The following is a 55761-nucleotide window of genomic DNA, read 5'->3' as shown; positions in this document are numbered from 1 at the left end:
CAGCGGACTGAGCGACGGTATGCCAGCGTGCAGCACTGAACGACGGGCCGTCCCGCTCGCCTCGATTGAGACAAAACGATATGACAAACCCGGCCTGACATGCCAACTTAGGCAGACCTAATGAGGTTGCTGTGACTGTGTTGCACAGCACTCTAAAGCTACCGGTCGGTAGGGCCAATTTTATTGGAGCCCTTGCGTTTTCGCCAATCAATTCCGGTCACACCCCGACGGGGCCCACCTGCACCACTGGTCACGACACCGCAATATGGTTTGCTAGAAGTCACATTTACGCAGGCTGTTACCAAAAGTTTATTTGCTGCAAAGATTGCTCAGATTCTTAGATTCCGGGCCGGTCAGCGGGCACCCGCCGGTCACCTTTGAGCTGCTATTCAGCAACAGCCGGGCTCCCGGCCGCCCACCGGTGGGATCCTCGAAATGCTGTTTGCTGACCCGGCTTTTTCGACAGGAATTGGAGGGTTCGACCAAATGAGTGCTCCCACGATGACACACAAGCTGGCGGCGGAGGCCGTCGGCACCTTCTGGCTCGTGCTCGGCGGTTGCGGCGCCGCGGTCTTCGCCGCCAATCCCACCGAACACACCTCTATCGGCATCGGATTCCTCGGTGTCGCAATAGCTTTCGGCCTCACGGTACTGACGGGCGTCTACGCCTTCGGCACCGTCTCGGGCGGCCATTTCAATCCCGCGGTCACGCTCGGCGCGGCCCTGGCCCGGCGGATCGACTGGAAGGCACTGCCTAGGTACTGGATCGCCCAGGTCATCGGCGGCCTCATCGCCGGCGCGGTCATCTACTGGATCGGCAGCGGCCAGAAGGGCTGGTCGGCGACCGGCAACATGGCCGCGAACGGTTTCGGGGACCACTCCCCGGAACATTTCGGCCTGGCGTCGGTGCTCATCACCGAAATCGTCCTGACCGCGATGTTCCTGTTCGTGATCCTGGGCTCCACCGACGCCCGGGCGCCGAAGGGCTTCGCCGGACTGTCCATCGGCCTGTCCCTGACCCTGGTCCACCTGATCTCGATCCCGATCTCCAACACCTCGGTGAACCCGGCCCGCTCGACCGGCGTCGCGTTCTTCAACGGCAACGGGGCGCCGACGCAGCTGTGGGTGTTCTGGCTGGCGCCGTTGGTCGGCGCCGCCATCGCGGGCATCGCCTATCCGCTGTTGTTCGGCACGGCCGAGACGGATCACGAAGCCGACGTCGTGGCCGCCGCCTAGATTTCCTTCAGGCTGGGAATCGCCTGGCGCGCACCGAATCTCGGATTGCGCGCCAGGCCGCTGGCCTCGAGCAGCCGTACCGCCCGATGCCGGTGCGGCCGGAGCGGTTCCAGCAGTTCGACCATCGCGGCGTCGTCGATCGGGTGGCCCAGCAGGGTCCAGCCCACCATCTTGGCCAGGTGATAGTCGCCGACCGAGAGCGCGTCGGCGTCGCCGAACGCCTTCTGCACCGTCTCGGCGGCCGTCCAGAGCCCGACTCCCGGCAACGACATCAGGGCCGTGATCGCGGTCTCGGCGGTCAGCCGCTCCAGCGCGTCGGCCCGCTGTGCGCAGCCGACCAGGGTGCGGGCCCGGCCCGGATCCACGTTCGCGCGGTGGAATTCCCAGGACGGGATGCGGCGCCACGCCTCGGCAGTCGGCGGCAGCCGCATGCCGGCCGGCGCCGGGCCGGGCGCAGGTGCGCCATACCGCACGGTGAGCTTGCGGAACGAATTCCACGCATCCCGGCCTTGCACCCGTTGCTCGAGGATCGCCGGGACCAGTGCCTCCAGCACCCGTCCGGTCCGGCACACGCGCAGGTGCGGCACGCGGCGCCAGGCCTCGGCAATGGTCGGTTCGGTGGGTGCGAATCCCGTGGCGTCGTCTTCGGCGCCGACCAGCGCGGGTAGGCGGTCCAGGAACTCGGCGGCGCCGTCGCCCCACACCTCGCAGTCGACGGTCCTGAGATCGGGTGAGCTGAGGCGCGCGGTGACCCCGCCGGTGCGCATCAGGCTGGTCCGCCAGATGACGCCGTCGACGGTCCGGAAGGTCGGATCGGTCCCTCCGCGGCGCAGCGGCGACAACGTCAGGCCGAGGCCGGCCGGGCCGTCCAGGGCCAGGCTGGCGGTGGGCACGGCTCCAGGTTAGGCGGGGTGCACCACGATGTCGGCCTTGTCGGGGTAGAACGCCACCCGGCCGGCGATCTCAGCCACCGCGGGGTACGGCTGTTCGTACGTCCAGATGACGTCTTCGACGCCGCCGACGTGGTAGTAGCCGGCGTCACCCTTGTACGGGCAGTAGCTGGTGGTCGTACTTCGGGACAGCTCCGTCTGGTCGACGTCGGCGAGCGGAACATATTGCACCGCTGGGTAATTCGACTCTTGCAGAGTGAGTGCGTCAGTGGTGTCCGCAACCACGCGGCCGTTGACCGTCACGGTGACACGTCCGGCGGTCGGCGTGATGGTGATGGGGTGAGCCGCACTGGGCTCGAGCACGGGACGCTCGGTCATGTTCAGTGCAACACCTTTCCCGGCGGCGCCGATTCCCGACATGACGCTGGGCCTGTCACCAGTGACAGGCCCAGCCATCAGACGGCAACTACTGACGGATTACAGCGCAATCCAGATGCCGAAGAACCAGAAACCCCACGCCATGAAGCCTGGATCCCACACCGGGTAGACGGTGTAGCCCCAGTAGTCGAACGGGGGCGGCGGCGGTGCCCACGGCGGGGGCGCCACCCAGATGATGTTCGGCCTGGGCGGTGGTCCCCAGCCCCACGGCCCAGGACCATGGCCCCACGGCGGCGGGCCGCCACGCCAGTGCCAGTCGCCCGGTCCCGGGTCGCCCGGCCTGGGGTGCCAGTTCCCCTGGTCGCCGGGATGCCAGTCCCCACGGCCATTGTCGTTGTCGCCCGGGTGCCAGTCGTCGTGATTGCCCGGGTTACCTGGCGGTGGCCCACCCGGCCCGCCGCCGGGATCACCGGGGTTTCCAGGTGGACCGCCGGGGTTTCCAGGTGGACCGCCGGGGTTTCCGGGCGGACCGCCGCCACCCGGTCCGTGTCCGTTACCCGGACCGTTGCATACCTGCATCGGCGGGCAGGGTGCAGGCTTCGCCTGCGCGATATTGACTCCTAATCCCATAATCGCCGCGCTCACACCGGTGGTGAGCGCGGTAGCTGCCACAAACGTCTTTTTGCTCATATCAACCCAACTCCTTCGTTGGAAGGTGCCGTCACGCGGTATATCGCCGGGATACCCCGAAACGGTTACCGCAAAGATCGAGCATTCTTGTTGCGCCACCGACAATTACCGCTTGCCCAACCCCAGGACGGTCTGTCTACGATCAGCGCCATGACCGCACAGGGACCCGCCTCCGTCACCGCCGCCATCGAGATCGCCGCCAGCCCGTCGGCTGTCTACGCGCTGCTGACCGATCTGCCCACCTTGGCCTCGCTCGCCGAGGAGGCACACACCATGGAGTGGCAGAAGGGGTCCTCGGCGGTACCCGGTTCGGTGTTCAAGGGACACAACCGCAACGGCTCGAAGACCTGGACGACCAGCTGCACCGTCACCGAAGCCGAGCCGGGCAAGACGTTCGGCTTCGCCGTGAAGTCCTCGATCGTGCCCATCGCGCACTGGCGCTACGACATCACCGAGACGCCGAACGGCTGCCGGGTCACCGAGTCCACGTGGGACAACCGGCCGGGTCTGTTGAAGCTGTTCGCCGCCTCGCTCACCGGGGTCGCCGACCGGGACGCGGCCAACGCCGAGAACATCCGGCTGACGCTCGAGCGGCTGAAGGCCCGCGCCGAGGCCGCCTGACCGGGCCGGGCGGTCAGCCCCACGAATACCGGTGGTACTGCGACATGTGGCGCATGCCGGGCACGGCGCGCATGACGGCGGCCATCACGCGCAGTCCCGTCGGCAGCAGGTTGTAGCCGTCGGGGCCGAGGGCGGACTCCCATGACAGCAGCCGCAGTCCCGGCACTGCCGACAGGACGTCGTCGGGGCCGTCCATGGCCCACTTCAACGTCGCGCCCGAACGGCGCACCACGGAGTTCGTCCACTGCAGCTTCACACCGAGCCGGCTGAAGGCATCGAATTGCAGTTCCCCACTTGGGAAATGCGCCACGATGCGACGGAACAGTGCCTGGCCGTCGGCCTCGCTGAGGTACATCGTGAGGCCCTCGGCCAGCATCAGTACCGGGCGGTCGGCCGGGATGCCGGCGAGCCACGCCGGGTCCGTCACCGATGCCGGGACGATGTGGCAGTGCTCGCGGGCCGGGTAAAGCTGACGGCGCAGCTCGGCGACCTCCGGGTAGTCGATGTCGTACCAGTCGACGCCGGGTCCCGGGTCCAGCCGGTAGTGTCGGCTGTCCAGTCCGCAACCCAGGTGCAGCACAACGGCTTCCGGGTAAACGGCCAGGAACTGCCGGGCCGTCTTGTCGAAGTAGGCCGACCGCAGCGTGACCCCCGGCGACCTGGCGGCCGTGATCGTGGTCTGCGACCAGTCGTAGTCGATGCGGGCGACGACATCGCGGGCGTAGGTGTCGTGCAGCACCGACTTCGGCAGGTCGGCGTCCAGTGCCTTGGCGTACAGCGTGGCCAGCATGGTCTGCGGTGCCCCGGTCAGGTCCACCTGCAATCTGTCCGTCATGGCTTCGACGCTAGCCGCGGTAGGCCTTGCCGCGCCACGACTTAACGCTGCACGGCGCGTTGTTCAGCCCCGGGATTTCTGGGCCTGCCGAGCCTTTCGCAGGCCCACCCAGAACCGCGCCGCTTCCCGCACCGCGTCCTCGACGGGCCTTGGCTCCCAGCCCAATTCAGCCCTCGCCTTGCTGCAGTCGACGGGCGCCTCAGCGCGCATCAGTCGCAGTGACGCCAGCGACATGTGTTCGTCGGTGCCCTTGAGCCGGCCTTTGACGGTGCCCAGGGTGGCGAGTGTGTACGTCACCGGCAGCGGCAGCGACTTGGCCGGCGCCGGCACCCCGGCCTCGGCCGCGGCGATGCGCGCCACCTCGGCATTGCTGATCATCTTGTCGGAGATCAGGTATCGCTCACCGGGCCGGCCCTTGTCGGCGGCCAGGATCAGCGCGCGGGCGGCGTCGTTGACGTCGACCGCTTCCAGCTCGATGCCGCTCATCACGAACGGCAGTTTCCCGAACGCGGCGCCGGCGATGATGGCGCCGTGCGGCGTACGGCCCCAGTCCGTTCCGCCGTACGTGGTGGACACACACATCGCGACGGCCGGCAGCCCGCGCTCGCGGGCGTACTGCAGCACCAGTTTCTCGGCCTGCACGCGCGATCGCACGTACGGCGGCAGCGTGCGCTCGTCGGCGATGTCGTCCTCGGTGGAGACGAAGCCGCGCTTGCGCCCCACCGTGGCGTAGCTGCTCGTGAAGACGAATTTCTTGAGGCCCGAAGCGATTTCGGGTGCCACCGCGACGTCCAGCACATTGCGGGTGCCCTCGACGTTGGTGCGGAACAACGGCGACGGATCCCGGAGCCAGCCGCGGGTGTCGACGACGCAGTAGTAGATGACGTCGGCGCCGGTCATCGCGGCCCGCAGGGTGTCGTTGTCCCAGATGTCGCCCTCGTAGCGGGTGACGGCGAGGTCGTCGATGCCGATGGTGTTGGCACCCGACCGGACCATGACCCGCACGTCCTCCCCGGCCGCCACCAGCTGCCGGGTGACGTGCGAGCCGAGATAGCCGTTGGCCCCGATGACAAGCGACGTCACCGGCGTCCCCTACCGCCGAACTTCTGCATCCACTCCTCGGCCACCTCCGGCAGCGTGCCCAGCGCTTCGGCCTTCTTGCACCACGCCATGGTGGCCTCGAGGAATTTCATGGGGTTGTAGATGTCTTCCTGCTTGCTCCACAGGCCGTCGCCCGCGTACGTCATGATCGAGATGTTCGTGGCGCCGATGATGGTGCCGTCGCCGGGATCGCGCATGGGGTTGTCGAGCTCGCAGATGACCCGGCCGGTCGCCTCGTCGTACACCTTCCACAGCGACGGGAACGACGTCATGTAGCTGCCGGGGAAGTTCTCCATGGTGTTCCAGATCCAGGGCCGCACCTCCTCGCGGCCGTGCATGGTGCCCATGGCGTGCTCGATGTACAGCACGTCCTCGGTGTAGTGGTCGGTCCACGGATCCCAGTCGCGCGTCTGGGCGGCGCGGTCCACGGTCTGCTCGAAGACGTCGAATGCCGCGATGAGTTCCTCGCGACTGAAGGTGTTGCCCGTCACAGGAAAACTAGAACACGTTCTAGTGACGTTTGTCGAGCACTTGCGCACTCGCCGGGAGTTCGGTTCTCTGGAATCAAAGCGAGGAGGCGTACATGACCGACACTGCGACCGCGATCCTGGCGGGCGGCTGCTTCTGGGGGATGCAGGACCTGATCCGCAAGCAGCCGGGTGTGCTCAAGACCCGGGTCGGCTACACCGGCGGGACCAACGATCACCCGACCTACCGCAACCACCCCGGCCACGCCGAGGCCGTCGAGATCATCTACGACCCCAGCCAGACCGACTATCGGGCGCTCCTGGAGTTCTTCTTCCAGATCCACGACCCGTCGACCGTCAACCGGCAGGGCAACGACGTCGGCACCAGCTACCGCTCGGCGATCTTCTACACCGACGACGAGCAGAAGCGCATCGCCGAAGACACCATCGCCGACGTCGACGCCTCGGGTCTGTGGCCGGGCAAGGTGGTCACCGAGGTGACGCCGGCCGTCCCGTTCTGGGAGGCCGAGCCGGAGCACCAGGACTACCTGGAGCGCATTCCCAACGGCTACACCTGCCACTTCCCGCGGCCAGGCTGGAAACTGCCCAAACGAGCGTGATTTGTGCACGATTTTCCGCGCGAGCCGCGGAAAATCGTGCACAAATCGCTAGGTGGCGGCGCGCTCGGCGATCAGCCGGGCCACGAGCTCGGGGTGCTGGTCCGGCAACCAGTGGTTTGCGCCTTCGACGATCTCGAACTTGTAGGGCGCGTGGACGAACTGCTCGGTCAGCAGGGCACCCTTGCGGCCGAGTGCGATGTCGCCGTCGCTCCAGATGTAGGTGGTCGGCCGGGTCACCGGGGTGAACGCCGATTTGGGGTTCACGAACGGCATGGCGCGGTACCAGTTGAGTGCGGTGGTCAGCGCCCCGCTGTCGAACACCTCGGCACGCGTGACGGCCAGCGCCTCATCGGTCATTCCGCTGCGCGGCATCGCCAGCTGCGCGAACCGTTCGCCGAGCCACGGCAGCTGGAAGATCAGCATGTAGTACGAGTGCAGCGCCTGCGTCCCGACGGCCATCGCCTTCAGGAAGGCACCGGTATGGGGCACCGACACCGCGGTGAGGGTGCGCACCAGCTCGGGTTTGGTCGCCGTCAGCGCCCAGGCGATCGCGGCGCCCCAGTCATGCCCGACCACGTGCACCGGTCCGCCGACCAACTCGATCAGCGCGGCGACGTCATCGGTCAGTTTGGGGATCGTGTACTGCCGCCGGCCCTTCGGCCGGGCACCGGGCGAGTAGCCGCGCTGATTGGGCGCCAACGTCCGGAAACCGTTGGCATGCAACAGTTCCGACACGGCAGTCCAGGACTCGGCGGTCTGCGGGAAGCCGTGCAACAACACCACGACGTCGCCGTCGATGGGGCCGGAGTCGACCACGTCGAAGGTCAGTCCGTCATGGCGGTACTGCGTAATCCGTTCGGTCACAGCATGAACCTACAGCGGGGTGACCCGCCGGCGTAAGGTCACGCGGCCACCGTCTTTCGGCGTGTAGGCCACACCCCGCGAGAAGACCTTCTCCCCCGGCGCGCTGCTGACCTGAATGGCGAAGTGCCGCAACACCGTCCGCAGCACCACGTCCATCTCGACCTGCGCGAACACCGCCCCGACGCAGCGCCGGGTACCGCCACCGAACGGCAGGAACGCCAGCGGCGGCCGGCGCCCGAGGAAGCGCTCCGGGTCGAACCGCTCCGGATCGGCGAATTCCTTTGCGTCCTCGTGCATGTGGTCGATGGCGACGATGATCGAGAAGCCCCGCGGGATGACCCATTCCCCGAGCTGGAAGGTCGGCGCGTACACGTGCCGGCCGGCGAAGTCGATGATGGTGCGAATGCGTTGCACCTCGAGGATGGTCGCCTGGCGGTACTCGTCGGTGTCACCGGCTGCCACCTCGTCTTCGAGGCGGCGCAGCACCTCGGGGTGCCGGGAGATCCGTTCGAAGACCCACGCCATGGTGGCCGCGGTGGTTTCGTGGCCGGCCGCCAGCAGTGTCAGCAGTTCGTCGGCGATGTCGCTGCGGGACATCGCCGTTCCGTCCTCGTAGGTGCTGCGCAGCAGCAGCGCCAGCACGTCGTCGCGGCTGTCGAGATCAGGGTCGGCGGCGACCGTGTCGATGAGTCTGCCGACGACCTCGTCGTACCGGCGCCGGTATTCGGCGAGCCGGCCCCAGGGCGTGAAGCGGCCGTAGGTGCGCGGCGGCATGGGCAGCACCGCCAGCCGCGACCCCAGGGTAACCCACGGCGGGATGATGCGCCGTAGCTCGTCGAGGTGGTGGCCGTCGGCGCCGAACACCGCGCGCAGGATGGCGTTGAGCGTGATGTGCATCATCGGTTCGAGCGTGGGGAACGACTTCCCCTCGGGCCAGGACGCCGCCGCACGCAGCGTCTCCTCTTCGAAGATGCGCTCGTAATTCTTGATGCTCTTGCCGTGGAACGGCGGGGTCAGCAGCTTGCGGCGCAGCCGGTGTTCGGAACCGTCGAGCGCGAACACCGATCCGCTGCCGAGGACGCGGGACAGGTTCGGCTGGATGTTGCCGACGTCGGCGGGGTTCGCGGCGAACACCTGCTTGGCCAGCTGGGGGTCGGTCACCATGACGGCGCGGCCGAAAACCGGTGCATCACAGGTGAATACCGGACCGAGCCGCGGCACCATCCGGTTGACGAACCGGCGCCGATTGGTCGCGAACGCGACGCCTTGAAGAATCTTGGGCACTCCGGTCGCCGGTGGCAGATGGATCGCCGGGGCGCACTCGGTGAGTTCAGCGGTGACGGTTTCGGTCATGGCACGCTCCAAACCACTGTTTACGCGGTACCACGGTGTACCGCGTGGTTATCCGGTACGGTACCGGCTGGTACCAAAGGTGACAAGGGTTTTGGGAGAGCGATGGCAGGCAGCGAGGTCAACGCGGCGCAGACGGCTCCGCAGCCGTTCCGCGGGCGGCTGCTCGACGGGCTCGCCACCTCCCTGGAGACCCGGGGCTACCGCGACACCACCGTCGCCGACATCGTCCGGAACGCCAAGACCTCCAAGCGCACCTTCTACGACCAGTTCGCCAGCAAGGAAGAGTGCTTCGTCGAACTGCTGCGCTCCAACAACGACGACCTCATCGCCCGGATCCGCGCCGCCATCGATCCCGACGCCGACTGGGAGCAGCAGGTGCGCAACGCGGTCGACGCGTACGTCGCGCACATCGCCTCCCGGCCCGCGATCACCTTGAGCTGGATCCGCGAGGCGCCGGCGCTCGGTGACGCCGCGCTGCCACTCAATCGCCTGGCCATGGAGCATCTCACCGACATGGTCGTCGACCTCACCAGCGGTTCGGGGTTCCAGCGCGCCGGCATCGCCCCGATCGACCGGCCGGTGGCCCTGATCCTGCTCGGCGGTCTCCGCGAACTCACCGCTCTGCTCGTCGAGGACGGCCGCGACGTCGCGGAGCTCACCGAACCTGCTGTCACCGCCGCGCTCGCGATGCTGGGCACCCGATCGTCAGCGCAGCATCAGCCGCGCTGACTTCTCCAGCCGCGCGGCGATCTCGTCGTACGACGTGAACCCCATGCCGGCCCGGACCAGCGCGCCCGAATAGAGCATCTCCAGCGACTCGATGACGTCGTCGTCGACGTCCGGACCGAGCGCCGCGGCCAGTCGGGAGCGGATATCCGCGGCGATGCGCTGCCGCAGCACCTCGACATCGGGGTCGCGGCCCAGCAGCGCGTTGGTGACGGCGCCGGCGAACTCCGGCTCGTCGATCACTAGTAGTGCGATGTGCCGCAGCACCTCGGTCACCCGCGTGGCAGGATCGTCGGAGTCGTGCGCCGCGGGCGGCGACGACGCCAGGCGACGCCAGAACACCTCGGCGACCAGGTGTTCCTTCGACGAGAAGTAGGTGTAGGCCGTCGCAGCGCCGACACCGGCGTCGGCCGCGACCCGGCGGACCGTCAGCCCCGCGAAGCCTTCGCGGCGCAACAGGTCGAGGGCGGCACGGCTCAGCCGGTCGACCGTATCGGCCTGTTTGGCCGTCAACCGGCGCCGGGTGGGCTCAAGCGCCTGTTCAGACACGTGTCCGGACGCTACGGCAACGGGCGAACCGCAGCAAGCGGTCTACCGTGGACACATGCGGGCGTTGATCGTCGTCGACGTGCAGAACGACTTCTGCGAAGGGGGTTCCCTCGCGGTGTCCGGCGGCGGTGAAGTGGCGCGTGCGATCAGCGATCTGCTGGCCCGCCGCGAGTACGACCACGTCGTCGCCACGGCCGACCATCACATCGACCCGGGCGCGCATTTCTCCGACCACCCCGACTACGTGACGTCGTGGCCGCCGCACTGCGTCGCCGGGACACCGGGCGCGCAGTTCCACCCGGAGCTCGACGTTTCCACGGTCGAGGCGGTGTTCCGCAAGGGCCCGCACTCCGCGGCCTACAGCGGGTTCGAAGGCGAGGACGAAAGCGGCACCGCACTGGCGGACTGGCTGCGCACCCGCGGGGTCGACGAGGTCGACGTGGTCGGCATCGCCACCGACTACTGCGTCAAGGCCACGGCGGCCGACGCCGCCGAGGCCGGGTTCCGCACCCGCGTCCTGCTCGGTTACACCGCCGGGGTATCGGCCGACGGCACCACGAATGCCGTTGCCGCCCTGAGAGATTCCGGCGTGACGGTCGTCTGAGGCACTTCCCGTCGCTCCGCTCGCCCCTAACGCGTCGGATCCACCGGCCGGCCCGACCACCGCGGCAACCGCCCGGCCTGCAGCGCCCGCACACCCTCCCTGGCGTCGTCATGCGCCATCACCGCGAGATGAATCTCCGTCTCCCGCCGGCCCACCTCGTCGCGCGACAGGTCGAACGAGTCCCAGAGCAGCCGCTTGCTGGCGGCCACCGACATCGGCGCGGTGTTGTCCGCAATGTCGTGGGCCACCGCCAGCGCGGCCGGCAGCACCTCATCAGCGGGCAGCACGCGGCTCGCGATGCCGAGCTCCGCGGCGCGGCGACCGTCGAAAGTCGTTCCCGTCAACAGGATTTCCGCAGCCCGGGCGATGCCGACCAATCGCGGCAATGCCCAATGCGAGTAGGCGTCCCCCACCACCCCGCGGCGCACCTGCACGACGCCGTAGCGGGCGTCCGCGGCGAAAATCCGGATATCGCACTGCAGCGCCAGGGTGAGCCCCAGCCCGATGGCGTGCCCGTTGACCGCCGCGATCACCGGCTTGCTCAACGACCACGCCGGAACCGGGATGCCGGCGGCACTGAACTCCGGGCCCGGCGCCGCGAACGTCTCGTCACCCGCGGCCAGGTCGGCCCCGGCGCAGAATGCCGGCGGCGCCCCGGTCAGCACGACGGCGCGCACGTCGTCGGCCTGGTCGCACCGGGTGTAGGCGTCGGCGAGTTCTTCCCGCATCCCGTCACCAAAGGCGTTGCGCCGCTCGGGCCGGTTCAGCGTCAGCGTCACCACACCGCCGTCGAAGCCGGTCAGCAGCGTGCGGTATGCGGGGAACACCGCCCGAGTAAACCACGATTCTGCAATACCTCTGTAACAGAGCTATTGTTGAGACGTGCCCGCCCACACCGCCCCCGCCCCGGACCTCACGACCGACCTGTTCCACACGGTCGGCACGTTCCGCCGGCAGCTGCGCCGGACCGCCGGCGGGAGCTTCGCAGGCGTCACCCAGTCGCAGGCCGAACTGCTCAGACTCGTCGGCCGCCGGCCCGGCATCTCGGTCCGGGAAGCCGCACAGGAACTGGGCCTGGCCGCCAACACCGCGTCGACACTGGTCTCCAAGCTGGTCGCGGACAACCTCCTGGTCCGCACCGTCGACCCCGACGACCGCCGCATCGGGCGCCTCCGGCTGACCGAGCCGGCCCAGCAGCTCGCCGATCAGACCAGGGCCTCCCGCCGGGCCGCCCTCGATGTCGTGCTCAATCAACTCAGCACCGAGCAAATCGATGATCTGTCAAAGGGTTTGACCGTCCTGGCCGAGATGACCCGAATGCTCCAGGAGAGCCGGCCATGAGTACTCCCGCCATCGAATGCGACCACGTCACGCACCGCTACGGCGATTTCACCGCCGTCGACGACCTGAGCCTCACCGTCGACGTGGGGGAAACCATGGGACTGCTCGGCCCGAACGGCGCCGGCAAGACCACCCTGGTACGCCTGCTCACCACCCTGACGCCCGTGCAGCACGGGCAGGTGCGCATCTTCGGGCTCGACGCCGGCCGCCGCACCATGGATATCCGTCAGAACCTCGGCTATGTGCCGCAACAACTCTCGATCGAATCCGCCCTCACCGGACGCCAGAACGTCGACCTGTTCGCGCGGCTGTACGACGTACCGCGCCGCGAGCGCCGCGACAGGGTCGACGACGCGCTGCGCGCCATGCAGCTGCTCGACGTCGCCGACCGGCCCGCCAAGACCTACTCGGGCGGCATGGTTCGGCGGCTCGAGCTGGCGCAGGCGCTGGTGAACCGGCCGTCGCTGCTGATTCTCGATGAACCCACCGTCGGCCTGGATCCCATTGCGCGCGACAGTGTCTGGACGCAGGTGGCGAACATGCAGCGGGAGTTCGGCATGACGGTCCTGCTCACCACGCACTACATGGAGGAAGCCGACGCGTTGTGCGACCGGGTTGCCCTCATGCACCACGGCGTTCTACAGGCCGTCGGGTCGCCCACCGATCTGAAGGCGGCGCTCGGTCCGGCTGCCACGCTCGAGGACGTGTTCCGGCACTACGCCGGGTCCGACCTGTCCGGGGACGACGACCGCCAGACCTTGAAGGACGTCCGCGCTGGAAGGAGGACGGCCCGTCGTGTCAGTTGACGTCGAACTCGTCGCCGCACCGCGCGGCGCCAGGCGCATCGGCGGGCTCGCCCGCCGGATGGGCGCCTTCGCTCTGGTCGAATTGCAGAAGCTGCGCTACGACCGCACCGAGTTGGTCACCCGGACGATCCAGCCCGCCCTGTGGCTGCTGATCTTCGGCCAGACCTTCTCGCGGCTGCATGTCATCAACACCGGCAGCGTGCCGTACCTGTCGTTCCTGGCGCCGGGGATCATCGCCCAGTCGGCGCTGTTCATCTCGATCTTCTACGGCATCCAGATCGTCTGGGACCGTGATGCCGGCATCCTGGCCAAACTGATGGTGACCCCGTCGCCGGCCTCGGCGCTGATCACCGGCAAGGCGTTCGCGGCGGGAGTCCGCTCGATAGCGCAGGTGATCGGGGTTCTGGTGATCGCCCTGCTGATGGGCATCCATCTCAGCTTCAACCCGCTGCACATCCTGGCCGCCATGGCGGTCGTGATGCTCGGGTCGGCGTTCTTCGCTTGTCTGTCAATGACTCTGGCGGGGCTGGTCCGCAACCGCGACCGCCTGATGGGCATCGGCCAGGCCATCACCATGCCGCTGTTCTTCGCCTCCAACGCGCTGTATCCGGTGGACATCATGCCGGGCTGGCTGCGCGCGCTCTCCACCGTCAACCCGCTGTCGTACGAAGTGAACGCGCTGCGCTCGCTTCTGCTGGGCACGCCCGGCCACACCCTGCTGGACATCGCGGTCCTGGCCGTAGCCGCGGTGGTGGGGATCGCCGCGGCCTCGGCCCTGCTGCGCCGCCTGGTGCGGTGACGAACGCTGCGGCATTGGCGTCGTATCGCTCGGTCCTGCCTGCTGCGGCCTGAACAGCTGTTAGGTTCAACCCATCCGGCGGGGGTCAAGATCAACAGCAGTGCCTCAGATTGGAGTAAACGTTGCGCAACGTCACCAAGATCGCTGCAGCAGTCTTCACCGTCGCGGCAGTTTCCGCCGCCGCCACCGAAACCCTGGCCAACAGCCCGGCCACCATCCCGTTCATCCCGACGGGCATCAGCCAGTCGGCCAGCAGCGTCGGCTTCGCCGACTCCGACGTCTACGGCATGAACGCCGACGACATCAACCACACCTTCGACCTGATGTCGGCGACGGGCGTGCGCACCGTCCGCATCATCATCCCGTGGGCCGGCATCGAGGGCACCCAGGGCAGCTTCAACTGGGGCCAGGTCGACACCGTCGTCGGGGCGGCCAACGCCCGCCACATGTCGGTGGTCGGCGCGATCGTCGCGACACCGGCCTGGGCCGTCGCACCCGGTGCCATCCCGATCAGCAGCCCGCCGGCCTCCGCCGCGGTATACGGCGACTTCGCCGGCGCGGTCGCCGCGCACTACCGGGGCCGGGTTGACGCCTACGAGATCTGGAACGAGCCCAACGCCGTGATGTCGTGGACCTCCGGCCCGCAGGGCCCGGAGCCCGCCGTCTACGCCGACATGCTCAAGGCGTCGTACCCGAAGATCAAGGCCGCCGATCGCGGCGCCGTCGTCATCGGCGGTGTCGTCGGCGCGGTCGTGTCGTTCGGTTCGCTGACCCTGGACCCCGTCACCTTCGTCCAGCGCATGTACGGCGCGGGTGCGGCCGGGTCGTTCGACGCGCTGTCGTTCCACCCGTACCACTACAACCTGAAGTTCTCGGCAGGCGCCGGCGTGCCCAACTCGCCGCTGAGCCAGACCGACGGCATCCATCAGGCCATGGCCGCCAACGGCGACGGCGGCAAGAAGATCTGGGCCACCGAGTACGGCGAGCCCAACTCGGCCGTCGACGAGGCCACCCAGGCCGACTACATCCGTGACTTCCTGGCCAAGTGGCGCACGCTGCCCTATGCCGGCCCGTCGTACATCTACACCACGCGTGACCGCGTCACCGGCAGCTCGAACCCCGAGGAATCCATCGGCGTCTACCGCTCCGACTGGACCCCGAAGCCGGCACAGGCCGCCGTCAAGGCCATGGCCTGACGGTCATCGTCGGCGGTTGGTACACCTAACCGCCGACGATGTTCGCGATCGCTCCCAGCGGCAGGTCCAGCCAGTGCGGCCGGTGCCGGGCCTCGTACCCGGCTTCGTACACCGCCTTGTCGAGTTCGTAGGCGGCGAGCAGTTCCGCGTCGGCGTCGGTACCGCCGCCCTCGGCATAGCCATCGCAGAACGCCGCCCGGTTGCGGTCGGCCCATTCCCGCGCGCGGGCGGCGAGCTGCTTGCGGCGCTGCTCGTTGCCGCCGCCCTCGGTCAGCCGCTGGAACGCCGCGTACTGATAGGACCGCAGCATTCCGGCGACGTCCCGCAGCGGTGAGTCGGGTACCCGGCGCTGATCCAGTGACTGCCCGGGTTCGCCTTCGAAGTCGATCAGCAGCCAGGTCTCGGGGGTGCGCAGCACCTGGCCCAGATGCAGGTCGCCGTGAATCCGTTGCACCGTGATCGGCTGCCCCTCGAGCGCGCGGTAGCGACCCTCGATGGCCGCGGCGTACTCGCGGACCTGTGGCACCGACGCGGTCACCGCGGCCAGCCGCTCCAGCATCGTCTCGACCGGGAACAGCGCCGTGGCCGTGCCCAGTTCAGCGGCCAGCGTCGCGTGCACCGCGGCGACGGACTGCCCGAGCCGCTCTGACTCCCCCGCGAAGTCGCCGCCGACCTCGTTGGCATACAGGTCGCCCTCGGCATAGAGGTCCCGGGTACTGGCGACGGCCATGTCCCAGCCCTCGGCGGCGTTGTCGGCGAAGCGGGCCAGCATGCCGAGCGCCGTCTCCGGTCCGCCGTCCAACGACATCGTCCCCAGCAGCGGCGCCACATGCGGGCTGCCGGCGCGGCTCAGCACCCGGGTCAGCTCGATGTCGGGATTCACGCCGGATGTGACGCGGCGGAACAGCTTGAGGATGGCGGCTTCGTCGAACACGACACTGGTGTTGCTCTGTTCGGCGCCCATCACGCGCGCCGTCTCGCCCGCGGGCAGCTCGGCGTCGGGCTCCGCGGCAAAGGAGACCGGACCGATCGTCGCCGAGTCGGCGATCAAGCCGAGCAGCAGGGTCGCGACTTCCGGGTCACCGAGGGCGTCACCGACCTCGCCGTCACCCTGGCGCAGCACCAGCTGGTACCGCTCGCCGGGGCCGTCGTCGTAGCTGACGTCGAGCAAGACCAGGTCGACGTCGTCGCGCAGCGCCACCACCAGCGCCGGTTCGGCGCCGGTGAGCTCCCGGTTGCGGCCGGCGTACCAGCGCTGCTGGGTCAGGTATTCGGTCAACTGTGGATCCATCACGGCTCCTCACCGACGGGCGCACGCAACGAGAACCAGTAGAAACCGTGCCCGGGCAGTGTCAACAGGTAGGGCAGTTCCCCGATGCGGGGGAACTCGACCTGGCCGGTCAGCTCAACCGGCGTGTAGCCGTTCCAATGCTGCAGGTTCAATTCGACCGGCTGGGGAAAACGGGACAGATTGTTGACGCACAAAACAGTGTCAGCCTCACCATCGTCTCGCACGAGCTCGCGCACATAGGTGAGCGCCGACGGATTGGAGCCGCCGAGTTCCCGGAACGAGCCCACGGCGAACGCGTCGTGCCGCCGCCGCACCGCGAGCATGGTGCGCGTCCAGTTGAGCAGGGAGTTCGAGGTGTCGCGCTGCGCCTCGACGTTCACCGCCTGGTAGCCGTACACCGGATCCTGGCTCGGCGGGACGTACAGCCGGCCGGGGTTGGCCGCGGAGAACCCCGCGTTGCGGTCGGGCGACCACTGCATCGGGGTGCGGACTCCGTCGCGGTCACCGAGCCAGATGATGTCGCCCATCCCGATCTCGTCGCCGTAGTACAGCACCGGCGACCCGGGCAGCGACAACAGCAACGCGGTGAACAGTTCGGTCTGGTTGCGGTCGTTCTCCAGCAGCGGGGCCAGGCGCCGGCGGATGCCGACATTCGCCTTCATCCGCGGGTCCTTGGCGTACTCGGCGTACATGTAGTCGCGCTCTTCGTCGGTGACCATCTCCAACGTGAGCTCGTCATGGTTGCGCAGGAAGATGCCCCACTGCGCCAGGTCGGGGATGGGCGGGGTCTGGGCCAGGATTTCCGAGATCGGGAACCGCGACTCCCGCCGGACCGCCATGAAAATTCTTGGCATCAGCGGGAAATGGAAGGCCATGTGGCACTCGTCGCCGCCGGTCTCCGGGTCGCCGAAGTATTCGACGACATCGGCCGGCCACTGGTTCGCCTCGGCCAGCAGGACCCGGCCCGGGAACTCGTCGTCGATCACCTTGCGGCACCGCTTGAGGAAGGCGTGCGTCTCGGGCAGGTTCTCGCAGTTGGTGCCCTGACGCTCGAACAGGTAGGGCACCGCGTCCAGCCGGAAGCCGTCGATGCCCAGGTCCAGCCAGAAGCGCAACACGTCGATCATCGCTTCCTGCACGGCCGGGTTGTCGTAGTTCAGGTCGGGCTGGTGGGAGAAGAAGCGGTGCCAGTAGAACTGTTTGCGCACGGCGTCGAAGGTCCAGTTGGACTCTTCGGTGTCGACGAAGATGACGCGCGCATCCTGGTACTTCTCGCTGGTGTCGCTCCAGACGTAGAAGTCACCGTAGGGCCCGGTGGGGTCGCGGCGGGACTCCTGGAACCACGAGTGGGTGTCGGAGGTGTGGTTCATCACCAGGTCGGTGATGACGCGGATACCGCGCCGGTGCGCGGCGTCCAGCAGGGCGACGAAGTCCTCGACGGTGCCGAACTCCGGCAGCACCTTGTAGAAGTCGCGGATGTCGTAGCCACCGTCGCGCAGCGGGGAGTCGTAGAACGGTGGCAACCAAATACAGTCGACACCAAGCCATTTCAAATAGTCGAGTCGCTCGGTGAGACCTCGGAGGTCACCTGAGCCGTCGGCGTCTGAGTCGTAGAAGGCGCGGACCAACACCTCATAGAAAACCGCGCGCTTGAACCAGGTGCGGTCCTCTGGGAGGACTCGCGCGTGTCCGAAGTCCGCGGCGCTTGGATGTTCCACGCCACCGTTGGAGGCGTCCATCGAGAACTAACGTACCCGCGCCTGGGTAGGGTGCAAACGTGGCGACACGCGATCATGGCGACCCAGGTGATGCTCCGACGATCCCGCCGCCGCTGGCCGAAATCGTCAACCCGAACCGGCCGTCGGCCGCCGAAGAGGCCCGCACCATCGCGGCCTCGACGAACACCGGCACCCTGGCAACCCTGACGGCCGACGGCGATCCGTGGGCGTCGATGGTCACCTACGGACTGCTCGGCGGCGCGCCGGTGCTGTGCGTCTCGAATCTCGCCGAGCACGGCCGCAACCTCGCCGGCGATCAGCGGGCCAGTATCTCGATCATCGCGGCCAGCACCGACAAGGACCCGCTGGCCGGTGGCCGGGTGACCCTGGCCGGACGGGTGGCGCGGCCCGAGGGGGCCGAACGTGACGCCGCCCGGGACGCCCATGTTGCGGCGGTGCCGGCCGCCAAGTACTACATCGACTACAGCGACTTCGCCTTGTGGGTTCTGCACGTCGACCGGGTCCGGTGGGTCGGTGGCTACGGCCGGATGGATTCGACGACGGGCGCGGATTACGCTGCGGCCCAGCCGGATCCGGTGACGCCCGCGGCTGCCGGGGCGATCGCGCACCTGAACGCCGACCACGCCGACTCGCTGGCGGCCATGGCCCGGGTCCTGGGCGGATACCCCGACACCGAGTCGGCGACCTGCACCGGCGCCGACCGCTACGGGCTGGATTTGCGGGTCAACACTGCGCGCGGCATGGCCTACACCCGGGTCGGATACCCGCAGCCCCTGCAGTCCATCGATGAATTACGTTCCGCGACAGTCGAATTGGCTCGGCTGTCCCGTCAGGTTTAGGATTCGCACCATGTCTGATCGCCCCGCAAGCTGGGAAGCCGCATTCGACCTGATCCGCACGCGCGGCTACGAGCGCCGCGAGGAGCCGTTCCGGCTGGCGAGCGGGCAGCTCAGCCACGACTACATCGACGGCAAGTTCGCCATCGACAACGGCGTCAGCCTGACGGTGGTCAGCAAGGCCGTGGCGGAACTCGCCGCGCTGCGCGGCATCGAGTTCGACGCCGTCGGCGGCCTGACCATGGGCGCCGACCCGCTGGCGCACGGCGTCGCGATGGTCACCGGCAAGGCCTGGTTCTCGGTCCGCAAGGAGCAGAAGGCCCGCGGCCGTGAGCAGTGGATCGAGGGCACCCGCATCGAACCCGGCACCCGGGTCCTGCTGGTCGACGACGTGATCAGCACCGGCGGCTCCACCGAGATCGCCTACGACCGCGTCACCTCCCTCGGCGCGGTGGTCACCGGCGTCATCCCGATGGTCGACCGCGGCGACATCGCCACCGGCCGCTTCGCCAAGCGCGGCGTGCCGTTTGCCGCGCTCGTCAGCTACCGCGACCTCGGCATCGAACCGGTCAAGGACGTCTAAAGCGGGACACGCGCGCCGATACCGAGCAATTGGCGCGAGCCACCCCTAGCATCTGGGAGGTGGCTGACAGCGACGACCCAGAGCGCGATCTATCGCCGGGCGGCGTGCTGGAATCATCCGCCGAGGAGCCGGACGACGACCCGGACACCGATCCGTTCCGCGCCCTTGACCCAGGCCCACACGGCACGGGTCCGTTTGCCGGTCCGACGACGGGCTCGTTCGTCATCCCCGAACCGGAGCCGACCGGCGACACCTTCGACGCGTTCAACACCGACACCTGGCGGTTCCGCGAACCACCACCACCCTGGTATCGCAAGAAGGATGTCCGGCTGCTGCTGATCGTCGTCGCGGTCGCGGTGGTCGCTCTCGTCGTCTCTCTGGTGGTCCTGGCCACGCGCCGGGATTCCGGCTCCGACGAGGCACCAGTGGAACCCACCACCACGACGACCACCACCACAACGACGAACGCCCCGGTGACCTCGTCGACCCCCAGTCCGCCGCCGCCTCCCCCGCCGCCGGCCGAACCACCGCCGGCTGCGGCGCCCCCCGCGTACCACCCGCCGGCTGCGCCGCCCGCTCCTACGCGTCCGCCGGAGATCAACGTGACGCGGATGCCCTTGAGCGTCGCCCCGACTCCGCGGCACCGCTGATGTCCGACCCGGCCGCCCTGTTCTCCGCCGCGCCCGTCGCCGTGCTGGCGACGGTGTCCGCCGAGGGCCAGCCGCATGTGGTCCCCGTGGTCTTCGCGGTCAGCGGGGACCGGCTCTATACGGCGGTGGACGCCAAGCGGAAGTCGACGCAGCATCTGCGGCGGTTGGACAACATCGCGGCCAACCCGCGCGTGAGCCTGCTCGCCGAGGAGTACGACGACGACTGGTCCCACCTCTGGTGGGCCCGCGCCGACGGCATCGCCACCGTGCACCCGAGCGGCGACGAGATGGCGATCGGCTACTCCCTGCTGCGGGCCAAGTACCACCAGTACGACCGGGTGGCGCTGGACGGCCCGGTGATCCGGGTCGCGATCAGCCGCTGGAGTTCCTGGCACGCTTGACTCTTGTGCCGACCGTCGCGACAGGAGCATGGTGGACGTGACTCGTCGATAGGGGCACGTCATGGCGGACAAGACGAACAACCCATCCGGCGCCGCGCCCAGCGCGGACAGTCCGGCCGCGATCCGAAATGTGGTCCTGGTCGGGCCATCTGGGTCCGGGAAGACCACCCTCGTCGAGGCACTGCTGCTCCATGCCGGCGTGCTGACGCGGGCCGGGACGGTGCTCGACGGCACCACGGTCTGCGATCACGAGCCCGCCGAAGTCGAGCAGCAACGCTCGGTCGGTTTGGCGCTCGCCTCACTGCAGCACGGGCCGGTGAAGATCAATCTGCTCGACACCCCGGGCTACGCCGATTTCGTCGGCGAACTGCGGGCCGGGCTCCGGGCGGCCGATTGCGCGTTGTTCGTGATGGCGGCCAACGATGTGGTGGATGCCGCCACCAAGGCGTTGTGGCGGGAATGTGCCGATGTCGGGATGCCGCGCGCCGTCGTGGTGACCAAACTCGACCACGCCCGCGCGACGTTCACCGGGGCGGTGGAGTCCGCACAGGAGTCGTTCGGGGACAAGGTGCTTCCGCTGTACCTGCCCGACGGGGACGGGCTGGTTTCGCTGCTCGGGGACGACGCGACGCTGATCGAAGGCATCATCGAGGAGTCCGAGGACGAAACGCTGATGGAGCGGTACCTGGGCGGCGAGCAGATCGACAACGCGGTGCTGGTTGCCGACCTCGAGCGCGCGGTGGCCCGCGGCTCGTTCTTCCCGGTGATCCCGGTGTGCAGCACCACGGGAACCGGGGCGGCCGAACTGCTCGACGTCATCGCACGCGGATTCCCTTCTCCCCCAGAGCATGTGCCACCGCAGGTGTTCACCCCGGCCGGTGTGGAGAAGCCCGCGCCCGCCTGCGATCCCGACGCACCGCTGTTGGCAGAGGTGGTGAAGACGACGTCGGACCCGTACGTCGGCAAGGTGAGTCTGGTCCGGGTATTTTCCGGCACCATCAGGCCCGACACGACGGTTCACGTGTCGGGCCATTTCAATTCGTTCGCCGATCCCGCCGCGGGCTGCGCCGAGCACGCGGACCACGACGAGGACGAGCGCGTCGGCGCCCTGTCGTTCCCGTTGGGCCGCAAGCAGCGCCCGGCGGCCGAGGTGATCGCCGGTGACATCTGCGCCATCGCCAGGCTGACGTGCGCCGAGACCGGGGACACCCTGTCGGACAAGGCTTCCCCGCTGGTGTGCCGGCCGTGGACCATGCCCGCGCCGTTGCTCCCGATGGCGATCGTGCCGCATGCCAAGACCGACGAGGACAAGTTGTCGGTGGGGCTGGCCCGGCTGTCCGCCGAGGATCCGACGCTGCGCATCGAGCAGAACCCGCAGACCCACCAGATCGTGTTGTGGTGCATGGGCGAAGCCCATTCCGCGGTCGTCCTCGACGCGCTGTCGCGGCGGTTCGGGGTCGCCGTCGACACCACGGAACTGCGCGTGCCGCTGCGAGAGACGTTCGGCGGCAACGCGAAAGGCCACGGTCGGCACGTCAAGCAGTCGGGCGGGCACGGGCAGTTCGCGGTGTGTGACATCACCGTCGAGCCGCTTCCGGAAGGGGCCGGATTCGAGTTCGTCGACAAGGTCGTCGGCGGCGCGGTGCCGCGCCAATTCATCCCGAGCGTCGAGAAAGGCGTTCGCGCCCAGATGGATCGGGGCATCTGCGGGTATCCGATGGTCGACATCCGCGTGACACTGCTGGACGGCAAGGCGCACAGCGTGGACTCGTCGGACTACGCCTTCCAGCTCGCGGGCGGGCTGGCGCTGCGGGAGGCGGCCGCCGCCGCGTCGGTCAATCTGCTCGAACCCATCGACAGCGTGCACATCGTGGTGCCCGACGAAATGGTCGGCGCAGTGATGAGCGACCTGTCCGGTCGGCGTGGTCGCGTACTGGGCACCGACACCGCCGGCGATTCCTGCACCGGCATCGACGCCGAGATTCCGGAGATCGAGCTGACCCGCTACCCGATCGAACTGCGGTCGTTGTCCCACGGTGCCGGGTCCTTCACCCGCACCTTCGCCCGGTACGAACCGATGCCCGAGGCGGTGGCGGCGCGGGTGCGCTGATCCCGCCACAGTGATCCACGACTTTGGCAAACCTGATCGTGACTGACATCACCCGATGTCATAGTGTCGTCAGATTCGTGCGCGCGCGGGCGGGCACCAGGGATGTCAAAGGGGACACCGGTGGGGACACAGTCGGGGCTCAGTCTGCGTAAATCCGGCCGGTACCGCCTGGCAGTGCTTGCCGCCGCCATGGGTATCGCGGCGGCGACCAGTCAGAACGTCGCCTGGGCCGAGACCGGCACGACCGATTCACCCGGCGCGTCGGTGGGCCAGTCCGGGCCGCAGAAGCCGGGCCCCGCCAAGCCCAAGCCGGCGAGCACCGACAAGAAGGACAAGAAGAAGCCCGGCAAGAAAGCCGGCAAGGCCGAGACCGGCGTGGACAAGGCCGGCACGTCGGACGCCTCCGGCACCAAGCCGGACACGGCGCCCGATACGTCGGTCACCGACCCCAAGTCAGACGTGGAACCGGAAGCCAAACCGGAGCCCAAGTCCGACCCGAAGCCGGCCGCCAAGCCCGACCCCAAGCCGGCCGTCAAACCGGCGAAGAAGGGCTCCGATTCGGTCAAGCCTGCTGGCGACGGCAAAAAGGCACCGAAGCTTCAGCCCGCCACCGCGAGCGCTCCGGCCAAGGATGCGACGGTCAGCTCCGCGTCGGCCGCCGCGCCGGCTCCGGTCGCAGACGCCACCGCCCCCGCGCCGGTCAAGACGCCCGCGCCGACCACCCGGCTCGCCGCCCTGTCCGCGACCAACAACACCGTCGGCACCCTGACGACGCCGACGCCGACGCCACCGCAGCCGCTGAACCCGATCGCGAAGATCATCCAGCTGCCCGGTCGCCTCATCAACACCGTTCTGCAGGTGCTCGATCTGACGGTCTCGCAGAGCGGCCCCAAGAGCCCGTTCAACTGGTCGCCGATTTCCGAGGCGCTGTTCGCGGGGTTCCGCCGCATCGAGGACATGCTCGGGCTGAGCAAGACGCCCACCGCGGCGCCCGTCGTCCCGGAGCTGACCTACACCGGGCCAACCAGTGGCGACACCCCGACGGTGGAGCAGTTCCTGAACGCCTCGGCCAACGCCTATGTGCTCGGCGCCCAGCCGGGCGATCTGAAGCCGTTCACCGTCAACGGTTTTCAGATGCAGACGTTCAATCCGTTGTCCGGCGCCGTCGGCAAGGCGTGGGTGACGCCCGAGGGCCAGATCATCGTCGCCTACCAGGGCACGACGGGCGGCACAAACCTGTTGTTCCACCCGCTGATCGCGCTGTCGCAGATCTTCACGGACATGCAGATCATCTTCACCCACACGACGCCGCAGGCGTTCTGGGATTCGTTGGCGTTCGAGCGGAAGGTCGAAGCAGCGGCCCTCGAGCAGGGTTACACCACCGACGACATCTTCGTCACCGGTCACTCACTGGGTGGTTGGGAGGCGCAGTTCGTCGCGCAGAAGACAGGTCGCGGCGGCATCGGCTTCGAAGGCCCCGGCCTGAACACCTCGGTCCCGGGCAACGGCATCAACTCGAACTTCGTGAACATCGAGACCTACGGCGACACCGCGGCGTACTTCGCCACCGACCTGCCGGGGCTGCAGCCGTTCATGCCGGCCTACGACCCCACCGGCGGCAGCAAGCCGCACTACGGCAACATCGTGATGATCGGCGACCCGGATGCGGTGAACCCGCTGTTCAACGCGTCCGCGCTGTGGGGCCCGAACCCGATCAACAACATCATCTTCGCCGTCGACATCCTCGGTAACTTCTTCGAGCACCACCTGCCCGGCATGCAGGCCTACAACCTCGGCGTCGCACCGGATCCCGGCGTGGTGCCGTGGCTGGGCTCCTACACCGGGCCGATCAACGACTGGGCCGACCTCGACATCTACGAACTGCAGCAGGCCGCCTCCGACGCCGGTGTCCTGATCGCCCCGTAACCAGGGATTTGTGCACGATTTTCCGCGGCTGGCGCGGAAAATCGTGCACAAATCCCCGTTGATGGAACCGCGGGGCCGCCGCAAACGTCCGAATCTGTGTGCTCGACGACTACCTTCGCCGCCACGACGGCGTAATCACCCGCGCCCAAGCCCTGACCGCAGGGATCAGCGATGACGCCATCAGCCGCCGAGTCCGCTCCGGCCACTGGCTGCGCTGCGCCCCCGGAGTGTTCTTCGTCGACGATCGCGCATTCAGCGATGCGGCCCGCGTCCGCAGTGCAGTGTGGTCCTACGGCCCAGCGGCCACCGCCAGCGGACTGGCCGCCGCGTGGTGGCTGGGGATCACTCACTACGCGCCGGAGACGGTGGAAGTCACCGTGCCGAAGGTCAGCAATCACCGCAAGCGCGACGGCATCCGGGTCCGCCGCCGTGACTTGCAGCCACAGGACATCGTCGAACGCGACGGACTGCGAGTCACCGCGCTTCCACTGACCGTCATCGAAGCCGCGACGCGGCGCGGCGGTGGCGCCAGACTCATGGACACCGCGTTGCAGCGTCACGTCGAGCTGAAGAAACTCTGGGAGGTGCACCTGCGCAACAAGGGACGACACGGATCGCCTGCGGCTCGGATACTGTTGCTGGCCGCCGAAGACGGGGCCCGGTCGCAGGCTGAACGCCTACTCGTAAAACTTTTGCGCCGTAACAAGATCACCGGGTGGAAGGCCAACTGCCCGGTCGCCGGATACAAAGTCGACATCGTGTTTCCGGCAGCAAGACTCGCCATCGAAGTCGACGGCTGGGCCTATCACAGCAGTGCTGACGACTTCGAGAACGACCGAAAGCGGCAGAACGCCATCTCGCTGCTCGGTTATCAGATTTTGCGGTTCACGTGGCTCGACCTGACCGAATATCCCGACCGGGTGCTCGCCGAAATCCGGAATGCCCTGCTGTCCAGGCACGCCGCCTGAAAATTTGTGCACGATTTTCCGCGGCAACCGCGGAAAATCGTGCACAAATCCCTGGGTCAGAGCAGGCCGAGCAGCTGCAGATCGGTGATGTACTTGGCGATCACCGGTGCGGTGACATGCGGGATGTCCTTGTCCGGGCCCAGCTTGGCCTCCTGCACCGCCTCGCGGAACACCACCACCGGCGCGATCGACCCATTGTGCGGGTGCTCGGGCTTCTGGTAGTTGTGCAGCAGCGGCAGCAGTGACGCCTGGCGCTGCCGGTCCGGCAGGGCGCGCAGCGTGGTCTCGAACCGGGCCAGCCATTCGGCGTAATCATCAACGCGGGCAATGGAATACCCGGCCTCGATCAGCCAGTCGACGAACTCGTCCATGCCCAGGCCGTCCGAGTGCGGGTTCATCACGTGGTAGGTGACGAACTCGCCCGCGGGGCGCACACCGAGCGTGTCGATGGCCTCGGCGATGAACTCGACCGGCAGGCCGTCGTAGTGCGCGGCCTGCCGGTTGCCCTCGGCATCCAGCTCGTAGAAGGACTTCGGCGCGATGCCGGTGGCCACCAGCGAGAACATCATGCGGGTGAACATGTCGGGCAGGTTGAGCTGTCCGGCGTACGACGTGTCCGCGAGGATCATGTCGCAGCGGAACACCGAAACCGGCAGTCCGCAAAGATCATTCGCCTCGCGCAGCAGCACCTCACCGGCCCACTTGCTGTTGCCGTAGCCGTTGGCGTAACCGTCGTGCACGGCGCGCACGGGGCTCATCACGCGCACGTCGGCCTCTTCGGTGAACGTGCCCGGGGCCAGCTGGTCCCCGACACCGATCGTCGAGACGTAGATGTACGGCTTCTGCCGCGTGGTCAGCGCGATGCGGATCAGCTCGGCAGTGCCCAGTGCGTTCGGTCCGAACAGCTCGCTGTACGGCAGCACGTGGTTCACCAGCGCGGCCGGGTCGACGATGACGTCGACCTCGTCGGCCAGCCGTTGCCAAACCTGCTGCGACAGGCCGAGATTCTCGTCACCCTTGTCGCCGGCGATGACTTCGAGGTGATCGGCGGCGAGAGCCTGGTAGTGCGCCAGCAGCTTCGGGTCACCGCTGTCGAACGTGGCGTCGAGACGGGCCCGGGCCTCTTCGTCGGACTTGGCGCGCACCAGGGCGATCACCTTGCCGTCGACCAGGTCCATGCGCTCCAGCCACTCCAGCGCCAGGTAGCGGCCCAGGAATCCCGTTGCGCCGGTGAGCAACACGGTGCGCACCTCGGCGGCCGGCCCCGGCAGCGACGGCGCGGCGGCCAGCGTCGCGGCATCGATGAACTTGTCCAGCGTCAGGTCCGCGGCCCGCACCTCGACGGCGTTCTTGCCGTGCACCGAGCTGAAGCTGGGACGCTTGGCGCCACCGCTGCGCTCGTTCTCGATGTAGGCGGCCAGCGCCGCCAGGTCGTTGGCGGGGCTGACGATGATGCCGACCTGGACCTCGACGCCGAAGATCTCTTCCAACAGGTTGCCGAAGGTCAACGCCGACAACGAGTCTCCGCCGAGATCGGTGAAGTGGGCGTCGGCCGACACCTCGCCGGACGCACCGAGCAGCGCGCTCGCCGCGCGGATGACGGTCGGCAGGGCCGGGCCTTCCGCGCCGTGCTGCCGCAGCTCACGGAGTTCGTCGGCCTGTCCGGCGGCAAGACTCGCGTACAGGTCTTCCAGCGCCGGGCCGTAGTGCGCCTTGAGCTTCGGCCAGGCCAGCTTGCGGATGCCGGTCAGCAGCCCGTTCTCCAGCGAGAACGGTTCGGTCTCGATGATGAAGTCGCGGGGGATCTCGTAGGACTGCAGCTCGGCGGCCTTGGCGACCTCCTGCAGCGAGTCACTGATCCGCTGCTTCAGCTCGGCGGAATCCCAACGGGCCAGGGCATCTTCGGTCGGCACGACGACAGCCAGCAGGTAGGGCTGGGCGCTGTTGCCGTACACGTAGATCTGCCGGACCAGCGGGCTGTTGTTGCTGAATGCCGCCTCCAGCTTGGCCAGCGTGACGAACTCGCCCTGTGCGAGCTTCAGCACGTTGTTGCGGCGGTCGACGTACCGGATCTGGTCGGGGCCGATCTCGGCCACGACGTCGCCGGTGCGGTAGAAACCGTCCTCGTCGAAGACGCTCGCGGTGACCTCGGGCCGCTTGTAGTAGCCCGGGAAGAGGTACTGCGTCTTCACCAGCAGCTCACCGCGCGGGTACGGCTGGTCGGTCAGGTAGTAGCCCAGGTCGGGCACGTCGACCAGCTTGTAGTCCAGGGTCGGCGGGCGCTGGATGACGCCGTCGAAGAAGACCATGCCGGCCTCGGTGGAGCCGTAGCCCTCCAGCAGGTGGATGCCGAGGAACTTCTCGACCCACGCCTTCAGCTCGTCGGTGATGGGCGCCGAGCCGGTCATCGCCTTGATGTAGCGGCCACCGATCAGGTTCTGCCGCATGTCGGCCATCACCTGCTGCTCGATGTCGTCGCGCTCGGCCTCGCCGGCGCCGGCGGGCACCAGCTTGTCGACGCGGCTCTGGAATTCCAGGTACAGCATCTCCCAGACGCGGGGCACCAGGTTCAGCTCGGTGGGCCGCGCCAGCGCGAAATCCTCGAGGAGAGTGGACAAGTCGCTCTTGGCGGCGAAGTAGACGATGCCGCCGTTGGCCAGGCTGGAGTACAGGATGCCGCGGCCCATGACGTGGCTCATCGGCATGAACGCCAGGTTGATCGACGCCTCACTGGGGCCGAACCACGCCGTGCTGGCCCGCCGCCAGAAGCTCGTCATGTTGCTCTCGGGGTACATCGCACCCTTGGGCGCACCCGTCGAGCCGGACGTGTAGATCAGCAGGGCCAGCGGGTCGGCGTCGTCGAAGACCGGGGTCGGGGCGTCGGGCAGTTGACGGCCGCGGCTCAGCAGGTCGCCGAAGGTCTCGACCGTGACGTTGAGGCCCGTCAGCGCGTCGCGCGCCTGGTCGATGGCGTCGCGCTCGTCGTCGACCTCCGGGTGGTGGTCGAACACCAGGAACCGGGCGGGTGCGGGACCACCGACCGCGAGTTCGACGGCGTCGGCGATGTAGTCCGCGCTGACGGCGATCAGCACCGGTTCGGTTTCGGCAACGATCGGCAGCAGCGACGACGCCGCGGAGCTGGTCTGCAGCGGCACCGAGACGGCACCGATCTGCCCGAGCGCGGTGTCGATGACGGTGTAGTCGGTGCTGGCGAAGCCGAGGATGGCGACGCGGTCGCCGGCCTTGACGCCGTCAGCGTGCAGGGCGGCAGCGACGGCGCGGATGCGATCCCACAGCTCCCCGTAGGTGATGGTGGTGTACTTCGGCAGCAGTCGGGCCACGGTGCGGCCGTTCTCGGTGGCGAACTCGACGGCGCGCTGTCCGAGCGCGGTCCGGTCGGCATAGCCCTGGAGGACGGTCTTCACGATCTCGGGCAGTCGCATGCCGGGCTTTTCGACCGACTCGGCGACCGACTGCAGCGGCACGGCCGCGGCGAACTGCGGATCAGTGGCGGACAATTCTGCGATCCGGCGGGCCAGCCCGTCGGTAGTGCTCTCGGCATGGTCAATCGACATGAAGAAACCTCACGAAAAATCGAAATCTCGAATGGGGTACGCCCCGTTGCATCCCCACTATTTGAACGACGCTGGCGCGGCCGCCGTTGTTCCGGCGATTTCCTGCCAGTTCCCTGTGATTTGTGCACGATTTTCCGCGGTCACCGCGGAAAATCGTGCACAAATCCCTCGGTCAGAGCAGGCCGAGCAACTGCAGATCGGTGATGTACTTGACGATCACCGGCGCACCGATGTGCGGAATGTCCTTGTCTGCACCGATTTTCGCGTTCTGCACCGCGGCCCGGAACCGCTCCACCGGGGCGATGGATCCCCGCACCGGGTAGCTCGGCTGCTGGTAGTTGTGCAGCAGCGGCAGCAGTGACGCCTGGCGCTGCCGGTCCGGCAGGCCGCGCAGGGCCGTCTCGAACCGGCCCAGCCAATCGGCGTAATCATCAACGCGGGCAATGGAATACCCGGCTTCGATCAGCCAGTCGACGAACTCGTCCATGCCGATGCCGTCGTCGTACGGGTTCATCACGTGGTACGTCTCGAACGTCGAGTCGGACGCGCCGGCCGCGACCTGCACGGCCAGGGTCGAGATGGATTCGGAGACGAACTCGACCGGCAGGCCGTCGTAGTGGGCGCGCTGCCGCTTGCCCTCGGCATCCAGCTCGTAGAACGACTTCGGCGCGATGCCGGTGGCCACCAGCGAGAACATCATGCGGGTGAACATGTCGGGCAGGTTCAGCTGGCCCGCGTATGTGGTGTCGGCCAGGATCATGTCGCAGCGGAACACCGAAACCGGAAGGCCGCAAAGATCATTCGCCTCGCGCAGTAGAACCTCACCGGCCCACTTGCTGTTGCCGTAGCCGTTGGCGTAGCTGTCGTCGACCGACCGCACCGCGCTCATCACGCGCACGTCGGCGTCCTCGACGAACTCGCCGGGCGCCACGCCGCCGCCGACCGCGATGGTCGAGACGTAGGCGAACGGCTTGATCCGCGTGGTCAGGGCGATCCGGATCAGCTCGGCAGTACCCAGCGCATTGGGTCCGAACAGCTCGCTGTACGGCAGCACGTGGTTCACCAGCGCGGCCGGGTCGACGATGATGTCGACCTCGTCGGCCAGGCGCTGCCAAACCTCTTGCGACAGACTCAGATTGGCCTCGCCCTTGTCACCGGCGACGACCTCCAGGTGGTCGGCGGCCAGGGCCTGGTAATGCGCCAGCAGCTTCGGGTCCCCGGAGTCGAACGTCGCGTCGAGACGGGCCCGGGCGTCGGCGTCGGACTTGCCGCGGACCAGGGCGATGACCTTGCCGTCGACCAGGTCCATGCGCTCCAGCCATTCCAGTGCCAGGTAGCGGCCCAGGAATCCGGTTGCGCCCGTGAGCAATACGTTGCGAACCTCCGACGCCGGCCCGGGCAGCGACGGTGCTGCAGCCAGTGTCTCGGCGTCGATGAACTTGTCCAGCGTCAGGTCCGCGGCCCGCGCCTCGGTGGCGTTCTTGCCGTGCACCGTGGAGAACGTCGGCCGCTTGCTGCCCGGCGCCCGCTCCCCTTCGATGTAGGCGGCCACCCCGGCCAGGTCGGTGGCCGGGCTGACGATCACGCCGACCGGCACCTCGACCTCGAAGATTTCCTCGAGCAGGTTGCCGAAGGTCAACGCCGACAACGAATCTCCGCCCAGATCGGTGAAGTGGGCGTCGCCCGTGACCTCGGAACCGGCGGCCCCCAGTGTGGCACTGACGGCGCGCAGCACGGTCTCGAGCACCGGTGCGTCGGACGCCCGCAGTGACCGCAGCGCACGCAGCTCGGCGGCCTGCCCTTCGGCCAGTTCGGCGTACAGCTGCTCCAGCTCGGCGCCGTACCGGGCCTTCAGCTTGGGCCAGGCCAGCTTCCGGACGCCGGTCAGCAGGCCGTTCTCCAGCGTGAACGGTTCGGTCTCGATGATGAAGTCGCGGGGTACCTCGTACGACTGCAGCCCCGACTCACGCGCCACCGTCTGCAGTGCGTCGGCCAGTTCAGGGCGCAGGGCCTCGGCGTCAGAAACACCGGCCAACGCCTCCGAACTGGGCACGATCACGGCCAGCAGATAGGAGCGAGAGCTGTTGCCGTACACGTAGATCTGGCGGATCAGCGGGCTGGTGCCGAAGGCGGCTTCCAGCTTGGACACCGTCACGAACTCGCCCTGTGCGAGCTTCAGCACGTTGTTGCGGCGGTCGAGGTACTGCAGGTGATCGGGACCGAGCTCGGCGACGATGTCACCGGTGCGGTAGAAACCGTCCGCGTCGAACACGTCGGCGGTGACGTCGGGCCGCTTGTAGTAGCCGGGGATCAAATCCGTTGACTTCAAGAGCAATTCGCCACGCGGGTGCGGACGGTCGGTCGACAGGTAGCCGAGTTCTGGTACGTCGACCAGCTTATAGTCGAGCACCGGGGGACGACTCAGGTGACCACTGACCATGACGCCGCCGGCCTCGGTCGAGCCGTAGGCCTCCAGCAGCTCGAGCCCCAGGAACTTCTGCACCCAGGCCTTGAGCTCCGGCGAGATCGGTGCCGACCCCGTCATCGCGACCAGCTGCCGGCCGCCGATCAGGCTGCGGCTGCGCTCGTCGAGCACCTGCTGCTCGGGGACGCCGTCCAGGGCGCGACGGTCGACCTCGCTCTGCACCTCCTGGTGGATCATCTCCCACACCCGGGGCACGAAGGTCATCTGCGTCGGCCGGACCAGCGCGATGTCCTCCAGCAAGGTGGACAGGTCGCTCTTGGCGGCGAAGTACACGGTGCCGCCGTGGGCCAGCGTGCGGTAGACGGTGCCGCGGCCCATCATGTGGCTCATCGGCAGGAAGCTCAGGACGATCGAGGGCAGCGCGGGCTGCTGGTGCGTGAGACCGGTCCGCCACGCGTTGGTGACGAGGCGCTCGGGGTACATGGCGCCCTTGGGGGTACCGGTGCTGCCGGAGGTGTAGATCAGCACCAACAGGGGGTCCGGATCCGCGGACACTGCGGGCTCGACGGCCGGCAGCGCGCCACCGCGTGCGACCAGATCCGCGAGAGTCTCGACCACGACGCCACGCTCGGCCAGACGCGCGGCCGCCCGTTCGACGGCCTCGCGCTCGTCGTGGACCGCGGCGTGGTGGTCGAACACGACCACCCGCGTCAGTGCGGCGCCGGCGCCCAGAACCAGTTCGACGGCGTCGTCGAGGAACTTCACATCGGCGAACAGCGCGCGGGGTTCGGTCTCGTCAAGAATGGGGCGCAGCTGCTCGACGGGTGCGCTGGTCTGCAGCGGAACGGCGACGACGCCGGCCCGCGCCAGGGCGGTGTCGACGATCGTGAACTCGGCGCTCGTGAAGCCGAGCATGGCGACGCGGTCGCCGGGGGCGACGGCGTCGGGCCCGCTGAGCAGGGCGTTGTCGACGGCCTGGATCTGCTGCCAGACCTCGCCGTAGGTGATGGTGTCGTAGCGTGGCAGCAGCCGCGCGACGGTGCGGCCGTTCTCGGTGACGTACTCGACGGCGCGCTGTCCCAGCGCAGGCCGGTCGGCGTAGGCGGCCATGACCGTGTGGATGATTTCGGGGAGCCGGATGCCGGGCTCTTCGAGTGCGGCGGCGACCCCGGCGAGGGGGCGCGCGGCGGCAAGTTGGGGGTCGGCAGCGCAGAGGTCAGCGATGCGCTGCGTCAGCTCGTCGGTAAATAGGGTTTCTTCGTTCGACATAACAACCTCATCAATTGGTTCACCAGCGTCGCCAATTACAACGTTAGCAAAACTAACGATATGCCCGTAATGGCTGTGGGAGAAACCACACCTATTGTTCAGCGCTCGGAGGTCGATTGCACCTGCGGCGGTGCGATCGGCGGCGCCACCTTCGCGCCCGCCTGCGTTTCGTACGCGCCCTCGTCACGGCCGAGAGCGATGGTCGCGGCCGCCATGGCACCGATGGACACCACGAGCGCGACGGCCTCGGCGCCGGTCGTGTCGAAGCCCTCACCGAGCACCAAGGCGCCCAGTACGACGGCCACCACCGGTTCCAGCACCAGCATGGTCGGCACCGACGTCTGCAGCGCGCCGGCATGGAACGCCGACTGCTGCAGTACGGTCGCAACCGCTCCCAAGATGATGAGCAGGTACGGCGCCGGCGTCGTCAGCAAGCCGAGCCAGCCCCGGTGCTGCAGGATCGCCATGAAGATCTTGGTGACGACCGCGACGACACCGAACAGCACGCCGACGCCGACGGCCAGCAGGACCGCGCGAGCCCAGCCGCTGCACCGCAGCGCCAACAGCACGCAGCCGATGATCACCGCGGCGCACACCGCGGCGACCAGCACGATAACCCCAGGTGAGGCCAGGTGTTCGTCGCGTTCAGGCCGCGCCAGGACGACGAATCCCGCCAGTCCGATGGTCAGCAATCCGGCCCACAACCACTCGCCGCGCGTCACCCGGCGGTGCGCCTGGCGGGCACTCAGCGGCAGCGCGAACAGCAATGCCGAGACCAGCAGCGGCTGCACCACCAGCAGGGATCCGTGTGCCAGCGCCAGCGCCTGGAAGACATAGCCTGCGACGGCCGCAGCCGTCCCGGCCCACCACAGCCGGCGGCTCAGCAGCGTCGACAGCATGACGACGCTGACGCCGTGTTCGGGCGGCACGTCGATGGTCGCGCGCTGGCGCACCACGATGCCGACGGCCGCGCAGACGGCCGCGCACAGGGCGAAAAGCACCACCAGTCCGTGTTGGATCAACGGAGGCGTCCGATCAGCGTGGCCGCGTACCGCGCCACAGGGCTCACCGGAAACATCACGCCCAAAGGGTAGTCGAGCGGGACTATCTGTCCCACTCGCGAACCGTGCGACCACCGACGCGGGCGACGGTTCGCTCCGTCGAGCGTGGGCCTCGGCGCGACCGAACCCGGCATGTCGCCTCGTCAGGCCACACGCTCGGCGCAGCACCCACGCAACGCGCCGTGCATCGACTTAACGAAACCTTAAATATCTCTTATTTTTCTTAGACTTGAGGTACGGTCGATGCCATGCACACCAGGATCGCTCTCGTCACCGGCGCTTCCCGCGGCATCGGCGCCGCCGTGGCCCAGCAGCTCGCCGCGCCGGACACCCACGTCCTGGTGAACTACCGCGAGAAGGCCAAACGCGCCAACACCGTCGTCGACGGCATCCTGGCCGCCGGCGGCCAGGCCTCCGCGATCGGCGCCGACGTCTCCGACGCTGCCGCGGCCAAAGCCATGATCGACCGGATCGACAGCCGGTTCGGGCGCCTGGACATGCTGGTGCTCAACGCGTCGGGCGGCCTGGAGTTCGGCGCCGCGCCCGACTACGCGATGCGCCTCAACCGCGACGCCCAGCTGCGGCTCGTCGACCTCGCGCTGCCCCTGATGCCCGCCGGCGCGCAGATCGTGTTCGTCACCAGCCACGAGGCCCACTGCTACCCGCACCTGCCGGTGCCCGACGCCTACGCCCCGATCGCCGCCAGCAAGCGCGCCGGCGAAGACGCGCTGCGGGCGCTCCGCCCCGAATTCGACCGGTGTCGAATCGGATTCACCATCGTCTCGGGCGACATGATCGAGGGCACGATCATCGCCAGGTTGTACGAGCGCCGCGATCCCGAAGCGGTCGGCGCGCGCCGCAGCCGGGGACCGCTGCCGACCATCGAGGAATTCGCGTCCGCCATCACCGTCGCCGCCACCGGACGCGACCTGCGTGACACCGTGTACGTCGGCGGCGAGGACCATCTGGTCCGGCCGGCGTGATCAAGGCTCGAGAATCACTTTGATGGCCGTGCGCTGATCCATCGCCATGTAGGCGTCGGCAACTTGCGCCAGCGGCAGCGACAGGTCGAACACCCGGCCGGGTTCGATGGCGCCGGACAGCACATCGGGCAGCAGTTCATCCAGGTACGGACGGACGGGTGCGATGCCGCCGGCGACATGGATGTTGGTGCTGAACAGTTGCTGCATCGGCAGTTCGGGGGCGCCGGCCGGCACCCCGACGAACCCCAGAGAACCACCGGGACGGACCGCCCCGAGTGCCTGGTGCATCGAATCCTTGGTGCCGACGCACTCGAGCACGCAGTCGGCGCCGACGCCCCCGAGCAGTTCCTCGATGGCCGCGATCCCGTCATCACCGCGTTCGGCGACGATGTCGGTGGCACCGAAGGCCCGGGCCAGCTTCTGCCGGTCTTCGTGCCGGGACATCGCGATGATCCGTTCCGCACCAAGGCGTTTCGAGGCCAGCACCGCACACAGCCCGACGGCGCCGTCACCCACGACGACCACGGTGGCACCGGCGTGCACGTTCCCCGACCGGGCGGCGTGGTGGCCGGTGGACATGACGTCGGCCAGGGTCAGCAGGTGCGGGAGCAGTTCTGCGTCAGGCGATTCCGGCACCTTGACCAGGGTGCCGTCGGCGAAGGGCACCCGCACGTACTGGCCCTGCGCCCCGTCGAGCGCCTCGCCGGTCTTGGCGGTGCCGCCCCACACCCCGAAGTTGACGCACGAGGTGGTGATGCCGTTGCGACAGTGCACGCAGGTGCCGTCACTGTCGGTGAACGGCGAGATGACGAAGTCCCCGACGCGCACATCCCTGACCTCGGCGCCGACAGCTTCCACGACCCCGATGAACTCGTGGCCGATCGGATGCGGCGCAGGCGTCGGACGCACCCCGCGGTACGGCCAGAGGTCCGAACCGCACACGCAGGTCCGCACCACGCGGACCACCGCATCGCCCGGTGACTGAATCGTCGGATCGGGGCGCTCCTCGAATCGAATATCGCCCGGCCCGTGGATGATCGTGGTCTGCACGGCTGTCCCGCCCCTTTCAGGTGTCGAATCCGACCCCTGAGTCTTGCCGAATCAGCCCGTCGGCGCGAGTACCAGTCCGCCGGTGGCGGCCGGAGCGGGTGCCACCGGCGCCGGAACCGCGGCTGGTGCCGCGGCGGGCACCGCTGCCGGAACCGCCGCGGGCACGGCCACCGGAACCGCTGCGGGTACCGCGGCCGCGACGGGAGCGGGGGCCGGCAGTGCGACCGGAGCGACGGCCGGCGCGGGCACCGGAGCTGGAGCGGGCGCCGGGGCCGGCGGCGGCACCGGAGCGCCCACGCCCAGCACGCGCAGCAGGTCCGGCTTCATGGCCTGCAGCTGCTGGCCCCAGTAACCCCAGCTGTGGGTGCCGTCCTTCGGGAAGTTGAAGACCGCGTTGCGGCCACCGGCCTGCTGGTACACCTTCTGGAAGTCCCGGTTGGAGCTGATGGTCAGGTTCTCCAGGAACTGGGCGCTGTAGAGGATGCCCAGGTCGCCCGGGGTGTCGAGGTCGGACGGCGTGCCGTTGCCGCAGTACACCCAGACGGCGGTGTTGTTGGCCACCAGCTGCCGGACGTTGACGGTCGGGTCGTTGCGCTTCCAGGCCGGGTCGCTGGCGATACCCCACATCTGGGTCGGGTTGAAACCGCCGGCGTCCTTCATGGCGAAGCCGATCAGCGTGGGCCACAGACCCTGGGACGGGTTGAGGAAGCCCGAGAGCGAGCCCGCGAAGATGAACTGTGCCGGGTGCCAGATCGCGAGCGTCAGCGCCGAGCCGCCCGACATCGACAGGCCGACGACGGCGTTGCCGGTCGGCTGCACGCCCCGGTTGGCGGCCAGCCAGGCCGGCAGCTCCTGGGTCAGGAACGTCTCCCACTTGTAGGTGATGACGCCATTGTTGTTGGTGGCCGGCTGGTACCAGTCGCTGTAGAAGCTGGACTGCCCGCCGACCGGCATCACCATCGAGACGCCGGACTGGTAGTACCACTCGAACGCGGCGGTGTTGATGTCCCAGCCGCTCGCGTCGTCCTGGGCGCGCAGGCCGTCGAGCAGATACACCGCGTGCGGTCCGCCGCCCTGGAACTGGACCTTGATGTCGCGTCCCATCGCGGGTGACGGAATGTTCAGCACCTCAACCGCTTTCGCGGCCGCATGCGCCTGCGGGGCCACCGCGGGCATCGCCATTGCCGGAACCGTCAGGGCAGCGACAGCCGCCACCGCGAGCCGCCGCAGTTTCGCGCCGTAATTCTTGCCAAGAGTCGCCAACACGAGTGAAAACTAACGCCGCGCCGCGCCGGGCCGTTCGACCAACGCGCGGCGTGATCGCCTCGTTACCAAGGCGTTTGGCTATCGAGTCCAGAACCCGTCACGCCGCGCCGTGATCGGTGCCGTCACTGACGACGGTGACGTCGTCGCGGGTGCACGGTTCCTGGTGCCAGTCCCCGAACGGGTCCGAGTAGCCGGCCCACGTGTCGCGTGCCGCGAATTCCTCGTCGGTGAGCAGGGCGTCGTTCAGCGCAGCGGTCACATCGCCAGGACGGGCGCCGCACACCAGGATCGTCATCGCGGTGTGCCGGTCACCGAATTCGTTGTCCCACATCAGGTCTGCCAGCGCACGACGTTCGCGGTCCACGTAGGCCGCCTCACTGACGGTCATCGCGGCGATCCAGCGGCCGGCGTTGCTGACGCGCAGGCCACCGCCGGCCGACTCCAGCCACATGACGTGGCCGGGCCGGTTCGCGAGCCACATCCGGCCTCGCGTCCGGATCACGCCGTCCAGGAGGTGATCGATGGCGTCGTGCAGACGCTCGGGGTGGAACGGCCGCCGCGCGTTGAACTCGACAATCTGAACGGGCCCTTCAGGTTTCAGGCTGGGTTGTCCCGCGAGCAGCGGCCCGTGCGGCTCGTCGGCGCGCCCCAGCCGGGCGTCGGGCCACAGCGCGCGCAGCGCGTCCTCGACCAGGTCGGGCCCGGTGACGAGCTGTGCCCGCGGCGCCAGCCGGCGGCATACCGCGAGCAGCACGGGTTCGGCGTGGGTCACGACGAGGACGTCGGCGAATTCGGCCTGCCCCACTGCCACCTGCGCGACGGTCCGGCCGTCGGGCAGTTCGTCGTCACCCAGCGCGTCGGTGAGCCAGTCGCCGGCTTCGATGCACGTCACCACGCCCGCGATCACGACGTCGAGGGCAGCCGGTCCGTCGATGTATCCCGGACCCACCCGAACTCGAACATGGTTGATGGCCCAGCAGATCGGCTCGGGTTCCATCCACGGCTCCAGGTGGACGACGATGCGGTTGACGTCATCGCGCCGATGCAGCAGGCGTAAGTAGATCAGCAGGTCATTACGGACGGTGCAGGACACGCAGCCGTGGGCCAGTTCGAGCGCCGCCACGGTTTCGTTGACGATGCCGTGCGGCGCGGTGACGGTACGACGGCGCACGACGTGACCGTCGAATTGGTGCTCGACCAGCACCGTGCCCGGCGCCTTCAGTAGTTCTTCGGTCACGTAACCGGTCGGTCCCTGACCAGCCACGATGATCACCGGCGTCCGCATCGCCAACCCCTTATCGACAATCATTTTCAGTTCCGTCGGCCATCACGCTACAGTGGCAACCGACACTTGTCGAAAACGATTTTCATTAACGATAGGGCGGACACATGTCAGCGCACTGCCAGGTCACCGGGCGCGAGCCCGGTTTCGGCAACACGGTTTCGCACTCGAACCGGCGCACCTCGCGCCGGTGGAACCCCAACATCCAGAGCAAGACCTACTACTTGCCCTCGGAAGGCCGGCGCATCCGGCTCCAGGTCAGCGCCAAGGGCATCAAGGTGATCGACCGCGACGGCATCGAAGCCGTGGTGGCGCGGCTGCGCCGGGACGGGGTGCGAATCTAGATGTCCCGCACCGATATCCGCCCCGTGGTGAAGCTCAAGTCCACCGCGGGCACCGGCTACACCTACGTCACCCGCAAGAACCGGCGCAACGATCCCGACCGCATGGTGCTGCGCAAGTATGACCCCATCATCCGCAAACACGTCGACTTCCGAGAGGAGCGCTGAGCATGGCCAAGAAATCCAAGATCGCCAAGAACGAGCAGCGCCGGCTGCTCGTCGCCCGCCACGCCGAGCGCCGGGCCGAGCTCAAGGCCATCATCAAGTCCCCGGCGAGCACTGCCGACGAACAGTCGGCCGCCATGGCCGAACTCGCCCGCCAGCCGCGCGATGCCAGCCCGGTGCGGGTGCGCAACCGCGACGCCGTCGACGGCCGGCCGCGCGGCCACCTGCGCAAGTTCGGCCTGTCGCGGGTCCGGGTGCGCGAGCTGGCCCACGAAGGACAGCTGCCCGGCATCCGGAAAGCGAGCTGGTGATGGCGACCAAGCGCAAACCCACCCGACGCCCCGCCGCCGAGGCCAAGCGACCAGTGAAGAACATGCTGGCCAAGCTCGGCGTGGACCACCTCGACTACAAGGACACCAACAACCTGCGGTTGTTCATCTCCGAGCGCGGCAAGATCCGGTCCCGCCGCGTGACGGGCCTGACGGTGCAGCAGCAGCGACAGGTCGCCACCGCGATCAAGAACGCCCGTGAGATGGCGCTGCTCCCCTACCCCGGGATCAGCTGAACATCGTCAGCAGCGCCTGGGTCCGCCACATCGTCAGCCCGGCGAACAGGACCAACAGCACCGCCGTCACCGCGATCAGCGCCAGGAGTCGTTGCCGCGCAGGCACATACGCGAAGACCGCCGCCACCACGGTGCCGGTGACCAACCCGCCGACGTGCCCCTGCCAACTGATCGCCTGCGCGCTGACGGCGGGCAGCACGAAGGTGATCACGAGGTTGATGACGATCAGGCCGACGATGCCGCGGACGTCGAGCTGCAGCCGGCGGAACAACACGAACGTCGCGCCGAAGAGACCGAAGATCGCACCCGAGGCACCTGCTGTCGCCGAGTTCAGTGGCGACAGCAGGTACACCAGCACCGAGCCGCCGAGGCCGCTCAGGCCGTACAGCACGCCGAATCGCAACCGGCCCAGCCACTGCTCGAGCTGCGGGCCGACGGCCCACAACGCCCACATGTTGAACACGATGTGGGCCAGGCCGTAGTGCAGGAAGGCCGACGACGCCAGCCGGTAGTACTGGCCGTCGGCGACGGCGGGCGGCCACAGCACCAGATCCTGCTGCATCTGCACCGAGGTGTGCTGCAGCACGAACATCACCACGTTGACCGCGATCAGCGTGTAGGTGACCAGCGAACCCTTGGAGATGCGGCCGCCGAAGTGGGTCCGGGCCTGCCGCACCGACTGCTTGCCTTCGTTGACGCACTCCGGGCACTGCTGGCCCACGGCGGCTGCGGTCATGCAGTCCGGGCAGATCGGGCGGCCGCACCGGCTGCAGCTGACGTACGTCGGGCGGCTGGGATGCCGATAGCAGGTCGGCGTCGGGACGGTCATCAGTGAGCGTGATCTTCCGGGACTACAGCCGCCACAGGGCTTCCTGGCTGGTGCTGGCGATCAGCACCCCACCAGTGTCATACAGGGCTCCGGCGACCAGCCCGCGGGAGTCGGTGTTGTTCAGTCGGGTGACCTCGTACCGGTGCCAGTCACGCGGCACGAACGGCCGGTGGAACCACACCGCGTGATCCAGGCTGGCCGCGAAACCGTCACGCAGGCTCGCACCGTCGGGCCGCGCGACGGGCACCGGCCCGAAGTCCGACATGAAGGTCAGCGTGCACGCCCGGATCAGTGCATCGTCCTCGATCTCGTCTTTGGTGCGGATCCAGAACGGCGGCACGGCGAACGCACCCACGTCTTCCGGCCGCACCCGGATATCGAAGAAGTCGGCGGCGGTGAGGCTCGTCGCCTTGGACACCGCGGCGTCGAGCTCGAGGCCGCGCACCTCGGGGCGCTGCCAGTCGGCGCCGGGTTCGGGCACATGGAACGACGCGATCATCTCGAGGATCGTCTTGCCGTTCTGCTTCGCGGTGACGCGCCGGGTGTCGAAGGACCGGCCGTCTCGGGTCCGTTCCACGTGAAACTCCACGTCGACGCCGTACTGTCCGCCGCGGACGAAGTACAGGTGCAGCGACTGCGGCAGCTTGTCGGGTTCGACGGTGCGGCCCGCCGCACCGAGCGCCTGAGCGGCGATCAGTCCGCCGAACAGGGACCGGCCGGGCCCCTCGGTGGGCTGCGGTGCGATGAAGGTGTCACCGTCGCGCGCGAAGTCCAGGAGCTGGGCAATCCAGCTGAGCGCAGTAGAACTCATAAAGCGGCAGCGTATCCGCCAGTAGGGTCTGGCCGTGCGCCCCAGCCGCTCTGCCCTCTATCTGGCCACCGGCACTGGCATCGCCGTGTGGGCCGCAGGCGTCCTCTGGCTGGCCGTCGCACTGCATTCCGTCGACCACTACCTCGTCTCGTATTACCTCGCGGACTACCGGTTCGGTTTCATCCGGCGTGGACTCGCCGGGGAGCTCTTCGGTCCGGGCGACGACGCGGCATTCTTCGGGCGGGCCGGCGCCGCGCGTTGGGCCATCACCGCGCTGTACCTGTCTGCCCTGGCCGCCATTGCCGGCGCAATCGTGCGCACGGGCCGCTCGGAACGCCGGGTCATGCTGGCGTTGCTGGTGCCCGTGTTGCCGTTCGGTGTGCCGTTCGCGGTGTTCTCGGCGCGGCCGGACCTCCTCGGCGCGGCGGCGGTGGTCGCCCTCGCACTCGGTGTGGGCACCCGCCCGGCGGTGTCGTGCGCGGCGTACGGATTGCTCACCGCGGTCCTGGCGTTGATGCACGACGCGATTCCCCTCGAATTCGCGCTGGGTGCCGTCCTCGCGATCTATGCGCCGGCGCACGGACTCACCGCCGCGAGACGCGGGCGCTGCGCGGCGTTGGCGGTACTCCCGGGACTCGCGGTGGCCGGCCTCATCACGGCACTCACCCGGCGCGGGGTGGCCGACCGGCTGTGCGCGACGACACCCCACCGGCCCATGCGCATGATGGCGAGCTTTCACGATTTCCAGAACTTCGCCCGGACCGGCCGATTGCCGACACGCGACTTCCACGACTGGGCCTGCCGGTCGTACCTCAACACGTACCAACACAGCGTCCTCGACGAAATTCACACGGTCGCTGCGCGGGGCGCCGGCCAGATGGCGACCTCGCTGACGGTCGGCCTGATCGGTCTGGTGGCCTGCCTCGCGGCGGTCCAGTTCGTCGCCGGTGTGCCGATCCGCGACTTCCTGGGCGAATTCCGGGATCGCCGGGCCGCCGCGGTCCTTGCGCTGGCGCTGTATCTGCCGATATTCGTGACCGCATTCGACTGGATTCGGTGGATGCTGCTGATCGCCTTCAACGTCACCGTCGTGTTTCTGCTTTACCTGCGCGGCCGTCCGGAACTCGACCGACCACCGCCGTCGCGCGCGGCGTTCGTGGCGATCGTGTGCGCATTCGCCGCGTTGCCGCTGGGCCTGGCACCCGGCTGACGATCCGCGCCGGAATTCGCCGCCTAGGCTGAAGCGCATGGTTCAACGCCGGGGATTCAATGACGCCGTCACCCGTTTCTGGGGCTTCGCCGCTCCCGCCTACGACACCCAGGTGCTGCAGCGCTGGGTCTACCAACCTGCCCAGGACGAGGTCCTGGCACAGCTGCGGGCACACGACTCCCTGACCATCGCCGATATCGGCTGTGGCACCGGTATTTTCGCCGACCGGATCCAACGTGAGCTCAATGCCGTCGTCACCGGTGTCGACATGTCCGAGGGCATGCTGGCCCAGGCCAAGGCGCGGTCGTCGAACGTCACCTGGCTCACCGCGCCTGCCGAGGACCTGCCGTTCAACGATGGCGCCCTGGACGCGGTGGTGACGACGTCGGCGTTCCACTGGTTCGATCAGCCCGCCGCGTTGCGTGAGTTCCATCGGGTGCTCAAGCCGGGCGGTATCGCGGCCGTCACCACCATCAGCCCGCGGCAGGTGCTGCCGCTGCACGCGCTGTCGTCGCACATCCTGAACCCCGCCCACAATCCGTCCCCCGCGGAGATGAAGAAGCTCTTCGAGGACGCCGGGTTCACGGTGTCCGAGCAGCACCGGGTGAAGCGGCCGGCGTGGACGCTCATCGTGTCCGACCTGCTGACCGTCGGGACGAAGTAGCCGGCATGCCCGATCTGCACCCCGACGTCGCGGTCCTGGCGCCGCTGCTGGGCACCTGGGCCGGCACCGGTTCCGGTGAATACCCGACCATCGCTTCGTTCGACTACCTCGAAGAGGTCACGTTCGGACATGTCGGCAAGCCGTTCCTGGCTTACAGCCAGCGCACCCGCGCCGCCGATGACGGACGTCCCCTGCACGCCGAGACCGGCTATCTCCGGGTGCCCGCGCCCGGTCGCATCGAATGGGTGCTCGCGCATCCCACCGGCATCACCGAGGTCCTGCAAGGCACGATCAGCACCGACGGTGAGTTCGTGCTCGACCTCGCCACCACCGACATCGGGCGCACCGACTCCGCGAAAGAGGTTGACGCCCTGCGTCGTTGGTTCCGGCTCGACGGAGACACCTTGAGCTACAACGTCCGCATGGCCGCCGTGGGCATCCCACTGCGGCACCACCTCGCGGCTGTGCTGCATCGGAAGGACGCATGACGGAACCACAGACCGGCCGGATTCGGGTCCCCACCGACCTCGACTCGGTCACGGCCACCGGCACAGAAGACCACACCGACGTCGATCCGCTGGCGGTGGAACGCATTTGGCAGGCGGCACGGCACTGGTACGCGGCCGGGATGCACCCGGCCATCCAGGTCTGCCTGCGCCAGAACGGTCGGGTGGTGCTCAACCGCGCGATCGGCCACGGCTGGGGCAACGGGCCCGACGACCCGGCTGACGCCGACAAGATCCCCGTCGGCGTCGACACCCCGTTCTGCGTCTACTCGGCCGCCAAGGCGATCAGCACGACCGTGGTGCACATGCTCGTCGAACGCGGCGAGCTCGACCTCGACGCCCGCGTCTGTGATTACCTGCCGACGTACACCAGCCACGGCAAGGACCGCACCACCGTGCGGCACGTCGTCACCCACAGCGCCGGGGTGCCGCTGGCCACCGGGCCGCGGCCGGACCTCAAGCGGATGAACGACAGCGAGTACGCCCGCGAGATGCTGGGCAAGCTGCGGCCGATCTACCGGCCGGGCCTGGTCCACATGTATCACGGCCTGACCTGGGGCCCACTGATCCGCGAAATCGTCTCGGCCGCAACGGGTCGCAACATCCGGGACATCCTGGCCACCGAGATCCTCGAGCCGCTTAGCTTCCGCTGGACCAATTACGGTGTTGCGCCCGAAGACGTTCCGCTGGTCGCGCCGAGCCACGTGACCGGCAAGCCGCTGCCGGCGCCCATGGCGGCGGCGTTCAAGAAGGCCGTCGGCGGCACCCCGAACCAGATCATCCCGTTCAGCAACACCCCGGATTTCCTGACCAGCGTGGTGCCGTCGTCGAGCACGGTCTCCAACGCCGTCGAGCTCTCCCGATTCGCTGAGATGCTGTGTCGCGGTGGGGAACTCGACGGGGTTAGGGTGCTGCGGCCGGAAACGCTGCGCGCCGCGACCGCCCCGTGCCGCCGCCTGCGGCCCGACATCGCGGTGGGACTTCAGCCGATGCGCTGGGGCACCGGATACATGTTGGGCTCCAAGCGATTCGGCCCGTTCGGCCGGGACGCACCGGCCGCCTTCGGGCACACCGGGCTCACCAACATCGCGGTGTGGGCCGACCCGGCCCGGAACCTTGCCGCTGCCGTGGTCAGCAGCGGCAAGCCCGGTGGGCATCCCGAGGCCAACCGGTACCCGGCGCTGCTCGACACGATCGCCCGGGAGATTCGCCGGTCCGCGTAGCGGCGAAAAGTACGTGGGCTCATACGCGATGGCGATCTGCCGGTGATTGTTGAACTCAGGGACCGCTGACGGCCGCAGAAGGTACCTGAGTTCAACCACATTGGCACGAGCACGTTCTCACTGAAGCCGCGTACTTTCGCCGCCGCGGCAGCTCTCCAGACGACCTGTGCGATCCGGAGTACCGACTACGCCTTCGACGCGGCCTTCGCGAACAGGCGCAGCAGCACCTGGTTGATGGCGATCAGCGCCAGTTTCACCGGCGGGAACGACGCCGTCGAGGTCAGCGAGTAGTCGATGCGCGTGCCCGTGCCCTCGGGGGTCAGCCGCACCTCGCCCGCGTAGCCCGGGAACGGCACGCCGGAACGGGCCTTGTAGCCGAACACGTTGGGGGCGTCGAACGTCACGACCTCTTCGACGATCGCCGGCGCCGGCCCGGGGGCCGAGATGCGGCGGACCGCGCCCAGGCCGTTGGGTGCGGGGGTGCCGGGCTGGTCGATGGTCACGCTGATGCCGGGACCCCAGTTGGCCATGCCTTCGTGGTCGATCAGGGTCGCCCAAACAACGTCGATCGGGCGGGCAACAGTGGTGGTTGCAGTCGATTGCATGGACCGATCATGCCGCACCCCCGCGCAGGGCGCCTGGCAGGCTGTCCCCATGCCCGGCCCAATGCCCGAAGTACCGTTCCGCGACGACCACATCGAGCTCCTGCGCCGCCGCGCGCTCACCGAGGATGCCGCCCGACCGGACGCCGTCCAGCGCCGACATGACGCCGGCGGACGGACGGCCCGCGAGAACATCCACGACCTGGTCGACGACGGCAGCTTCGTCGAGTACGGCCGGTTCGCCATCGCCGCCCAACGGGCTCGCCGGGAGCTCGACGATCTGATCGCGCGCACTCCCGCCGACGGCCTCGTCGCCGGCACGGCCCACGTCGACGGCCACCCGTGTGCGGTGTTGTCGTACGACTACACCGTGCTGGCCGGTACCCAGGGCGCCCTCGGGCACCTCAAGAAGGACCGGCTGTTCGAACTGATCGAGCGGATGAAGCTGCCCACGGTGTTCTTCGCCGAGGGTGGCGGTGGACGCCCCGGTGACACCGATCATCCGACCGTGTCGTCACTGGACGTCCGCGCCTTTGCGCTGTGGGCCGGCCTGTCGGGCGTCGTACCGCGGATCGCGGTGGTCAAGGGCCGCTGCTTCGCGGGCAATGCGGTGATCGCGGGCTGTTCGGATCTGATCGTGGCGACCGAGGACACGTCGATCGGCATGGGTGGCCCGGCGATGATCGCCGGCGGCGGACTCGGCGACATCGCGCCGGATGCCGTCGGCCCGATCTCGGTGCAGGCGCCCAACGGCGTCGTCGACGTGGTGGTGCCCGACGAGGCCGCCGCGGTCTCGGTCGCCCGCCGGCTGCTCGGCTACTTCCGCGGACCCACCACACCCGGCACCGCGCCGGACCAAACCGCCTTGCGCACAATCGTTCCCGAGCGCGCCCGCCGCGCGTATCAGGTCGCGCCGATCTTCGAGACGCTCGCCGACGAAGGCTCTGTCACCTTCCTGCGGCAGAAGTTCGCCCCGGAGTTGGTGACCGCGCTGGCCCGGATCGAGGGCCGGCCGGTCGGGGTGCTGGCCAACAACACCATGGTCATGGCCGGTGCCATCACCGCGGCGGCGTCCGACAAGGCGGCCCGCTTCCTGCAGCTCTGCGATGCCTTCGGGATTCCCGTGGTGTCCCTCGTGGACTGCCCCGGATTCATGGTGGGACCGGCGGCCGAGGCCGAAGCACTGGTTCGGCGCGGATCGCGGCTGCTGGTCGCCGGCGCGGCCCTGCGCGTCCCGCTGATCGCGGTGATTCTGCGTCGCGGTTACGGCCTTGGCGCACAGGCGATGTGCGGCGGCAGCCTGCATGAGCCACTGCTGACCGTGGCCTGGCCGGGCGCACACCTCGGACCGATGGGACTCGAGGGTGCCGTGCGGCTCGGGCTGCGCAAGGAGCTCGAGGCCATCGCCGATGACGAGGCCCGCGAGCAGGCGGTACGGGATGCCACCGCCGCCGCGCAGGCCAACGCCGCCGCGCTCAACTCGGCTTCGATGTTCGAGATCGACGACGTCATCGACCCCGCCGAGACCCGGTCGCTGATCGCCGCGACACTGGCGACCGCGGAACCCGCGGGCCTGCCGCCGCGCCGGGGCTTCGTCGACACCTGGTGAACGGTCTCAATCCCGCACGCCGCGATACAGCTGACGACGCACGACGAACCGCTGCAACACCCGGTCGACGGTCCACGCCGGGAACCGGACGGCCTGTCCCCACGGCGTGAACACCTCCAGCCCGTCGGGCTGCGGACCGAGCACCGAACCCCACCGCACGGCCGGCGGCCGGTAGCGGCGCAGCTTGCGGGACCTCAACTGGGCGAGGACGTTTCGTGCCACCAGCGCACCGCCACCGTTACGGGCCGAGGTGCGCAACGGATCGGTGGCCGCGACATCACCGACCGCGAAAACACCCGGATACCCGGGCACCGTCAGCTCCGGGGTGACGCGGACGAAGCCGTCGTCGTCGAGGATCTCAGTAGGCAACCACGCCGTGTTGGGCCGCACCCGACCGACGGCCCACAACACCGCATCGGCCTCCCCGTCCGGTTGGCCGGTGCTGAATTCGATTGGTCCAGCGGTGATTTCGTCGCGATTCGGCGGCAGTACAGCGCGGTGCCCGAGATGCAGCCGGACGCCGAGTTCCGCCAACCGTTGCGCGACCCGCACCTGGGTCCCGACGTGGTAACCCGGAAGTATCTGTGCGCCAGGGAAATACAGGTCGACGACCTTGTCGGGCCAGCTGCGTGCCAGGTTCCCGGCACTGCTCACCGCCGTGGCGCCGCCACCCACGACGGCGATGCGCTGCGCCCGTGCCAGGCGTTCGTGGGTGTCATGCAGATCCGCCGCGACGTCGTCGGCGGTCTGCAGCGTCGGGCGGCGCCAGAACCCGTTGGTCGTTCCGGTCGAGATCACCAGCACATCGAACGGCTCGACCGTCTCGGTACCGTCAGCCGTCTCCACCGTGACCGTGCGGGCATCCAGGTCGGCGCCCGTCAGCGCCCCGTGCACGATCCGCACCGAATCCAGGCCACGGAATCTCCGGAAACCGATGAAGTAGTCCCGCGCCCAGGCGTCGGGCCGCGCGACGCGCATGCCGAGTTCCTGACCGCTGACCAGGCCGTCCTTGACCGAGATACCGACCACGTCGGCGTGCGGGGCCAGGCGGACAGCGGCGAGGATGCCGCTGTCCCCCAGCCCGGCGATGACGACGCGCCCCCGCACGTCAGGGCAGGATCGAGTCGACGTAACCGCCGTCGGCGCGCACCGCGGCGCCGGTGGTGGCCGACGACTGCTCCGAGCTGAGGTACACGACCATGTTGGCGATCTCCTCGGGCTCAATCAGCCTGCGCAGCAACGATTGTGGACGGAATTTGATCATGAACTCGCGCTGCGCCTCGTCCCACGGCAGGTTCTTGTCGACCAGCTGATAGACGAAGTCCTCGACGCCACCGGTATGCGTCGGGCCCGCGATCACCGAGTTCACCGTCACGCCGGTACCCGCCGCATCCTTGGCGAAACCGCGGGTCACCGCGAGCAGCGCGGTCTTGGACGTGCCGTAGTGGATCATCTCTTCCGGGATGACGATCGCCGAGTCGCTGGCGATCTGGATCGCGCGGCCCCACCCGCGCTCCGTCATCCCCGGGAGGTAGGTGCGGATGAGCCGCACAGCAGACAGCACGTTCACCTCGAAGTACCGCCGCCATTCGTCGTCGGTGATCTCCTGCGCCGGCGTCGACCCGAAGATGCCGAGGTTGTTCACCAGGATGTCGACATCCGGAAGTTGTTGGACGAGTTGGGCGACGCCGTCCTCGGTCGTGACGTCGGCGGCGACGCCGATGACGTCGGCGAATCCCTTGCCGGTGAGTTCGGCGACGGCCGCTTGGACGCGTTCTTCGCTGCGTCCGTTCACCGCGACGCGGGCCCCGCTGGCGGCCAGCCCTTCGGCGATGGCCAGCCCGATGCCCTGCGTGGAACCGGTTACCAGGGCGGTTTTGCCGGTCAGATCAATGTGCACAATCAGCCTCCAATGAATGTTCCGGTCACACAACGCTAGCGACCCCGCTGAATAATCCGTGGCATGACCGAACTATTGGTTCTGCACATCGCCAAGCGGGCGATCCTGGCCGTGTCCCTCGACGGTTCACGGGTCCGGACGCTGGTCGCCGATGTCGACGAGACGCCCGACGGCATCGTCGTCGATCAGGCCCGGGGCCACATCTACTGGACGAACATGGGCACGCCCGACCCCGAAACCGGCCGGACGTTCTTCACCCGTAACGGGTCGCTCGAGCGTGTGAACCTGGACGGTTCTGACCGGCGGACCATCGTGCCGCGGGGCGCGTTCACCACGGGTAAGCAGCTGACGGCCGACTTCGACGCGAGGTTGCTCTACTGGTGCGACCGCGAAGGCATGCAGGTGCTGCGCTGCCGGCTGGACGGCTCGAGCCTGGAGACGCTGGTGGTGGCGGGTAGCGGTCCGGATGCGCAAGACCCGCGGCACCACTGCGTGGGCATCGCCGTCGACCCGGTGCAGCAGTTGGTCTACTGGACGCAGAAGGGCGCATCCGACGCCGGCCAGGGCCGAATCTTCCGCTGCCGCACCGACATCCCGGTGGGGCACACCGCCGCGGGCCGTGCGGACATCGAGTTGCTGTGGCAGGACCTGCCCGAGCCCATCGACCTCGATCTCGACGCATCCGGAAACCTGGTCTGGACCGACCGCGGCGCCGAACCGAACGGCAACACGCTCAACCGCGGCCGGGTCCAGCCCACGGTCGGGACCTACGACATCGTGTCCCGCGGCTATCAGGAGGCGATCGGTCTGACCACCGCCGATGACACGACCTACTACGTGAGCGAGCTGCGCACCGGCGGCATCCGCGTCGTGAACCTCGCCGACGGGACCGACCGCGAGCTGACACAGCTGGGTCCTGGTGTCACCGGGGTTGCGCTGGCCGAGCTCTAGCTGGCCTGGATGAACGCCGCGATGCCCTGGCAGATGGCGTTGGCGTAGGTCTGCCACCCCTGCATGGTGGCCATCGCCGCGCCCTCCTGCGGGTTCTTCATGTTGCCGCACTCGACCAGGATCGACGGGTACTGAGCGAGATTCAGGCCTGTCAGGTCGGCCCGGCCGTACAGACCGTTGCTGCCGATGTAGGTCGCCGGCGTCAGCCCCGCGGCCACCATCTTGTCGCGCATGATCTGGGCGAAACGCACCGACGGCCCGGCCTGCACCTGGTTCAGCGGCGGCGCCGAGTAGTTGACGTGGAACCCGTGGCCGCCAGCGGGGCCCCCGTCGGCGTGGACGGACACGACCGCGTTCGGCCGTAGGGCGTTCGCCATCTCGGCGCGCTGGTCGACACACGGACCGAGAGCGTTGTCGTTGTTGCGCGACAGGTGGACCTGTACGCCGGCGTTCGCCAGCTGCTGCTGCATCAGCAGCACGACGTTCCAGGTGAACGAGTGTTCGGGGAAGCCCGCCGTCGTGGACGTGCCACTGGTCTGGCAGTCCTTGGTGCCGCCGCGGCCGGTGGGCACCTGCTTGCTGATCGACGAGTCATTGGCCCCGTTGTGCCCCGGGTCGAGGAACACGACTGCGCCGGCCAGACCAGCGGCTTTGGCCACGGGCGCGGTGAGTGACGACACAACGGCGGGCATACCGACCAGAACCGGCGCCGCGGCAGCCATTCTCAGCATGCGTCGGCGCGAGATGCAGCCGACGCCCTTACCTGCGTCGTCTCTTTCACACGGACTACTGGTCACTGATCGGATGCTACGGACCGAGACTGGGAACACCCCCGAGCGCCCTGACACGGTTCCGTCACGAAGCAATAACTTCTTTCGGGTTCGGCGTACGGTCGAGGCGTGGAGACGAATGTCGAGACAGCGGGTGTGGGGGCCCGAATCAAGGCCATAGCCGGTTGGGCCGCCACGCGCACCCGCAAGACCAGCCCATCACCACTGTTGCCGGCCTGGGAAGCCCCGCCGGCGCAGTACGGCGTCGGAGTGCACCACAACGTGGCGGTGCCGATGAGCGACGGCATCTCGCTGCGGGTGGATATCCACTATCCGACCGACCCGACGACGGGCGAGCCCGCTTCCGGCCCCTTCCCGGTGCTGCTGTCGATGACGCCGTACGGCAAGAAGGCACCCCCGCCGGCCGCCCAGATCGGTGGTGGCGCAACGCCGTACCTGATCCGGCGTGGCTACATCGAGGTGATGGCCGACGTGCGGGGTACCGGCGTGTCGGGCGGCTCCTTCGAGATGCTCGGACCGGAACAGGTGCAGGACGGCGTCGACCTGGTCAATTGGGCTGCCGCCCTGCCCAATTCGAACGGCCGTGTCGGCATGTTCGGCATCTCGTACCTGGCCATCAACCAGCTCATGACGGCCGCCGCGGTGGGTCCCGGCTCGCCGCTGAAGGCGATCTTCCCGGCGATGGCCGCCAACGATTTCTACCGCGACGTCGTCACCATGGGCGGCGTCCCGCACATGCGCACGGTCCGGGCCTACGGCGCCACCTACTCGCTGCTGAACGTCATCAACCCGGCGCTGGAGTTCGCGCATCGCGGTGGGCATGAAAGGCCAAGGGCCGGTGGTATTTCCGCGGTGCGCCAGCGCGGTCGCGACCAGCGCAGCTATTTCAAGAGCCTGATAAAAGACGCGATCGCCGGCGGTGACACCGCATTCGACGGCACGTTCTGGGACACCATGCGTCCCGCGGATGTGGTGCCGAAGATCGTCGAGAACGGTGTCGCGGTGTTTCTGGTGGCCGGCTGGCATGACGCCTTCCAGCGCGGCGCGCCCTTGAACTACGCGGCGCTGCAGAACACTTTCGCCGGGCGTCCTGCCGGCGCCGCCATGACCGCCGATCAGCCCGTCTCCGACAAGTTCCAGTTGATGGCCGGCCCTTGGTATCACGTCTCGGATCTCGATGGTCAGCATCTGCAGGCCTTGCAGCTGCGCTGGTTCAACCACTGGCTCAAGGACGACGACACCGCGGCCGTCACCGGTGCGCCGGTGCGCTTCCAGGCCATCGGCAGCCCTAAATGGTTCCGCACCAACGCCTATCCGTTCCCGGAGGCCACCCCGACGCGGCTCTACCTGGGTCTCGGCGGCGGCCTGCATGCCACCCCGTCGGCCGACGAGTCGATCGCCACGCTCCAATACCTTTCTCGCGGACCGGTTTCCGGGCGCAGCCTGGAGCAGTGGAGCCTCGGCATGGGCAGCTTCATGGTGTCGCAGACTGGCCGCAGTGTCCGGTACGACCAGGACAACTCCCGGCTGCAGCGCGACGCGCTGACCTACACCAGCGAAGCGTTCGATACCGAACAACTGCTCGCCGGTCCGGTCGGCCTCACGATCTTCGCCACCGCCGACCGCACCGAGACCCTGTGGGTGGCGCATCTGGACGACGTCTCCCCCGATGGCGTCAGCCGGCCGCTGACGCAGGGGGCGCTCCTCGGTTCGCATCGTGCCCTCGACCCCGAGGCGAGCTGGCTCCTGCCCGACGGCACCGTGCTACGGCCGCAACACATCAGCACCAAGGCGGCCGCCGAGCCCGTCGTGCCCGGTGAGCTGACCCGGTACGACATCGAGGTGTTTCCCACCGCGGCGCTCCTCGCCCCGGGCCACCGACTGCGGCTGACGCTGACGACGTACGACTTCCCTCATCTGGTGCCGACCCGCCCGCAGCGGACGGCCCTGGCGCGCGGGACGTATCGAATTTCCCAAGGCGGCGTCCACGCTTCGCACCTGGTCGTGCCATTGGCCGACCCGGCGGCGATGGCGCAGTCCTAGCGGCGGAAAGCTAGCCCAGGAAGCGCTGCGTGTAGGGCGCGAAGCGGGCCTTGAGGTCGTCGGGGTCGAGACCGAACATCTCGCACGACGTCTCGACCCGGCCCAGCCGGCCGCGTTGATGACCGGCCAGGTAGTCTGCCATCGCGTTGCGCTCGGTATCCGAAAGTTGTTCCTCGGCAAGAGCAAAGACGCTCGCGGCGGTGCCGAGATCGTCGGCCATGAAATCATCGAACCGGATGTCGATGGAGCGGTCCCGGCCGATGACCTCCCGGTCTCGGATCAGCGCGGCAAGCATGTGCTCCAGCCGCTGCACCCAGTACGAAGCGATGTGCTCGACGGGAACCGGGCTGCGGTGCATGCGCGCCGAGTAGGTGAGCATCGCGATCATCGACAGCACCACCGGTACGGGATCGCGGTGCGTGAAAACACCTACCACACCGGGTAATTCGGCGTTCAGCACCGGCAGTTGCTCGAGATGCTGCGGCGACTTGAGCAGCCAGCGCCGGCCGCCGCGCAGGTACTGCAGGGCTTTGAGCTGCGTCACCATGTGCCGGTAGTGCGGCGTCTGATCATGGGATTCGTAGTAGTCACGCCACGCGGGAACATCGGCCAGCGTCTCGAAGTACATCGTGGAAAAGTCGTTGGCCAGCAACTGGATTTCCTCGTGCACGTGGTCGGTGGTCATCTCGTGCATCAGCGGGAAATGCGGCATGACGATGTTCATCACGTTGACCGCCACGTCCATCCGCGTGCGCCGCGGGTCCGGCTCGATACCGGCTTCGGACGCCAGCGGGAAGGGCTCCATCGACTCCCAGTAGGGCAGGGTCCGGAAGGTTCCGGCGGCCGCCAGCAGGTTGTGCAGGTGTGTGGTCCCGGTACGCGGCAGGCCGACGATGACCACCGGGGGCAGCAGTTCGATGTCGTGAATCTCAGGGTGCCGCTTCAACAGATCGGTCAGCAGCAGCCGGTTCTTCAACAGCTGCAGCAGCTGGCCGTAGAAGTTGACCACGCCCGGGCCGTTGAAACCGTCGATCTGCCGGAGCGCGCCCAGCAGCACCTCGAGGCGTTCGCGGTAGTCGGTGGGGCCGAAGTCGTCGAGCCCGGTGTCGGCGCTCGCCTTGGCGTGCAGTGCGTCCGCATCGAGCGGACAGTCCGCCGCCATCATCGTCATCATGTCGCGGAACTGTTGAGCCTCGGCCGTGAAGGTGGGATGGGCCAGGTCATCGAGCCGGACAACGTCTGTGGTGTCAGTCACACCAATTATGTTACTATGAGTTCCGTAATGGCGAAAGAACTTGGTAGACCTCGTGATCGGCGCATCGACGACGCCGTGCTGGACGCGACCGTGAAACTCCTCGGCGAAGTCGGCTATGCCGCGCTGTCGGTGGACGCCATCGCCAAGCAGGCCGGCACCAGCAAGCCAGCGATCTACCGGCGCTGGCCCAGCAAGGCCCACCTCGTCCACGAGGCGGCATTCCCTGAAGGCATCGCCGCTGACCTGCCGGATACCGGCTCCCTCGCGGGCGATGTACGGGCGATGGTCCGCGACACCGTGGCGGTCCTCAGCACTCCCGCGGCCCGCGCCGCGCTCCCGGGACTGCTCGGCGAGATGACCGCCGACGCCACCCTGCACAGCGCCCTGCTGGACCGGTTCGCCGACGTACTCGGACCCGGACTGCATGCCCGCCTCGATGCCGCCGCCACCCGCGGTGAACTCCGCGCCGACGTGACCGCCACCGACCTGACCGAGGTCATCACGGGTATCGCCCTGCTCGCCGCCCTCACCCGCAGCGCCGCCCCCGATGACGACTGGATAGACCGCAACACCACACTGATCCTGAAAGGTATTGGCGCATGACCGAATCCGCTGCCGCATGGCGGGAACTCCTCGACACCCTTCGCGAGCTCGACACCTCTTTTCTCGAGGGTCCGCGCGCCGTGACCGACGACCGCCAGATCGCCGACGGTTACCGCATGCTCGCGACCGGACTCGGCGTCGCCCTCGACTGCTACCTGTTCCCCGAGCCGGGGCGGCCGCAGTTCGTCGCCGTCAACACCCCCACCCGGCATGACCGCCGCTGGGGCGGCGACAACACCGACGCCTACTACCACATGTGCCCGGTGGACCCGGAGCGCAAATACCGGATCTTCGGCAACAAGGGCGACAGCGTCTATCTCTCGCTGACTGCGTACAACGAGCCCTCGCCCGGTGCCTGGTCCAACCGCGTCGTCGCGATAATCCGTGACACCGACATCGAATTCGACGCCGACGGCAACTTCTCGTTCGAGCTCGGCCCCCTGCCCGACGCAGCCGTCTTCCTCACCCGCGACTACCAGGCCGACCCGGCAACGGGACGTCCGGTCACCTGGAACATCGAGGCACTCGATCCTCCGGAGCCGTTCCGCCACAGCGACGCCGCGACAGCCGCCGCGCTGCGGTCCAGCGCCACCTGGATCCGCACGCTGTTCGCCATCATGCCGATGCCGGTGGGCACGCGGGCCGTCGACGAAGCCAGCCTCGGACACGAAACCGCCCATCGCGCCAATGAATTCGCCGCGCCCTACCAGGTACCGGACGCCAACTTCGGCTGGTCGGCGCGCGACGCCTGCTACTCGTACGGCAGCTTCGTGCTCGCGGAGGACGAAGCGCTCGTCATCACCCACCGTCCGCCGGCCTGCCGGTTCTGGAACCTGGTGGTGTGGAACCAGTTCATGGCCACCCCCGGCGCCAGTGACGCCCGCAGCTCCCTGAACGGCTACAGCGCGGTGCCCAACTCCGACGGCACGGTGACGGTCGTCCTGTCGCGCGGCACCACTGCACACCCGAATTCGCTGACGACGCTGGACTATCCGCAGGGCAACCTGGCGTTCCGCTGGTTCCTGACCGATCAGGTGCCGGACCGCCCCGAAGTCCAGCTGGTCAAGATCGCCGACGCCCCCACGTCACCTTCCTGAGGGATTTGTGCACGATTTTCCGCGCCGGCCGCGGTGTTCTGTTTCAGGACATCGCTGACACATGGATGTCTCGGGACATCGCTGACACCTGAGTGAGGTTGTGGA

The 55761-nt window shown here is 68.2% G+C and carries 55 protein-coding genes; 30 read left to right on the top strand and 25 right to left on the bottom strand.

Translation table 11 applies throughout. The features are described 5' to 3' along the window. Positions 1-486 precede the first annotated feature (486 nt). A complete protein-coding gene (gene aqpZ, locus ACJH6J_RS13880) occupies positions 487-1236 on the top strand; it encodes an aquaporin Z (RefSeq protein ID WP_406774502.1) in 750 nt (249 codons plus the stop codon). On the opposite strand, the gene ACJH6J_RS13875 is transcribed toward aqpZ, so the two are convergent. From ACJH6J_RS13875 to ACJH6J_RS13865, 3 genes are all read right to left on the bottom strand, one after another. Beyond that, positions 1233-2129, bottom strand: a complete 897-nt coding sequence (locus ACJH6J_RS13875; protein ID WP_406774501.1) for a DNA-3-methyladenine glycosylase family protein — start codon at positions 2127-2129, stop codon at positions 1233-1235. The two genes, aqpZ and ACJH6J_RS13875, sit on opposite strands and share 4 nt — an antisense overlap. A gap of 9 nt (positions 2130-2138) precedes the next feature. After that, on the bottom strand, positions 2139-2504 hold the full coding sequence (locus tag ACJH6J_RS13870; RefSeq protein WP_212807638.1) for a DUF427 domain-containing protein: 366 nt from the start codon (positions 2502-2504) through the stop codon (positions 2139-2141). A 99-nt stretch (positions 2505-2603) separates the two neighbouring features. Continuing rightward, positions 2604-3083 carry a chitin-binding protein gene (locus tag ACJH6J_RS13865; RefSeq protein ID WP_406774500.1) on the bottom strand — a complete coding sequence of 160 codons (480 nt, stop codon included), beginning with the start codon at positions 3081-3083 and terminating at the stop codon, positions 2604-2606. 261 nt (positions 3084-3344) lie between these two features. On the opposite strand from ACJH6J_RS13865, the gene ACJH6J_RS13860 reads away from it, so the two are divergent. Further along, the gene (locus ACJH6J_RS13860) at positions 3345-3815 is read left to right on the top strand and encodes an SRPBCC family protein (protein ID WP_212807640.1); all 471 of its coding nucleotides are present in this window, start codon (positions 3345-3347) and stop codon (positions 3813-3815) included. Positions 3816-3828: 13 nt separating this feature from the next. On the opposite strand, the gene ACJH6J_RS13855 is transcribed toward ACJH6J_RS13860, so the two are convergent. From ACJH6J_RS13855 to ACJH6J_RS13845, 3 genes are all read right to left on the bottom strand, one after another. Beyond that, positions 3829-4650 carry a class I SAM-dependent methyltransferase gene (locus ACJH6J_RS13855; protein WP_212807641.1) on the bottom strand — a complete coding sequence of 274 codons (822 nt, stop codon included), beginning with the start codon at positions 4648-4650 and terminating at the stop codon, positions 3829-3831. Positions 4651-4713: 63 nt separating this feature from the next. Beyond that, positions 4714-5733 carry an NAD-dependent epimerase/dehydratase family protein gene (locus ACJH6J_RS13850; protein WP_406804069.1) on the bottom strand — a complete coding sequence of 340 codons (1020 nt, stop codon included), beginning with the start codon at positions 5731-5733 and terminating at the stop codon, positions 4714-4716. Continuing rightward, a complete protein-coding gene (locus ACJH6J_RS13845; protein WP_406802976.1) occupies positions 5730-6242 on the bottom strand; it encodes a nuclear transport factor 2 family protein in 513 nt (170 codons plus the stop codon). The genes ACJH6J_RS13850 and ACJH6J_RS13845 overlap by 4 nt, the downstream gene beginning before the upstream one ends. 92 nt (positions 6243-6334) lie before the next feature. Here ACJH6J_RS13845 and msrA point away from each other — a divergent pair, with 92 nt between their 5' ends. Beyond that, positions 6335-6838: a peptide-methionine (S)-S-oxide reductase MsrA gene (msrA, locus tag ACJH6J_RS13840; RefSeq protein ID WP_212807644.1), complete on the top strand. Its 504-nt coding sequence runs from the start codon at positions 6335-6337 to the stop codon at positions 6836-6838. Positions 6839-6886: 48 nt separating this feature from the next. Here msrA and ACJH6J_RS13835 read toward each other — a convergent pair whose 3' ends face one another. Together ACJH6J_RS13835 and ACJH6J_RS13830 are read right to left on the bottom strand one after the other, a co-directional pair. Then, complete coding sequence (locus ACJH6J_RS13835; RefSeq protein ID WP_406804068.1) at positions 6887-7702, bottom strand: alpha/beta fold hydrolase; 816 nt, start codon at positions 7700-7702, stop codon at positions 6887-6889. 9 nt (positions 7703-7711) lie between these two features. Continuing rightward, complete coding sequence (locus ACJH6J_RS13830) at positions 7712-9055, bottom strand: cytochrome P450 (protein ID WP_212807646.1); 1344 nt, start codon at positions 9053-9055, stop codon at positions 7712-7714. Between the two features lie 102 nt (positions 9056-9157). On the opposite strand from ACJH6J_RS13830, the gene ACJH6J_RS13825 reads away from it, so the two are divergent. After that, on the top strand, positions 9158-9784 hold the full coding sequence (locus ACJH6J_RS13825; RefSeq protein ID WP_212807647.1) for a TetR/AcrR family transcriptional regulator: 627 nt from the start codon (positions 9158-9160) through the stop codon (positions 9782-9784). Here ACJH6J_RS13825 and ACJH6J_RS13820 read toward each other — a convergent pair. Continuing rightward, positions 9761-10330, bottom strand: a complete 570-nt coding sequence (locus tag ACJH6J_RS13820; RefSeq protein WP_212807648.1) for a TetR/AcrR family transcriptional regulator — start codon at positions 10328-10330, stop codon at positions 9761-9763. The genes ACJH6J_RS13825 and ACJH6J_RS13820 overlap by 24 nt on opposite strands. 55 nt (positions 10331-10385) lie before the next feature. On the opposite strand from ACJH6J_RS13820, the gene ACJH6J_RS13815 reads away from it, so the two are divergent. After that, positions 10386-10934 carry a nicotinamidase gene (locus ACJH6J_RS13815; protein ID WP_212807649.1) on the top strand — a complete coding sequence of 183 codons (549 nt, stop codon included), beginning with the start codon at positions 10386-10388 and terminating at the stop codon, positions 10932-10934. Positions 10935-10960: 26 nt separating this feature from the next. Here the strand turns inward: ACJH6J_RS13815 and ACJH6J_RS13810 are convergent, their stop codons facing one another. After that, entirely contained in the window at positions 10961-11761 is an 801-nt protein-coding gene (locus ACJH6J_RS13810) for an enoyl-CoA hydratase/isomerase family protein (RefSeq protein WP_406802980.1), read from the bottom strand. A gap of 55 nt (positions 11762-11816) precedes the next feature. On the opposite strand from ACJH6J_RS13810, the gene ACJH6J_RS13805 reads away from it, so the two are divergent. From ACJH6J_RS13805 to ACJH6J_RS13790, 4 genes are all read left to right on the top strand, one after another. Next, positions 11817-12275 carry a MarR family winged helix-turn-helix transcriptional regulator gene (locus tag ACJH6J_RS13805; RefSeq protein WP_212807651.1) on the top strand — a complete coding sequence of 153 codons (459 nt, stop codon included), beginning with the start codon at positions 11817-11819 and terminating at the stop codon, positions 12273-12275. Then, complete coding sequence (locus ACJH6J_RS13800; protein WP_212807652.1) at positions 12272-13081, top strand: ATP-binding cassette domain-containing protein; 810 nt, start codon at positions 12272-12274, stop codon at positions 13079-13081. The genes ACJH6J_RS13805 and ACJH6J_RS13800 overlap by 4 nt, the downstream gene beginning before the upstream one ends. A 58-nt stretch (positions 13082-13139) precedes the next feature. Beyond that, on the top strand, positions 13140-13880 hold the full coding sequence (locus ACJH6J_RS13795; protein WP_212814504.1) for an ABC transporter permease: 741 nt from the start codon (positions 13140-13142) through the stop codon (positions 13878-13880). Between the two features lie 122 nt (positions 13881-14002). Continuing rightward, complete coding sequence (locus ACJH6J_RS13790; protein ID WP_406804067.1) at positions 14003-15076, top strand: cellulase family glycosylhydrolase; 1074 nt, start codon at positions 14003-14005, stop codon at positions 15074-15076. A gap of 25 nt (positions 15077-15101) precedes the next feature. Here the strand turns inward: ACJH6J_RS13790 and ACJH6J_RS13785 are convergent, their stop codons facing one another. Both ACJH6J_RS13785 and treS read right to left on the bottom strand, forming a co-directional pair. Further along, the gene (locus ACJH6J_RS13785; protein ID WP_406804066.1) at positions 15102-16367 is read right to left on the bottom strand and encodes a maltokinase N-terminal cap-like domain-containing protein; all 1266 of its coding nucleotides are present in this window, start codon (positions 16365-16367) and stop codon (positions 15102-15104) included. Further along, the gene (gene treS / locus ACJH6J_RS13780) at positions 16367-18106 is read right to left on the bottom strand and encodes a maltose alpha-D-glucosyltransferase (RefSeq protein ID WP_406804065.1); all 1740 of its coding nucleotides are present in this window, start codon (positions 18104-18106) and stop codon (positions 16367-16369) included. The genes ACJH6J_RS13785 and treS overlap by 1 nt, the downstream gene beginning before the upstream one ends. Positions 18107-18144: 38 nt before the next feature. On the opposite strand from treS, the gene ACJH6J_RS13775 reads away from it, so the two are divergent. From ACJH6J_RS13775 to ACJH6J_RS13745, 7 genes are all read left to right on the top strand, one after another. Beyond that, positions 18145-18945, top strand: a complete 801-nt coding sequence (locus tag ACJH6J_RS13775; protein ID WP_212807656.1) for a HugZ family protein — start codon at positions 18145-18147, stop codon at positions 18943-18945. 10 nt (positions 18946-18955) lie between these two features. Further along, on the top strand, positions 18956-19525 hold the full coding sequence (locus ACJH6J_RS13770; protein ID WP_406804064.1) for an orotate phosphoribosyltransferase: 570 nt from the start codon (positions 18956-18958) through the stop codon (positions 19523-19525). Between the two features lie 59 nt (positions 19526-19584). Then, positions 19585-20175 carry a hypothetical protein gene (locus tag ACJH6J_RS13765; protein ID WP_406804063.1) on the top strand — a complete coding sequence of 197 codons (591 nt, stop codon included), beginning with the start codon at positions 19585-19587 and terminating at the stop codon, positions 20173-20175. Continuing rightward, positions 20175-20576 carry a TIGR03668 family PPOX class F420-dependent oxidoreductase gene (locus tag ACJH6J_RS13760; RefSeq protein ID WP_020099632.1) on the top strand — a complete coding sequence of 134 codons (402 nt, stop codon included), beginning with the start codon at positions 20175-20177 and terminating at the stop codon, positions 20574-20576. Before ACJH6J_RS13765 ends, ACJH6J_RS13760 begins: the two co-directional genes overlap by 1 nt. A gap of 61 nt (positions 20577-20637) precedes the next feature. After that, positions 20638-22686 (top strand): elongation factor G, encoded by a 2049-nt coding sequence (locus ACJH6J_RS13755; RefSeq protein WP_406804061.1) that lies wholly within the window; start codon positions 20638-20640, stop codon positions 22684-22686. 120 nt (positions 22687-22806) lie between these two features. After that, positions 22807-24612, top strand: coding sequence for a hypothetical protein (locus ACJH6J_RS13750; protein ID WP_406804060.1), 1806 nt, complete (start codon positions 22807-22809; stop codon positions 24610-24612). Between the two features lie 98 nt (positions 24613-24710). Then, a complete protein-coding gene (locus ACJH6J_RS13745; protein WP_406802443.1) occupies positions 24711-25580 on the top strand; it encodes a DUF559 domain-containing protein in 870 nt (289 codons plus the stop codon). Positions 25581-25636: 56 nt separating this feature from the next. Here the strand turns inward: ACJH6J_RS13745 and car (ACJH6J_RS13740) are convergent, their stop codons facing one another. The 3 genes from car (ACJH6J_RS13740) to ACJH6J_RS13730 form a co-directional block, all read right to left on the bottom strand. After that, the gene (gene car / locus ACJH6J_RS13740) at positions 25637-29155 is read right to left on the bottom strand and encodes a carboxylic acid reductase (RefSeq protein WP_406804059.1); all 3519 of its coding nucleotides are present in this window, start codon (positions 29153-29155) and stop codon (positions 25637-25639) included. A gap of 172 nt (positions 29156-29327) precedes the next feature. Beyond that, the gene (gene car, locus ACJH6J_RS13735; protein WP_406804058.1) at positions 29328-32849 is read right to left on the bottom strand and encodes a carboxylic acid reductase; all 3522 of its coding nucleotides are present in this window, start codon (positions 32847-32849) and stop codon (positions 29328-29330) included. Between the two features lie 98 nt (positions 32850-32947). Then, positions 32948-33871 (bottom strand): DMT family transporter, encoded by a 924-nt coding sequence (locus ACJH6J_RS13730; protein ID WP_212807660.1) that lies wholly within the window; start codon positions 33869-33871, stop codon positions 32948-32950. Between the two features lie 287 nt (positions 33872-34158). On the opposite strand from ACJH6J_RS13730, the gene ACJH6J_RS13725 reads away from it, so the two are divergent. Then, complete coding sequence (locus ACJH6J_RS13725) at positions 34159-34893, top strand: SDR family oxidoreductase (protein WP_406804057.1); 735 nt, start codon at positions 34159-34161, stop codon at positions 34891-34893. Here ACJH6J_RS13725 and ACJH6J_RS13720 read toward each other — a convergent pair whose 3' ends face one another. From ACJH6J_RS13720 to mrf, 3 genes are all read right to left on the bottom strand, one after another. Then, complete coding sequence (locus ACJH6J_RS13720; RefSeq protein WP_406804056.1) at positions 34894-35943, bottom strand: zinc-dependent alcohol dehydrogenase family protein; 1050 nt, start codon at positions 35941-35943, stop codon at positions 34894-34896. It abuts the gene before it with no gap. Between the two features lie 51 nt (positions 35944-35994). After that, complete coding sequence (locus ACJH6J_RS13715; protein WP_346415344.1) at positions 35995-37125, bottom strand: alpha/beta hydrolase family protein; 1131 nt, start codon at positions 37123-37125, stop codon at positions 35995-35997. A 181-nt stretch (positions 37126-37306) separates the two neighbouring features. Continuing rightward, entirely contained in the window at positions 37307-38494 is a 1188-nt protein-coding gene (gene mrf, locus ACJH6J_RS13710) for a ribosome hibernation factor-recruiting GTPase MRF (protein WP_406804111.1), read from the bottom strand. Positions 38495-38598: 104 nt separating this feature from the next. Between mrf and rpmB the strand changes: the two genes are divergently transcribed. Genes rpmB through rpsR form a run of 4 tightly spaced genes read left to right on the top strand, consistent with a single transcriptional unit; the run spans position 38599 to position 39562 of the window. Continuing rightward, positions 38599-38835, top strand: a complete 237-nt coding sequence (gene rpmB, locus ACJH6J_RS13705; RefSeq protein ID WP_061010101.1) for a 50S ribosomal protein L28 — start codon at positions 38599-38601, stop codon at positions 38833-38835. Next, on the top strand, positions 38836-39000 hold the full coding sequence (rpmG, locus tag ACJH6J_RS13700; RefSeq protein WP_020099644.1) for a 50S ribosomal protein L33: 165 nt from the start codon (positions 38836-38838) through the stop codon (positions 38998-39000). It abuts the gene before it with no gap. A gap of 2 nt (positions 39001-39002) precedes the next feature. After that, a complete protein-coding gene (rpsN, locus tag ACJH6J_RS13695) occupies positions 39003-39308 on the top strand; it encodes a 30S ribosomal protein S14 (RefSeq protein WP_346415299.1) in 306 nt (101 codons plus the stop codon). Then, positions 39308-39562, top strand: coding sequence for a 30S ribosomal protein S18 (gene rpsR / locus ACJH6J_RS13690; protein WP_318984036.1), 255 nt, complete (start codon positions 39308-39310; stop codon positions 39560-39562). Before rpsN ends, rpsR begins: the two co-directional genes overlap by 1 nt. Here rpsR and ACJH6J_RS13685 read toward each other — a convergent pair. Next, complete coding sequence (locus ACJH6J_RS13685) at positions 39555-40391, bottom strand: rhomboid family intramembrane serine protease (protein ID WP_346415300.1); 837 nt, start codon at positions 40389-40391, stop codon at positions 39555-39557. The genes rpsR and ACJH6J_RS13685 overlap by 8 nt on opposite strands. Before the next feature lie 22 nt (positions 40392-40413). Next, on the bottom strand, positions 40414-41202 hold the full coding sequence (locus ACJH6J_RS13680; protein WP_346415301.1) for an acyl-CoA thioesterase domain-containing protein: 789 nt from the start codon (positions 41200-41202) through the stop codon (positions 40414-40416). Positions 41203-41236: 34 nt separating this feature from the next. Here ACJH6J_RS13680 and ACJH6J_RS13675 point away from each other — a divergent pair, with 34 nt between their 5' ends. Genes ACJH6J_RS13675 through lipE form a run of 4 tightly spaced genes read left to right on the top strand, consistent with a single transcriptional unit; the run spans position 41237 to position 44805 of the window. After that, the gene (locus ACJH6J_RS13675; RefSeq protein WP_346415302.1) at positions 41237-42412 is read left to right on the top strand and encodes a hypothetical protein; all 1176 of its coding nucleotides are present in this window, start codon (positions 41237-41239) and stop codon (positions 42410-42412) included. A gap of 37 nt (positions 42413-42449) precedes the next feature. After that, a complete protein-coding gene (locus tag ACJH6J_RS13670) occupies positions 42450-43076 on the top strand; it encodes a class I SAM-dependent methyltransferase (RefSeq protein ID WP_029119202.1) in 627 nt (208 codons plus the stop codon). Between the two features lie 5 nt (positions 43077-43081). Then, complete coding sequence (locus ACJH6J_RS13665; RefSeq protein ID WP_029119203.1) at positions 43082-43564, top strand: peroxynitrite isomerase; 483 nt, start codon at positions 43082-43084, stop codon at positions 43562-43564. Further along, entirely contained in the window at positions 43561-44805 is a 1245-nt protein-coding gene (gene lipE, locus ACJH6J_RS13660) for a lipase LipE (RefSeq protein WP_346415303.1), read from the top strand. Before ACJH6J_RS13665 ends, lipE begins: the two co-directional genes overlap by 4 nt. Positions 44806-44990: 185 nt before the next feature. Here the strand turns inward: lipE and ACJH6J_RS13655 are convergent, their stop codons facing one another. Then, positions 44991-45410 carry an SRPBCC family protein gene (locus ACJH6J_RS13655; RefSeq protein WP_318984041.1) on the bottom strand — a complete coding sequence of 140 codons (420 nt, stop codon included), beginning with the start codon at positions 45408-45410 and terminating at the stop codon, positions 44991-44993. Positions 45411-45471: 61 nt separating this feature from the next. Between ACJH6J_RS13655 and ACJH6J_RS13650 the strand changes: the two genes are divergently transcribed. Next, complete coding sequence (locus tag ACJH6J_RS13650; protein ID WP_346415346.1) at positions 45472-47016, top strand: carboxyl transferase domain-containing protein; 1545 nt, start codon at positions 45472-45474, stop codon at positions 47014-47016. A gap of 6 nt (positions 47017-47022) precedes the next feature. On the opposite strand, the gene ACJH6J_RS13645 is transcribed toward ACJH6J_RS13650, so the two are convergent. Together ACJH6J_RS13645 and ACJH6J_RS13640 are read right to left on the bottom strand one after the other, a co-directional pair. Continuing rightward, positions 47023-48123 (bottom strand): NAD(P)/FAD-dependent oxidoreductase, encoded by a 1101-nt coding sequence (locus ACJH6J_RS13645; RefSeq protein WP_212807668.1) that lies wholly within the window; start codon positions 48121-48123, stop codon positions 47023-47025. 1 nt (position 48124) lies between these two features. Further along, positions 48125-48916 (bottom strand): SDR family NAD(P)-dependent oxidoreductase, encoded by a 792-nt coding sequence (locus ACJH6J_RS13640; RefSeq protein WP_212807669.1) that lies wholly within the window; start codon positions 48914-48916, stop codon positions 48125-48127. A 63-nt stretch (positions 48917-48979) separates the two neighbouring features. Between ACJH6J_RS13640 and ACJH6J_RS13635 the strand changes: the two genes are divergently transcribed. Further along, complete coding sequence (locus ACJH6J_RS13635; RefSeq protein ID WP_212807670.1) at positions 48980-49867, top strand: hypothetical protein; 888 nt, start codon at positions 48980-48982, stop codon at positions 49865-49867. On the opposite strand, the gene ACJH6J_RS13630 is transcribed toward ACJH6J_RS13635, so the two are convergent. Continuing rightward, positions 49864-50598 carry an Rv3717 family N-acetylmuramoyl-L-alanine amidase gene (locus ACJH6J_RS13630; RefSeq protein ID WP_406774522.1) on the bottom strand — a complete coding sequence of 245 codons (735 nt, stop codon included), beginning with the start codon at positions 50596-50598 and terminating at the stop codon, positions 49864-49866. The genes ACJH6J_RS13635 and ACJH6J_RS13630 overlap by 4 nt on opposite strands. Positions 50599-50931: 333 nt before the next feature. Here ACJH6J_RS13630 and ACJH6J_RS13625 point away from each other — a divergent pair, with 333 nt between their 5' ends. Next, the gene (locus tag ACJH6J_RS13625) at positions 50932-52701 is read left to right on the top strand and encodes a CocE/NonD family hydrolase (protein WP_346415347.1); all 1770 of its coding nucleotides are present in this window, start codon (positions 50932-50934) and stop codon (positions 52699-52701) included. 10 nt (positions 52702-52711) lie between these two features. On the opposite strand, the gene ACJH6J_RS13620 is transcribed toward ACJH6J_RS13625, so the two are convergent. Further along, a complete protein-coding gene (locus ACJH6J_RS13620; protein ID WP_346415348.1) occupies positions 52712-53875 on the bottom strand; it encodes a sulfotransferase in 1164 nt (387 codons plus the stop codon). 108 nt (positions 53876-53983) lie between these two features. Here ACJH6J_RS13620 and ACJH6J_RS13615 point away from each other — a divergent pair, with 108 nt between their 5' ends. Together ACJH6J_RS13615 and ACJH6J_RS13610 are read left to right on the top strand one after the other, a co-directional pair. Further along, complete coding sequence (locus tag ACJH6J_RS13615) at positions 53984-54559, top strand: TetR/AcrR family transcriptional regulator (RefSeq protein ID WP_346415349.1); 576 nt, start codon at positions 53984-53986, stop codon at positions 54557-54559. Continuing rightward, positions 54556-55656: a DUF1214 domain-containing protein gene (locus tag ACJH6J_RS13610; RefSeq protein WP_346415305.1), complete on the top strand. Its 1101-nt coding sequence runs from the start codon at positions 54556-54558 to the stop codon at positions 55654-55656. Before ACJH6J_RS13615 ends, ACJH6J_RS13610 begins: the two co-directional genes overlap by 4 nt. The last annotated feature ends 105 nt before the right edge of the window (positions 55657-55761 follow it).

Origin of the sequence: Mycobacterium sp. SMC-18 (genome assembly GCF_045310895.1) — a bacterium.
In the GTDB taxonomy this organism is placed as follows: domain Bacteria; phylum Actinomycetota; class Actinomycetes; order Mycobacteriales; family Mycobacteriaceae; genus Mycobacterium.
This window is presented reverse-complemented; position numbering and strand designations above follow the sequence as displayed.

What these genes read in the sequence shown, in the direction of transcription:
- aqpZ (WP_406774502.1), top strand. Translation starts at nt 487, where the DNA reads ATGAGTGCTCCCACGATGACACACAAGCTGGCGGCGGAGGCCGTCGGC.
- ACJH6J_RS13870 (WP_212807638.1), bottom strand. Translation starts at nt 2,504, where the DNA reads ATGACCGAGCGTCCCGTGCTCGAGCCCAGTGCGGCTCACCCCATCACC.
- ACJH6J_RS13865 (WP_406774500.1), bottom strand. Translation starts at nt 3,083, where the DNA reads ATGCAGGTATGCAACGGTCCGGGTAACGGACACGGACCGGGTGGCGGC.
- ACJH6J_RS13860 (WP_212807640.1), top strand. Translation starts at nt 3,345, where the DNA reads ATGACCGCACAGGGACCCGCCTCCGTCACCGCCGCCATCGAGATCGCC.
- ACJH6J_RS13855 (WP_212807641.1), bottom strand. Translation starts at nt 4,650, where the DNA reads ATGACGGACAGATTGCAGGTGGACCTGACCGGGGCACCGCAGACCATG.
- msrA (WP_212807644.1), top strand. Translation starts at nt 6,335, where the DNA reads ATGACCGACACTGCGACCGCGATCCTGGCGGGCGGCTGCTTCTGGGGG.
- ACJH6J_RS13830 (WP_212807646.1), bottom strand. Translation starts at nt 9,055, where the DNA reads ATGACCGAAACCGTCACCGCTGAACTCACCGAGTGCGCCCCGGCGATC.
- ACJH6J_RS13825 (WP_212807647.1), top strand. Translation starts at nt 9,158, where the DNA reads ATGGCAGGCAGCGAGGTCAACGCGGCGCAGACGGCTCCGCAGCCGTTC.
- ACJH6J_RS13815 (WP_212807649.1), top strand. Translation starts at nt 10,386, where the DNA reads ATGCGGGCGTTGATCGTCGTCGACGTGCAGAACGACTTCTGCGAAGGG.
- ACJH6J_RS13800 (WP_212807652.1), top strand. Translation starts at nt 12,272, where the DNA reads ATGAGTACTCCCGCCATCGAATGCGACCACGTCACGCACCGCTACGGC.
- ACJH6J_RS13795 (WP_212814504.1), top strand. Translation starts at nt 13,140, where the DNA reads ATGGGCGCCTTCGCTCTGGTCGAATTGCAGAAGCTGCGCTACGACCGC.
- ACJH6J_RS13785 (WP_406804066.1), bottom strand. Translation starts at nt 16,367, where the DNA reads ATGGATCCACAGTTGACCGAATACCTGACCCAGCAGCGCTGGTACGCC.
- treS (WP_406804065.1), bottom strand. Translation starts at nt 18,106, where the DNA reads ATGGACGCCTCCAACGGTGGCGTGGAACATCCAAGCGCCGCGGACTTC.
- ACJH6J_RS13770 (WP_406804064.1), top strand. Translation starts at nt 18,956, where the DNA reads ATGTCTGATCGCCCCGCAAGCTGGGAAGCCGCATTCGACCTGATCCGC.
- ACJH6J_RS13760 (WP_020099632.1), top strand. Translation starts at nt 20,175, where the DNA reads ATGTCCGACCCGGCCGCCCTGTTCTCCGCCGCGCCCGTCGCCGTGCTG.
- ACJH6J_RS13755 (WP_406804061.1), top strand. Translation starts at nt 20,638, where the DNA reads ATGGCGGACAAGACGAACAACCCATCCGGCGCCGCGCCCAGCGCGGAC.
- car (WP_406804059.1), bottom strand. Translation starts at nt 29,155, where the DNA reads ATGTCGATTGACCATGCCGAGAGCACTACCGACGGGCTGGCCCGCCGG.
- car (WP_406804058.1), bottom strand. Translation starts at nt 32,849, where the DNA reads ATGTCGAACGAAGAAACCCTATTTACCGACGAGCTGACGCAGCGCATC.
- ACJH6J_RS13725 (WP_406804057.1), top strand. Translation starts at nt 34,159, where the DNA reads ATGCACACCAGGATCGCTCTCGTCACCGGCGCTTCCCGCGGCATCGGC.
- ACJH6J_RS13715 (WP_346415344.1), bottom strand. Translation starts at nt 37,125, where the DNA reads ATGGCGATGCCCGCGGTGGCCCCGCAGGCGCATGCGGCCGCGAAAGCG.
- mrf (WP_406804111.1), bottom strand. Translation starts at nt 38,494, where the DNA reads ATGCGGACGCCGGTGATCATCGTGGCTGGTCAGGGACCGACCGGTTAC.
- rpmB (WP_061010101.1), top strand. Translation starts at nt 38,599, where the DNA reads ATGTCAGCGCACTGCCAGGTCACCGGGCGCGAGCCCGGTTTCGGCAAC.
- rpmG (WP_020099644.1), top strand. Translation starts at nt 38,836, where the DNA reads ATGTCCCGCACCGATATCCGCCCCGTGGTGAAGCTCAAGTCCACCGCG.
- rpsN (WP_346415299.1), top strand. Translation starts at nt 39,003, where the DNA reads ATGGCCAAGAAATCCAAGATCGCCAAGAACGAGCAGCGCCGGCTGCTC.
- rpsR (WP_318984036.1), top strand. Translation starts at nt 39,308, where the DNA reads ATGGCGACCAAGCGCAAACCCACCCGACGCCCCGCCGCCGAGGCCAAG.
- ACJH6J_RS13685 (WP_346415300.1), bottom strand. Translation starts at nt 40,391, where the DNA reads ATGACCGTCCCGACGCCGACCTGCTATCGGCATCCCAGCCGCCCGACG.
- ACJH6J_RS13680 (WP_346415301.1), bottom strand. Translation starts at nt 41,202, where the DNA reads ATGAGTTCTACTGCGCTCAGCTGGATTGCCCAGCTCCTGGACTTCGCG.
- ACJH6J_RS13670 (WP_029119202.1), top strand. Translation starts at nt 42,450, where the DNA reads ATGGTTCAACGCCGGGGATTCAATGACGCCGTCACCCGTTTCTGGGGC.
- ACJH6J_RS13665 (WP_029119203.1), top strand. Translation starts at nt 43,082, where the DNA reads ATGCCCGATCTGCACCCCGACGTCGCGGTCCTGGCGCCGCTGCTGGGC.
- lipE (WP_346415303.1), top strand. Translation starts at nt 43,561, where the DNA reads ATGACGGAACCACAGACCGGCCGGATTCGGGTCCCCACCGACCTCGAC.
- ACJH6J_RS13655 (WP_318984041.1), bottom strand. Translation starts at nt 45,410, where the DNA reads ATGCAATCGACTGCAACCACCACTGTTGCCCGCCCGATCGACGTTGTT.
- ACJH6J_RS13650 (WP_346415346.1), top strand. Translation starts at nt 45,472, where the DNA reads ATGCCCGAAGTACCGTTCCGCGACGACCACATCGAGCTCCTGCGCCGC.
- ACJH6J_RS13635 (WP_212807670.1), top strand. Translation starts at nt 48,980, where the DNA reads ATGACCGAACTATTGGTTCTGCACATCGCCAAGCGGGCGATCCTGGCC.
- ACJH6J_RS13630 (WP_406774522.1), bottom strand. Translation starts at nt 50,598, where the DNA reads ATGCTGAGAATGGCTGCCGCGGCGCCGGTTCTGGTCGGTATGCCCGCC.
- ACJH6J_RS13625 (WP_346415347.1), top strand. Translation starts at nt 50,932, where the DNA reads ATGAGCGACGGCATCTCGCTGCGGGTGGATATCCACTATCCGACCGAC.
- ACJH6J_RS13620 (WP_346415348.1), bottom strand. Translation starts at nt 53,875, where the DNA reads ATGATGACGATGATGGCGGCGGACTGTCCGCTCGATGCGGACGCACTG.
- ACJH6J_RS13615 (WP_346415349.1), top strand. Translation starts at nt 53,984, where the DNA reads ATGGCGAAAGAACTTGGTAGACCTCGTGATCGGCGCATCGACGACGCC.
- ACJH6J_RS13610 (WP_346415305.1), top strand. Translation starts at nt 54,556, where the DNA reads ATGACCGAATCCGCTGCCGCATGGCGGGAACTCCTCGACACCCTTCGC.